Origin of the sequence: Citrobacter pasteurii (assembly GCF_019047765.1) — a bacterium.
In the GTDB taxonomy this organism is placed as follows: Bacteria; Pseudomonadota; Gammaproteobacteria; order Enterobacterales; family Enterobacteriaceae; genus Citrobacter; species Citrobacter pasteurii.
This window is the reverse complement of record NZ_CP077262.1, coordinates 4827250-4884920: the sequence shown is the minus strand read 5'-3', so window position 1 is coordinate 4884920 and position 57671 is coordinate 4827250. Positions and strand designations below refer to the sequence as shown.

Genomic DNA, 57671 nt, shown 5'->3' with positions numbered 1-57671 from the left:
CATGAATATCGTCGTCATCTAATGAGACCGCTTTGGTTAATTGTTTTTTACCGGGTCGCCAGGCCATGCCGCCAATATTTAACGTGGCAATTTTTACCCCTTGTTTTACCATTGCCAGGGCATCTTGCGGACGGGTAAAAAGATAAAAAACGGTTTCGTCCTGATATTGCGGATTATGGTAAACCGCGACTGCCTTTTCGATATTCACGACGTTGACCTTCATCCCCGGCGGGGCGGCCTGGCGTAATAATGTTCGGCGAACTTCATCGTGATAAACGTCGTCATTGCAGATAATAATCCGTTGGGCATTCGCTACCTTTGACCAGACGGTAGTGACCTGACCGTGGATCAAGCGGTCATCAATACGAGCAAGGGTAATGTTCATCAGAAATCCTCTTCGGTCGTTGCCAGATGTTGCCAGACGACACAGGTTTGTTGAGCAATGGTCGTCAGGTGTTCACACAGTTCATCCACATTCATACTGCTTTGGTTATCGACGAGTTCCAGCGCCAAAGGCAGAGACAATCCGCTAATAACGCGTATGGCGGGGTTTTGCATTGCCAGCGTTGCGGCGGCATTCCATGGACTGCCGCACTGTAGATCGACGGCAATCAGCCATTCACCATCGTAGTTGGCGCTCACTAACTTTTTCAGCTTTTCCGCAATGTCGCTGGCGTTCTCTCCCGGAACAAATGCCACCGCTACGACGTTGGCCTCGCCGTAGACCATCTGTACCGATTCCAGCATGGCGCAGGCCAGATTGCCGTGGGCGCAGAAGATTGCATTGACCATAAAACCTCCTTAACCGCGCGTTTTCCCGCCCGCAATGTTAGTGGTTACTCCGGTAATATAACTGGCGCGCTCTGACAGCAGATAACAAACAAAATCAGCCACTTCCGCCAGCCTTCCTGCCCGACCAATCGGGATCGCGTTTTTGGTATAACCCTCACGCAACTGTTCGACGGTGATGTTGCGGGTCCAGGCCAGCGCTTCTTCATACTCTGGGGTGCGCAGACCGGTTTTTTCCAGGATGCCAGGCGCAATGCCAACCACACGAATCCCGTGTTTACCCAGCTCTTTTGACCACGAGCGGGTGAAGCTATTCAGTGCGGCCTTGGTGGCGGCATAGCAACTTTGCCCCTCAGAGCCTTCCAGCCCGCTTTCTGAAGAGACATTCACAATCACGCCGTTACGCTGTTTTACCATTTGGCGTGCCGCTGCTTGCGACATTAAGAACACACCTTTCTGGTTGATATTGACCATTTTTTCAAAAGCGGCTTCATTGAGTTCAAATTGCCCGGCGGGGGCTTTTTCATCGACCAGCAGGCGCGGGAAATTAACGCCTGCGTTATTCACCAAACCATCAATACGTCCATAGCGGTGGATAATTTCGGTAACGGTATGATTAACTTCTTTGACGCTGGAAATATCTGTCGGCCAGAAATGATATCCACTATGGCCTTCATATTGACCTTCACCACCATGAATATCCGCCATTTGCACATTCGCGCCCTGTGCTAATAACTCTTCAACAATCGCTAGCCCAATACCGGATGCGCCGCCGGTAACAATAATGACTTTATCCTGCAGATTTAACCACGTTTGCATAATTAACTCCCAATTTCAGATAAGGGGCTCCCACATAAAATAAATTATGTCAGGACCCATTCGAATATATTTACTTCAACAATAATTCAGCAGTATGGCTGTTGGTAACTAAACCGTTAATATAATTTCCACGTAATGCACCAAGTATTCCACTCAGTTTTTCTTCCCCCATGGCAATGCCGATGGAGTAACGCGCCTGCTTTAATTTATTGGTTTCGATGGAGAGTGTTTTTTCACTCATACCGGTCTCTACCGTCACGCCGTTGATATCATAAAAGCGTGAGCAAATATCTCCGGCTACCTGACGGGCATGCAGGTCATCACTCTCTTCGCTGCCGTAAAAGGCGTGCCAGTTGGCGCCATCTCTTATCGCCGGAGAGCCAATCCCGACCAGCGCGACGTCCAGATTATCCCAGTAGGCGGAAATCGATTTGAAATGTTGGGACTGCATAATGCCATTGCGAATGAGCGGGTTCTCCAGCAGCGCCGGGAAATCGGCCAGATGCGATTCCCCCTTGAGCTTTGCTGCTGCGCCGTAGGTCAGCGTATTGACGTGGTAGCGGCTTTCAAGCTTGCCGGACGGCCCGCCAATAATCGGCACGCAAATAAGCTGGCGTGACTGACTGGCAGGGGATAATCCTTCAACCAGTCCCCGTACCGCACGCCCCCATGAAAAACCAATAATGTCGCCGGGTTCCAGTAAGCGCTCCAGTAACTGCGCCCCGTGTACGCCCATCATATTAAGCTGTTCATCTTCCTGTTCGTTGTCGCAGGAGACGACGACCGCCTCTTTCAGGCCAAATTTCTGTTTTAGCTGCTGTTCCAGCCACAGGTTTTCGTTGAAGTCGTAATTAATGGCAATGGTGACGATACCCTGCTCGCGCCCACGCTTTAGCAAGCGACTGATGGTGGTGCGATAAATCCCCAGTTCGCGAGCGATTTGCGCTTGTGTCATATCCTGTTCGTAATACAGCTGGGCTATTTTTACGATCAGGCGAATATCATCGCTGTTTTCCATCGCCATTTTTGAACTCCTGCACATTTGTGCAAATCACGAAATTATCTTCTTGATCTGATATAACCTCATCAATGTGGGAGTTCAAAGCAATTTTCTCTTATTTAAGCGGTCTGAAACGGCGATTTGTGCTGCACATTTGATGCGCCGATAGATCGTTGTTGGCACATTTGTGCTCGCATTGCTAATGCATTGATTCTGTTCATTTTCGGATAACAAAGTTGCGCCACTTCCTGGTCGCCACTTTTGTGTCTAAAGGTGTGACGGATCACAAATAGCCCTCGGGCATTCGCGCACGATTATTTTTATCGCCCGCAAGGTAAGGTATATTTCGCTTTTAATACACAAAAGCATTCAAGTTGTATCAAGGCGGCAAGGGAACGAATTCCTGGGAGCATAGATAACTATGTGACCAGGGTGAGTGAGGGCAGCCAACGCAGAGACGGCTTGAAGGATGAAGTGTATACAGGAGAAATTATGCTGCCCGACTCATCCATCCGATTAAATAAATACATCAGTGAAAGCGGAATCTGCTCGCGCCGCGAGGCGGATCGCTTTATCGAACAAGGGAATGTCTTCCTGAATGGCAAACGCGCCACCATTGGCGATCAGGTGATGCCTGGCGACGTCGTGAAAGTGAATGGTCGGTTGATTGAGCCGCGTGAAGCGGAAGATCTGGTTTTTATCGCGCTGAACAAGCCGGTAGGGATTGTCAGCACCACCGAAGACAGCGAACGCGACAACATTGTGGATTTCGTTAATCACAGCAAGCGCGTGTTTCCCATTGGCCGCCTGGACAAAGATTCTCAGGGACTTATCTTTCTGACCAACCACGGCGACCTGGTGAATAAAATCCTGCGTGCCGGTAACGATCACGAAAAAGAGTATCTGGTGACGGTCGATAAGCCCGTAACCGACGACTTTATTCGTGGGATGGGAGCCGGTGTGCCAATCCTCGGTACCGTTACCAAGAAATGTAAGGTCAAGAAAGAAGCGCCGTTTGTGTTTCGCATCACGCTGATTCAGGGGCTGAACCGCCAGATCCGCCGTATGTGTGAGCACTTTGGTTATGAAGTGACGAAGCTTGAGCGCACGCGCATCATGAACGTGAGTTTGTCCGGTCTGCCGCTGGGCGAATGGCGTGACCTGACGGGGGATGAACTGATCGAACTGTTCAAGCTGATTGAGAATTCTTCTTCAGAAGCTAAACCGAAGGCGAAAGCGAAGCCAAAAGCCGCCACCGCAGGCATCAAGCGCCCGGTAGTGAAAATCGAAAAATCGGCGGAGAAAGAGAAATCGCGCCCGGCGGCAAACGGCAAGCGTTTTACCTCGCCGGGGCGTAAGAAGAAAGGACGTTAACGTCTGCCGCGCGTTGGCGTATTCGCCGACCAGGAGAATGACGCCTCTGAATCCGGTTTATAAGCCTGCTTTTTCTTCAACTGGCGGGCTTTTTTAGCTTCGGCTTCGCGCAAGGCCATCAGCTTATCGATGTACTCTTTCTTGATGCTGTTGGTCTCAGCGTTGGTCAGCAGTCGACCATGCGCAATGCGCGCGCGGTCGAGCAGCGTTTTCAGTTCACGCTGTTCGCGCTCGGTCATCTCTTTTTGGGTAATGCGGGGGAGTGCCATACGGGTGCCCTCTGTTAGCCGATATTCTCAGTGTACGGTAATCCTGGCCAGCCTGATAGCGCTCAATAGGCAATACGCAATTTTCCGCCAAAGTCCTGCTGGGTATAACCCGTTGTTTTGAATCCTTTATCTGTGATGATGCTATCGATTTCTTTTAACGTGGCGATACACATCACCCCATCCTGACCAAATTTGGTATGGTCGGCGAGAATTACCGCTTTTTTGCTCATGGCAATCATGGACTTCGCCACGTACGCTTCATCAAAACTTTTTACCAGCACTCCATGCTGAGGCGAAATCCCACCTGCGCCAATGAAGCAGATATCGGCGTGAATGGCGTTAATTTGCTGACAAACCGAGACACCGAGATTGGCGCGAAAATGGTAGTCATATTCGCCACCTAAGACGTAAACGCGGGCCTGAAGATTATGCTCTTTAATTTTATCCGCAATTAACGCTGAGTTGGTAATAACAGAATAAGCGAGTGGGGGTAATAGTTCAGCAAGAATTAAGTTAGTCGTACAGGAGTCAATAAACAATGTGTCGCGTTCGCTAACCATCGTGGCGGCAATTTTACCAATTGCCATTTTTTCATCGCGGTGTATATCTATACGGGCGCCAAACTCATCTTCCTGAACGACCTGTTTTTTGACAGCCCCTCCATGGATTTTGGTAATTTGTCCTTCGGACTCCAGTATCGAGAGGTCACGGCGAATGGTCTCTGATGTAACTTTTAGCGTTTCCGATAATTTGATGACTGTGACTTCACCGAACTTATTTAATTCATCAAGAATATGTTTTCTTCTTTTAATCGGGTTCATTATTTTCCGCCAATGTCGTGCTTTGGCGCATGGTAACTGGATGCGCAAAGCAACGCAACCACTCCAGCGCACGGACAATACCTTCATCATCATTAGAGGTCGTCACATAGGTGGCGTGTTGTTTTACTGCATCAGGCGCATTGCCCATGGCGATACCGATGTTAGCAGTGGTAAACATACTGATATCGTTCTGCTGATCGCCAATCGCCGTAACCTGTTCGGTCGCTATATTTAGCTGCTGCCTTAACATGTTTATAGCATAGCCTTTGTTTATTTCAGTACGTTGGATGTCAATATAATTTCCCCCGGTGATTGTCGCCATATAACCACAGGGCAATTCATTATTCATTGCCGTACATAATGAATTTATTTTTGATTGTTCTGCCACTAATGTGATTTTATAAACATCATGCTGATTAAAAATATATTCAGGCGTTGCCGAAATAAAGGGTAGTTCAAATAAGTTGGCCTCATAAGTCGTCCATGGTGCCACGAGTCGGTCATCACGATGATAAATAGCATCGGCGCTAAAAAAATGATGGGGGTAGCAGGAAAGAGAAATAGATCGGTCAATCTCCTGGAGGTCCATGCAAGAGAGTGCCGCAGTATGAATAATATGCTGCGACGCAATCTCCAGAATTTGCCCACCATTAAAACCGGCGCACCAGGCAAACAATTTATCTACCTGTTGCTGTTGTAACAGGCGCACCATGGAGGAGACCGGCCTGGCGGAACAGGCTGCCAGCAGACCGCCACGCTGGCGGAACTCAACCAGCGCCTGACGCGTGCGCGGGCTGATTGTTTTCTGCGATGTCAGTAACGTTCCATCCAGATCGGTCACCAGCAACATATCTCTTTCCTCTGAGTTTACTGAGCAATAAACGGTGTGACGGCCTCTTTGGCGGCGTTGCAGACCATATTGTCGATTGCCGTACCGACGACCAGAATATTGACTCCGGTATCTTTAAACGCTTTGGCGTTGGCGAGGTTAATACCGCCTTCTGCCAGCGTCGGCACATCAACCGCGCCAACCAGCGCTCGCAGCCTGTCTTTAATGGCCTGTGGAATGTCGCCTGCTGCTACGCCTTCATAGCTCATACCGGTCATCAGGCCGATCATATCGACGCCAATTTCCTGCATCCGCTTCGCCACGCTGGAAACCTCTTCCGGCGTACGCGCAGGAATACCGAAAGTATGCAGATCGTCCGGGTGACCAATATAGGCGTCAACGGTCAGACCATATTGATGGGCGAGATTAACGATATCCTGTAGATCGTCCCAGTCGGATTTATGCGTGTGTAAACCATCGGCTCCGGCACGGGCAATCTCCAGAATCTCAGTGTCACTAAGCGGCACGGGCAAGGTTTCGGTAAAACCCCCCGCAATACCCACGGTAATGAAAATATCGTCAGGAACCACGTTACGCACGCCGTGTACCGCTTCAGCCATTTGGCTGTTGGTGATTTCATGGCGGATCTGCTCTGCTGCATGCATATTGCTCACGCCTTTGTGTCCACGCGCCAGCGCCAGTGCCGGGTGGTTTGGTTCCAGCAGCTTAACGCCTGCCTCACACACCGCTTTCGCCAGACGCGCATCGTCGCCAGTAATCCCGGTACTGAGGATGGTTTGTCCGCCGTGGAGCGCAATGGCGTCTTTCACTTTCTGTAACGCTTTGGCGCGTTTTTTATTCATATCGCCTTTAAACATGGTGTACCTCTGGTGTTGGTGCATTAATTAACGGGCTGACGCTGCGGGTTCGCTCTGTACGACAGCCTTAAAACGGTTAGCAATAATGGTGGTAATGCAGGTCATCGCCATTGTTGTGATCATCACGATAGCCATCTGAAGTGCATTGCTGGACAAGAACGGCGAGGCAAAAGCGGGAACATAGGCCACGCCTTTAACGTTAAAGAAGCCCAGCATCATGCCGCCCATTCCGGCCCAGAAAATGGCGGAGCCAAAGACAATTTTGTTGGCGAACATGAAGGGATAGGCAGATTCCACGAAGGTTCCGAAACCCAGGTTAATAAGCAGCCCCGGTGTGGCGACGGCGGCTTCACTTTTTTCACGAGGGGCGATAACGTTGGCAAGGTTAATTCCTGCGGCAACCATCACCAGACCCACCATATCGACTGCGCCGAGGAAGCTGACGCCGGATTTTTCCATCTCCAGCAGAACCAGCGGCAGGATGACCGCGTGATAGACACCACCCAGGATGGCTGGCCAGATAACCAGCCCCGCCAGCAGTCCGGCAAGAACAGGACTGAAAGCCAGGGTGCTTTCGATAGCCAGTTTGATGTAATTACCTGCTGACAACGCCAGCGGACTCAACAGATAGTGCATGATCAACCCGGCGGCAAGACCTGAAATCCCACCGGCGACGATGTTGACGGTGGTCATCGGAAAGCGCCAGTTCAGGCATAATTCAAACAGCCAACGAACGAAAATCCCGGCCATCAAACCGCCGATTATCCCGCCGATCAGACCCCCCTCGACGGACAGCACCCCGGCGACGACCCCGGCAACGATTGAGACTTCATCCAGCTCAGAAATCTGTTTTGCCGCCAGCACGGCAACCAATACCGGCAGGCCTTTCAGCAGGATTTCAAAAATATCGTTAAGTTTTTCCAGACCCGGAATGTGGCTCAGGGCGAGAACAATCGCCATCGCGATAAAGCCAGGCAGCGCAGGGATCATAATGCTGCGAATGTTAAAGCGTTTGAGCAGGCTCTTTCCGGAGCCACCCTGGGAGGGTGAAGCGCTACCCAACTGCGGCTTGTACTTAACGCCCCAGTGTTTACACAGAGACGCCACGAAGGAGACTGCGCGGGTGCGGCTGGTGGTGCCGGTCGTACCCGAGGTTGCGACGACATTTGCCCCTTTTGCCGCCACCAGCGCCATTGACGTTCCCCCGGTGCCAACGATCGGTGTTTTCATCTCAACAGCTGCGGTGAAGACTTCGTGGTTCGCTTTTCCCGGATCGGCGCTCATCACGACGATCCCGTCGATCGCGCCGCTACGGATCATCTCAGCAATCTGGCGATCGCTTTCGACCACCGAAGCGTTCACCTCTGAGAGTTTGCCCTGAAATATCCGTTGTGGTTTTTGTTGGTTTTCTGTGGTTAATGCATACACGGATGCCGGTGTGTGGGGTTTGGCAACATCCATCGAGGCTTCCGCCGCGATAAACTGCACGGCGGCAACTTCCACACCTGCGGCTTCGCACTGCTGATAGATTTCCTGGAGTAACTTCTCTGGCTCTGCGCCACCCAGGTTGTAGAGGTTGCCTCCACTGCTTCCAATAATCGCAATTTTTTTCATAGCGGCCTCAAAGATAGGGTAAAGGGGTTATCTGTGTTGTAGTGAAGTCATAATTCCAACTAAAACAAAACAAATCAACATTAAATGATCGAGATAAATTATCATTTGCATGTGGTTTGTTTATTAATTAGTTGAAATAAAAAGAATAAATTAAGATTTTGTTTTGTGTTGGTATTTGTTGTTTTGTGATGGGGTTCAAAGGAATATTTAAATAAATGGAGGGTGACCCTCCATTTATACGCGATCAGTTTTGTTTTATAGCGCTTCGCTTTTCAGTAATCGCCTTCCCGGACCAGTAACCCGCAAGCAGCGAACCTGAAAGGTTGTGCCAGACGGAGAACAACGCGCCGGGCAGGGCAGCGAGCGGACCGAAGTAGATTTTGCCCAGCGCAGCGGCGAGGCCGGAGTTCTGCATGCCGACTTCAATCGCCAGTGTGCGGCAGGTGGATTCATCAAAGCCGAACAGTTTCCCGCCCCAGTAGCCGCCAAGCAGACCAATGGTGTTATGCAGAATAACGGCGATAATCACCACAAAGCCGACCGACGCAATGTGCGACGCAGAACCTGCCACAACAGCGCTGATAATCGCCAGAATGCACACCATAGAAAACGCGGGCAGATACGCTTCTACGGTTTTTACGACGCGTGGGAACAGATGATGAATGACCAGGCCCAAAGCGATCGGAATAACTACGATCTGCAGAATGCTCAGCAGCATACCCATCACATCTACCTGGATATGCGCGTCGACGTAAAGACGGGTGAGCAGCGGCGTGGCGACAACACCGACCAGGGTTGAAACCGATGAAATCGTCACGGAGAGCGCCACATCGCCTTTCGCCAGGTAGATCATTACGTTAGATGCCGTTCCGCTGGCGACGCTACCGACCAGCACCATACCTGCGGACAATTCCGGCGGCATATTAAAAGCCAGCGCCAAAATCCATGCGGCGAGCGGCATCACCAGATAGTGCAGGAAGATACCCGCCGCAACCGGGGCTGGGCGTGAGAGTACGCGTTTAAAATCATCCACCTTCAGGTGTACGCCCATGCCGAACATAATCAGCATCAGTAACGACGGCACAAATGGCCCAACAGGCGTAAAGGTGGAGGGCGTGTAATACGCAATAACAGAGAGCAGCAGCGCCCATAACGGGAACAGCCGCGTGAGAGTAGCGAGCATGTTGTATTCCTTGCGATTTAAAGATGTTGTGTTGTTATAAAAAAGCCGGGATCGAGCCCGGCTATAGTTATTGTTTATCGCGTGATGGAATATTATTCAAACAAATTATGTTCATGTTGCGCTGCGGAGATTTTCCCAACTTAGTCCAAAGCGGGCCAAATACTTGCGCAGGCGGTCCGCATCGTTAGGATTGGCTTTTTTCTGCCGTGAGACGGCGAACAGTTCGCGTCCGGCTTCCGACAGCGACGCACAACGGCGGCACACTTCCAGCACCGTTTCCAGTTGGCGGCGATCGAACAGGTCAATGTCCATATTCAGTTCAGGCTGCGGATTTGCTATCTGCCAACTCTCCTTTAGCAGCGCAATCTCTTCTTCGACAAGGGATAAGGTAATGCGACCTTGTTCGGCAAGTGTCGCCATGCGCGCGATGGATGAGCTGAGTTCGCGAAAATTGCCGCGCCATCGCGCCTGTGGGGAGCAGGCAAACGCCAGATAGGCAGTTCGAGCCTCTTTATCGAAACGGATTTGCGTCTGCTTGTTGCTGGAAAAACGTTGCAGCTCATACTCGACGTTCGGGGCGATATCTTCCCGCCGCTGCGCGAGACCGGGCAGGGCGAAGCACCACATGTTGATCCGCGCGTAGAGATCTTCGCGAAAACGGCCCTCAGCGACCCATTGCCGCATGTCGCGATGGGTGCCGGCAATCAGCTGAAAATCGCTGTGTACTTCTTTGTCCGACCCAAACGGGAAAAAGGTTTTTTCTTCAATCGCTTTGAGTAACATGGCCTGCTCGTCCAGCCCCAGCTCGGCGATCTCATCGAGAAACAGCACGCCGCCATCCGCTTCTCGCAGCAATCCGCTACGCGCCGTGAGCGCGCCGGTAAACGCCCCCTTCACATGACCAAACAGCGTGGACATCGCATTGTCACCGCGCAGGGTCGCGCAGTTAACCGCCACCAGTTTTCCCGCCACCAGATGCCGCGACTGGCGTAGCTGAAAAATACGTTTCGCGAGGAAGGATTTGCCCGCGCCGGTAGGGCCGGTGAGCAGGATCGGGTCGGTCGAACGCAGAGCTACCCGCTCAATGCGATCGATCAGTTTATTGAAGGTGGCGTTGCGCGTATCAATCCCGGCTTTCAGAAAAGAGACCGACTGCTGCTGTTCGCGCTGAAAACGACTGGTGAGCGTGGCATAGCGGCTTAAATCGAGATCGATAACTGAGCAGACGCCAGCGGCGACGGCTTCATCTGATGAACCGCGTGGCGCCGGGCCGCTTTGCAGCAGGCTGGCGGGCAGGTAGCGCGCTTCCGTCAGCAAAAACCAGCAGATTTGTGCCACGTGAGTCCCGGTGGTGATGTGCACCAGATACTCTTCGTTTTCCGTATCAAATTCATAATGCGTGGCAAAGTCGAGGAAGGCGGCGTAGACCTCTTCAAAGTCCCACGGATCGTTAATGGTGACGGCATGCGGGCGGACTTTGGTGCGCGGCGAAAGCAGCGCGACGTCTTCAATCAACCGTTGCGCCATGCTCTCATCGCGTGGCTGGTGGAGGAGCTCCAGTCTGTCGACAGGGAAATCGGGTTGTTGGCATAGCCCAACCGTGGGTCGCCACTTCTTAAACCGATTGGCCCGCTTGCCGCGCTTATCGAGCACCGTTCCCAGTACGCCAATCACTACCCGTCGCTTCTGCATGGTTTATCCAAAAAGATAAATAAGAGAATAAAAGATAAAAAATTTAACCCAACGAGACAACCGCCATTATTGGTGTAAATAATTAAAATCATGAAAATCAAGTAATTAAAAATTATTCATGCCGCTTTTAATTCCTGGCACGCTTCTGGCAATAACACTTGCGTCAATCACGCTGAAAGCGCAGGGGGTTAAACCCCGCCGGCACGTCAGGAACGGCACAGGCTGTTTTCCGGGCGCGTTCCGTCAGCCGATGACCACCAAACGGGTTCGATTCCCGATTCATTCTCCCAATGAAACTGGTTGTTAATCATAGAAATAAAACGGAGCAATGCGCAGTTAGCACGCTCCAGAACAGGCTGCCGGTAAAGATGCCGTGCGGCAGGCAAAAGGGAATTCCCCTGCCGCTTCGCCCCTGCACCCGCGCCTGGCTCACAATAAGGAATAAAAAATGATGAAGAAAATCACTATTCGTAAAGGCCAGCTTGGCCTGTTATCCCGACAGGGTGACTACTATCAGGTGCTGAATGCAGGTGAACACCGTTTACCGTGGTTTAACACACCTGACGTTCTGGTGGTAAATACCGATGGCAGTGAAATACCTGAGACGCTGGCGGAGTATTTACGTCGCTTTCAGCCCGAGTGGGTGGAGCGTTTCTGCCTGGTCGCGGATACGACGGATACCGAAGCCGTGGCGTTGTATGTCAATGGCGTTTTGCAGGAGATCCTGCCACCGGCAACGCGTCGTCTGTACTGGAGAGCCGACGAAGCGTTAACGCTGGTACGTATGGATACGCGCGAGGTTCAGGTGCCAACGGACGTCATGAATGCAGTGTTACAGCCCCGTCGCAGCGGTGCGGTAAAAGGTCGCGAAGCAATCTTAACGGTGCAGGTTCCGGCGTGGCACGTCGGTGTACTGAAAATTGATGGCGAAACTCAGGCGCTGTTGCCGCCGGGGTTAACAGCATACTGGAAGGTAAACCATCTGATTGAAGCGGAAGTTGTGGATACCCGTTTGCAGGTGCTGGAGGTTGGCGGCCAGGAGATCCTGACCAAAGATAAGGTCAACCTGCGTTTAAACCTGGCGGCGAACTGGCGTTATAGCGATGTGTTGCTGGCATTTGGTCAACTGACTAAACCGCTGGATCACCTTTACCGTGAATTGCAGTTTGCGCTGCGTGAAGCGGTGGGAACACGCACGCTGGACGAACTGCTGGAAGATAAGCAGGTGATCGATGAAGTGGTGAGCGCGCAGGTGAAAACCCGCATGACGCCGTTTGGTATCGAGGTGGCTTCGTTGGGGGTGAAGGATATTGTCCTGCCCGGCGATATGAAGGCTATTTTGTCGCAACTGGTTGAAGCGGAAAAATCCGCCCAGGCCAACGTGATCCGACGTCGTGAAGAGACTGCCGCCACGCGATCGCTGTTGAATACTGCAAAAGTGATGGAAAACAACCCGGTAGCGCTGCGCTTAAAAGAACTGGAAACCCTCGAAAGAGTCGCGGAACGGATCGATAAAATCTCGGTATTCGGTGGCCTGGACCAGGTGTTGCACGGTCTTGTGAACATAAAAGGATAAGAATAATGAGCGACAACACAGTGGACGGCGCAATGCGCGAACGGGTAGTGCGCCAGCTAAAAGAGGTTGAGCGGCGCTATGGCGTCAGGGTGCTGTATGCCTGTGAGTCCGGTAGCCGTGGCTGGGGATTTGCCTCGCCGGACAGCGATTACGACGTGCGATTTCTCTATGTTCATCCCCCTGAATGGTATCTGCGGGTCGAAGCGCCACGTGATGTTATCGAGCTGCCGATAGATGATGAGCTGGACGTGTGCGGCTGGGAATGGCGCAAGGCGCTGAGGTTACTTAAAGGCGCAAACCCGACGCTTATTGAGTGGCTGGATTCGCCGGTGGTCTATCAGCAGGATGACGCGACCGTGTCGGCGCTGAAAGCGTTGGTGCCTGAATGGTTTTCACCGCTGCGTGCTCGCTGGCACTACTACTCGATGGCGCGGAAAAACTTCCGTGGTTATTTGCAGGGTGACGACGTGCGATTGAAGAAGTACTTCTACGTTCTGCGACCCCTGTTGGCGGTGCGTTGGGTGGAAGCGGGCAAGGGCGTACCGCCGATGCGTTTTGCCGAGCTGCTGGCGGGAAGTGAACTGGATGCACCATTGCGTCATGAAATCGACGAATTGCTGGCGCGCAAACAGCGATCAGGTGAGGCGGAGTATGGTCCGCGTCGTCCATTGTTACATACGTTTATCCGCGCCGAACTGGAGAGAGGAGAAATCCCGCCAACCTTACCAGACAGCCGGGAAGGGGATGTGAGGGAACTGGACAGACTGTTATATGGCACGGTGATGCGGTGAAAATGCCCGATGGTGCAAGAGCCATCGGGCGTTGACGTCGATTCATTCAAACAAATTATGGTGCAGCTTCTGTACCACCAGCTCGGCTTCGCTACCGGGCACCAGGAAGCACAGGTTATGGCTGGACGCGCCGTAGCAAATCATCCGAATATTGAACGGCTCCAGTACGCCGAACACCTCTTTACCCACGCCGCAGGCTTTGGACAGGTCGTTACCAATCAATGCCACCAGCGCCAGGCCTTCTTCAACTTCAACCCGGCACAGGGCCGACAGCTCCATCAGCAGAGACTGCGTGAGCAGTGTATCGCCGGTGGAAGTTGAACCAGTGGTATCCAGCGTCAGCGCCACGCTGACTTCGGATGTGGTAATTAAATCGACCGAGATATTGTGGCGTGCCAGGATGCCGAACACTTCCGCCAAAAAGCCGCGAGAGTGCAGCATATTCAGGCTATGCAGCGTCAGCAGCGTCTGCTTACGGCGCAAGGCCAGCGCCCGGAACAGCGGTGGATTCGCGGTTTTATTGCACACCAGCGTGCCGCCTGCTTTTGGATCCTTGCTCGAGCCAACAAATACCGGGATATCGCTACGTACGGCAGGCAACAGGGTTGCCGGGTGCAGCACTTTCGCGCCAAAGGTCGCCATTTCCGCGGCCTCTTCAAAAGCGATTTCATCAATACGCTGCGCAGCCGGAACGACACGTGGATCGGTCGTGTAAATGCCGGGAACATCGGTCCAGATATCGACGCGCGTTGCGTGCAGGGCTTCTGCCAGTAAGGCGGCGGTATAATCGCTGCCGCCGCGTCCCAGCGTGGTGGTGCGGCCTTTGCTTTCGCTGCCGATAAAGCCCTGAGTAATGACCAGACCTTCGTTCAACCGTGGGGCAAGCTGAATGGCTGCCAGTTCGGCCAGCGCCGCAACGTCGGGCTCTGCGCGGCCAAAACGATCGTTGGTGCGCATCACTTTACGCACGTCAAACCACTGCGCTTGCACGTTGCGCTCACGCAGGATCTCGACGAATAACAGGGTAGACATCAGTTCCCCGTGGCTGACCAGTTCGTCGGTTAGTGCGGTTGAGGTCGCCAGTGACGCCGCTTCTGCCAGCGTGGTGATGTTCTCCAGCAGACGTTCAATCTCTTCACGGATGACGTTCGGATAACGCAGGCGTTCCAGAATATTGAACTGAATTTGACGAATGGCGTCGAGTTTTTCGAAGCGCTCGGTTGGCTCCAGACCTTCTGCCAGCGCGACCAGCAGGTTAGTAATACCCGCCGAAGCGGACAGCACCACTAAACGTACGTTAGCATCAGAAAGCACGACATCAGCACTGCGATTCATGGCATCAAAATCCACCACGCTGGTACCGCCAAATTTGGAGACAACTACATCAGTCATAACTACCTCGTGTCAGGGAATGAATAGAGCGACCATGGCACAAAGGCAGAACGGAAACCGGTGCAGGCGCAAATGCAAATACCGTATTTATAAATAAAATGTGTAGCCTGTACTGTCAACGCTGGGATTATGCGGATTTTTCATGCTGTGTTAGCGCTGAGTAACAGTACTTATAACAGCTATACTTTTTAGCTACGTTTGGCGGATGCCCTGGCAATGGCATTAAAACAATCACACTTTTCTGTGGCTGGCGTTACAATCGATCTCAGTCACAATTCTCAAAATCAGAAGAGTATTGCTAATGAAAAACATCAATCCAACGCAGACCTCAGCCTGGCAGGCACTACAAAAACACTTTGAAGAGATGAAAGACGTTACTATCGCGGATCTGTTCGCGAAAGATAGCGATCGTTTCACTAAGTTTTCCGCGACATTTGACGATCTGATGCTGGTGGATTTCTCCAAAAACCGCATCACTGAAGAGACACTGGCTAAACTGCAGGATCTGGCAAAAGAAACCGATTTGGCGGGTGCCATCAAATCCATGTTCTCCGGTGAGAAAATCAACCGTACTGAAGACCGTGCCGTGCTGCACGTGGCGCTGCGTAACCGTAGCAATACGCCGATCATCGTTGACGGCAAAGATGTGATGCCGGAAGTGAATGCGGTGCTGGAAAAGATGAAATCCTTCTCTGAAGCGATTATCTCCGGCAGTTGGAAAGGCTATACCGGCAAGGCCATTACTGATGTCGTGAACATCGGTATTGGCGGCTCTGACCTCGGCCCGTTCATGGTGACCGAAGCGCTGCGTCCGTACAAAAATCACCTGAATATGCACTTTGTGTCTAACGTCGATGGTACGCACATTGCCGAAGTGCTGAAAAAAGTGAATCCGGAAACCACGCTGTTCCTGGTCGCGTCTAAAACCTTCACCACCCAGGAAACTATGACCAACGCCCACAGCGCGCGCGACTGGTTCCTGGCGACCGCTGGCGACAACAAGCACGTAGCCAAACACTTCGCAGCGCTCTCCACTAACGGTAAAGCGGTTGGCGAGTTCGGTATTGATACTGCCAATATGTTCGAGTTTTGGGACTGGGTTGGCGGTCGTTACTCCCTGTGGTCTGCAATTGGTCTGTCCATCATCCTGTCCGTGGGCTTCGGCAACTTTGTTGAGCTGCTCTCTGGTGCGCACGCAATGGACAAACACTTCTCCACCACCCCAGCGGAGAAAAACCTGCCGGTGCTGCTGGCGCTGATCGGTATCTGGTACAACAACTTCTTCGGTGCTGAAACCGAAGCGATTTTGCCGTACGACCAGTATATGCATCGTTTCGCGGCCTATTTCCAGCAGGGCAACATGGAATCCAACGGTAAATACGTTGACCGTAACGGCAACGCCGTGGATTACCAGACTGGCCCAATCATCTGGGGTGAGCCGGGCACTAACGGTCAGCATGCGTTCTACCAGCTGATTCACCAGGGGACTAAAATGGTTCCGTGCGATTTCATCGCCCCGGCCATCACCCACAACCCGCTGTCGGATCACCATCCGAAACTGCTGTCTAACTTCTTCGCGCAGACCGAGGCGCTGGCATTCGGCAAGTCTCGTGAAGTGGTTGAGCAGGAATATCGCGACCAGGGTAAAGATCCGGCAACCCTGGACCACGTTGTGCCGTTCAAAGTGTTTGAAGGTAATCGTCCAACTAACTCTATCCTGCTGCGCGAAATCACGCCGTTCAGCCTGGGTGCGTTGATTGCGCTGTACGAGCACAAAATCTTCACTCAGGGCGCGATCCTGAACATCTTCACCTTTGACCAGTGGGGCGTTGAGCTGGGTAAACAACTGGCGAACCGTATTCTGCCAGAGCTGAAAGATGGTTCCGAAGTGAGCAGCCACGATAGTTCTACCAACGGTTTGATTAACCGTTATAAGTCCTGGCGTGCCTGATGGCGCTACGCTTATCAGGCCTACAGGACACTCTTGTAGGCCGGATAAGGCGTTTAGCCGCCATCCGGCATTAATGAAATAAAAAAGCCGATATTAATATCGGCTTTTTTATAAGAATGCTCCAGGATATCTGCGTCTTTGCTTCATTTCTTAATTGAGCTTAATCCTAAAATAATTCATTCAACGTTGTCCTGTCTCTGATGTTTTCAGATTTACCGGATATTGCATTTTCTATTTATATATTTTAACTGATTGATTATTTTAATTTTATTATCAAATTCTAATTATTTTCTCTCTTGTTATCTAATTATCCTAAATTCCCCTGTGGCGTAATTTGCACACTTTGGCTTGTGTATACTCGATCTCGCCCGAAATTCTTTTGGGTAAATCTCCATTCATGCAATGAAGGGAATTTGTGATGAAAAAAGTTGTGTATGGCCTGTGGGCTATATCTGCGCTTGCGGCGACGTCTGTCTATGCCGCCCCCGTTCAGGTGGGGGAGGCTGCAGGGTCGGCTGCCGCGTCGGTTTCGGCGGGAAGTTCCTCCGCGACCAGCGTGAGCACCGTAAGTTCTGCGGTGGGGGTTGCCCTGGCGGCAACCGGTGGCGGCGATGGTTCTAATACCGGAACCACCACCACGACAACCACCAGTACCCAGTAATAAAGGTACGTTTAATTCTAACCACACTTCGGTGTGGTTATTTTGGAATTGCCAAAAGTCTGTGGGATTTGTAGGCCGGGTAAGCGTCGCGCCACCCGGCAATAATGCGGAGAAACGTCGTGAAGCGACCAGCGCTCATAATGGTTTGCCTGCTACTACAGGCGTGCTCAGCCACCACCGAAGGGTTGGGGCATTCGCTGTGGGATAGCGTATTTGGGACTCCCGGCGTACAGATGACGGATAATGAAATCCAAAATATGCCTTACGCCAGCCAGTATATGCAGCTCAACGGCGGTCCCCAGTTGTTTGTGGTACTCGCGTTCGCGGAAAACGGACAGCAGAAATGGGTGACTCAGGATCGGGCCATTCTTGTCACGCAGCATGGGCGCATTGTGAAAACACAGCTCGACGGAGACAACCTCATCGAGGTGAATAATCTGGCTGCCGACCCGCTTAGTAAGCCCAATCAGATAGTCGATGGCGCAACGTGGTCTCGCACGATGGGCTGGACCGAGCATCAGCAGGTACGCTATGCCACCGCCCGCTCGGTTTTCACATGGGATGGTGCTGACACCATCAAGGTCGGCAGCGATGAAACGCCTGTACGGATCCTCGATGAAGACGTCACCACCGATCAAACGCGCTGGCATAACCGCTACTGGGTAGACAGTGACGGCATGATTCGCCGGTCAGAACAGTATCTTGGCGCAGGTTTCTTCCCGGTGAAAACCACGCTGATTAAGGCGGCAAAACCATGATGAAACAAATGATTACCGCGCTGACATTCAGCCTGTGCACGGCATCTGTTTTTGCTGCGGGCAGTGTAAAAGTGATCACGACAGGCAGCACCGAAGCAAAAACGTTGACCGGCGCGGAGCATTTGGTCGATCTGGTGGGTCAACCGAAGCTGGCGAATAGCTGGTGGCCAGGTGCGGTGATTGGCGAAGAGCAGGCAACGGCTGAGGCACAACGTCAACAGCAGGCATTACTGGCGCGCCTGGCGGCGCTGAGCGCTGAAGAAAGTGGTAACGATGCCGCGGCTATCAACGCGTTACGCCAGCAAATTCAGGCGCTTAAGGTGACCGGCAGACAGACGATTAATCTTGACCCGGATGTGGTGCGTGTCAGCGAGCGAGGCAACCCGCCATTGCAGGGCAATTACACGCTGTGGGTTGGGCCGCAGCCCACGGATATCACGCTGCTGGGTTTGCTAAGCCACCCGGGTAAGCAGCCGTTTATACCCGGACGTGATGTTGCCAGCTATCTCGATGGGCAGCGTCGGCTCAGCGGCGCGGATCGTAGCTACGCCTGGATTGTCTATCCCGACGGACGCACACAAAAAGTAGCGGTCGCCTACTGGAACAAACGTCACATTGAGCCGATGCCCGGCAGCATCATTTTTGTCGGGCTGTCGGACTCTGTCTGGAGCAGCACCCCGGATGAAATCAATGCCGACATTCTTCGCACCCTGACCCAGCGGATACCCGAATAATGAGAAAAACTTATCTGCTCAGCCTGTTGGCGCTGGGTATCAGCGCGGCCTGTCACGGTGAAACTTATCCTGCGCCGATTGGTCCTTCCCAGTCTGATTTTGGCGGCGTAGGGCTGCTGCAAACCCCAACCGCACGTATGGCCCGTGAAGGCGAAATGAGCCTCAACTACCGCGATAACGATCAGTACCGCTACTACTCCGCGTCGGTGCAACTGTTCCCGTGGCTGGAAACGACCCTGCGCTATACCGATGTGCGCACCAAAAAATACAGCAGCGTGGAGTCGTTTTCAGGCGATCAGACATACAAGGATAAGGCTTTCGACCTGAAGCTGCGATTGTGGGAAGAGAGCTACTGGATGCCACAGGTGGCGGTGGGGGCACGCGATATCGGCGGAACCGGCCTGTTCGATGCGGAGTATATTGTGGCGAACAAAGCCTGGGGACCGTTTGATTTCTCGCTCGGTCTCGGTTGGGGATACCTCGGGACCAGCGGCAACGTCAGCAATCCGTTTTGCTCATACAGCGATAAATTCTGTCATCGCGATAACAGCTACAAACAGGCGGGTTCCATTGACGGTAGCCAGATGTTCCACGGCCCGGCATCGCTGTTTGGCGGCGTAGAGTATCAGACACCCTGGCAGCCGCTGCGCCTGAAACTGGAGTATGAGGGTAATAATTATCAGCAGGATTTTGCGGGCAAGCTGGATCAGAAGAGCAAGTTTAACGTCGGCGCTATTTATCGCGTCACCGATTGGGCCGACGTTAACCTCAGCTATGAGCGCGGCAACACCTTTATGTTTGGGGTCACGCTGCGGACTAACTTTAACGATCTGCGACCACACTATAACGACAACGCCCGCCCGAAATACCAGCCGCAGCCGCAGGATGCCATCCTGCAACATTCGGTGGTGGCGAATCAGCTAACGTTGCTGAAATATAACGCCGGGCTGGCGGATCCTAAAATTCAGGTGCAGGGCGATACGCTGTATGTGACCGGCGAACAGGTGAAATACCGTGATTCGCGTGAAGGGATCGAACGTGCGAACCGGATCGTGATGAACGATCTTCCCGACGGGATCCGCACGATCCGTATTACGGAAAATCGCCTTAACTTGCCGCAGGTGACGACCGAAACAGAAGTTTCCAGCCTCAAGCGCCATCTGGAAGGCGAGCCGTTGGGCCATGAGACTCAACTGGCGCAAAAACGCGTGGAGCCGGTGGTGCCGAAAACCACCGAGCAGGGCTGGTATATCGACAAATCACGTTTCGATTTTCACATCGATCCGGTACTTAACCAGTCGGTGGGCGGCCCGGAAAATTTCTATATGTATCAACTGGGCGTGATGGGCACGGCGGATCTGTGGGTTACCGATCATCTGCTGACTACCGGTAGCCTGTTTGCCAATCTCGCCAATAACTACGACAAGTTTAACTACACTAACCCACCGCAGGATTCGCATTTGCCACGCGTGCGTACCCATGTGCGTGAGTATGTACAGAACGACGTCTACGTGAATAACCTGCAGGCCAATTACTTCCAGTCTCTCGGTAACGGATTCTACGGACAGGTTTACGGCGGTTATCTGGAAACCATGTACGGTGGGGCGGGCGCGGAAATATTGTACCGTCCATTGGACAGCAACTGGGCGTTTGGCGTTGACGCCAACTACGTGAAACAGCGTGACTGGCGTAGCGCGCAGGACATGATGAAATTCACCGACTACAGCGTGAAGACCGGGCATTTGACCGCGTACTGGAATCCTTCGTTTGCCCAGGATGTTCTGGTGAAAGCCAGCGTGGGGCAATATCTGGCGGGGGACAAGGGCGGCACACTGGAAATTGCGAAACGCTTCGATAGCGGCGTGGTTGTTGGCGGTTATGCGACCATCACGAATGCATCGCCGGACGAGTACGGAGAGGGGGATTTCACCAAAGGGGTGTACGTTTCCGTGCCGCTGGATCTTTTCTCCTCTGGTCCAACCCGCAGTCGTGCGGCGATAGGCTGGACACCGTTAACGCGTGATGGTGGTCAGCAGCTTGGGCGTAAGTTTGGTTTGTACGATATGACCAGCGACCGGAGCGAGAACTTCCGTTAATGTGAAGGTTGATCGCCCGGTGGAGCTACGCTTACCGGGCCTACGGTAGGTCGGATAAGGCAAAACCGGCATCCGGCAAGAACCGTTGTGCGAACAAAATATAAACAAAAATGTAGATCTCTGTCACATTTTTGCGTTATACAGGAACCTCGCCACTGAGTAAGAGGTGCTGTTATGACGTCGCTATCTCGTCCCCGCGTGGAGTTTATCTCCACCATCTTGCAGACCGTGCTGAATCTGGGGCTGCTGAGTCTGGGCCTGATCCTGGTCGTATTCCTCGGGAAAGAAACGCTGCATCTGGCAGATGTGCTGTTCGCGCCGGAACAAACCAGCAAATATGAGCTGGTGGAAGGGCTGGTGGTTTACTTCCTGTACTTTGAATTTATCGCGCTGATTGTGAAGTACTTTCAGTCAGGGTTTCACTTTCCGCTGCGCTACTTTGTCTATATCGGGATCACGGCGATTGTGCGGTTGATCATTGTCGATCATAAAGCACCCATGGATGTGTTGATCTATTCCGCGGCGATCCTGCTGCTGGTGATCACCCTGTGGCTGTGTAATTCCAAACGGCTGAAGCGAGAGTAAAAAAACAACACGCCGCAATCGGGCTGCGGCGTGTTGCTGCTCAGGGTTACTGCGCAGAGGCAGGCTTCGCTTTCTCTGCTGCGGGCTCCCACAGTTCTTCAAGTTCTTCCAGCGTTTTGCCCTTGGTTTCCGGTACGAACTTCCACATGAATAGCGCCGCCAGGATGCCCATACAACCGTAGATCCAGTAGGAGAAACCGTTGTGGAAATGGGAAACCAGCCAGGAGTTTTTGTCCATCATCGGGAAGGTCCAGGAGACGAAGTAGTTCGCCAGCCACTGGGCCGCAACCGCAATGGCGAGCGCTTTACCGCGAATCGCATTGGGGAAGATTTCTGCCAGCAACACCCAACAAACCGGTCCCCAGGACATGGCGAATGCCGCAACGTAAAATAGCATCGACAGCAGCGCCACCAGGCCGGAAGCCTGCGTGTAAAACGCGGTACCGAGGCTGAACATCCCAATTGCCATGCCGAGTGCGCCAATGATCTGCAGCGGTTTGCGACCAAATTTGTCTACCGTCATGATAGCCAGCACGGTGAAGCTCAGGTTGATTACGCCGACAATGATGGTCTGCAATAGCGCCACGTCGGTACTGGCTCCAAGCGTTTTGAAGACTTCTGGTGCGTAGTACAGCACGACATTGATGCCGACAAATTGCTGGAAGATAGATAACATCACGCCAATAACGATCACGCCTGCACCAAACATCAACAGACGCCCACCGGTTTTGCGACCATGCTCGAGTGACTGATTAATCTCCTGCATGGCCTGAGTGGCGAGTGTGCTACCCATAATCTTGCGCAGAATACTTTCTGCCTGTTCATGTCTGCCGCGCGCCATCAGCCAACGTGGGCTTTCTGGTACGGTATACAGCAGCAGTAAAAACAGTAGGGCGGGGATACTTTCGGAGGCGAACATATATCGCCAGCCATCGGTATTCAGCCAGTTGGCATCGCCAGAACGGGCAATAAAATAGTTAACGCAGTACACCAGCAACTGGCCAAAAATAATCGCGAATTGGTTAAAGGAAACCAGTTTTCCACGAATATGTGCCGGAGCTAGCTCAGCAATATACATAGGTGAAAGCATGGAAGCTAAACCTACGCCAATACCACCGATGATGCGATAAATAACGAATTCGGGGACGTACCCTGCTAAATAAACAGGCACAGCATTATCGGGGTTAATGGTGGTAAAACCTAATTCTGGCCATGCGGATCCGATGCCGGAAATAAAAAATAACAGCGCAGCGATTTTCAGCGAATCCCGGCGACCAAAGCGGTTACTGCAATAGCCGCCCAGCGCACCGCCGATGATGCAGCCAATCAGCGCACTGGCAACACAGAAACCCAACAGCGAGTTAGCGGCGGATTCACTTAAGTGTTGTGGCGCGACAAATACGGTATTTAAGGATTCTACCGTTCCGGATATGACAGCAGTGTCGTAACCGAATAATAGTCCTCCTAAAGTTGCAACTAATGTAATCGAAAAAATATAACTGGAATTATATTGAGTGTTCATTCAGACCTGCCTTAGAGGGTACAGCTCTTTTGATCAGTGCCGTGATGGTGAATTTAACAGGCAGGGAAGACAATTATCATTTTTTACATTGCAATTACGTTTTGTCTTTTCTGTGATCTTAATTCCGTTTAATTGGTTTATTTTCAGGTGAAAAATAGAATTGCAGTGATGGGGAGCACGAAAGGAAATAATCGTAAACGTAATGCAAAATAACATAAAAAATGGCGCTCCGTAGAGCGCCGAATAACAGTCACAGGTTGGGATAACATAAGTTGAGGGTTGCAGTGGCATTGCCCGTTGCCGGGCGTTTACTTCGGTAAAACTTAACCTTTCACACCACCCGCCGTCAGGCCGTTGACCAGCCAGCGCTGCGCCAGCAGGAATACCAGCGTGATCGGAATAGCTGAAAGTACAGCTGCGGCGGCAAAGTCGCCCCACAAATAGTTCTGTGGATTGAGGTACTGCTGCATACCTACCGCAAGGGTGTAGCTGTTCACATCACGCAGCAGCAGTGACGCGACCGGGACTTCGGTAATAGCGGCAATGAACGACAGAATAAACACCACCGCCAGAATCGGAACGGAAAGTGGCAGCAGCACCAGGCGGAAGGCCTGCCACGGGGTCGCGCCGTCCAGCGAGGCCGCTTCTTCCAGCGAACCGTCGATGGTTTCGAAATAGCCTTTAATCGTCCACACATGCAGCGCAATACCGCCAAGATAGGCGAAGATCACGCCACCGTGAGTGTTCAGACCAATAAACGGAATGTACTGGCCCAGGCGGTCAAACAAGGCATATAACGCGACCAGAGACAGCACCGCTGGGAACATCTGGAAAATCAGCATCCCTTTAAGCAGGGTTGCTTTGCCGGGGAAGCGCATACGGGCAAAGGCGTAAGCACAGGTGGTGGAAAGCGTCACAATACCGATCGCGGTAATGGTGGCCACTTTCACTGAGTTCCACAGCCACAGCAGTACCGGGAACGGCGGCGGCGTCACACGGCCATCTGCGTGCTCAACGCTAAAGCCCAGCGCCAGTTTCCAGTGTTCCCAGGAGATGTTTTCCGGGATCAGGCTACCGGTGGCGAAGTTACCTTCGCGCAGCGAGATAGCGATAACCATCAGCAGCGGGAACATGATCGCTGCGATGAAAATCAGCAACAGCAGGTGCGTTGTTAAGAGACGCAGTTTCTGAGATTTGGGTTGTACCATAGCCATGTTCGTTGTCTCCCTTAATCAAACTTCATTCGTGTGGCTTTCAGGTTAACAATCGCCAACGCACCCACCAGCAGGAAGATCAGCGTGGCAATTGCTGCTGCCAGACCGAAGTCCTGACCGCCGCCGCCTTCGAAGGCGATACGGTAGGTGTAGCTGACGAGCAGGTCGGTATAGCCTGCAGGCGTGGTGGTGCCAAGACGGTCCGGGCCACCGTTGGTCAACAGTTGAATCAGCACGAAGTTGTTAAAGTTAAAGGCGAAGCTGGCGATCATCAGCGGCGTCAACGGCTTAATCAGCAGCGGTAGCGTAATCTTAAAGAAGTTCTGGAACGGGCCTGCGCCGTCCATTGCCGAGGCTTCATACAGATCGTCAGGAATCGCTTTCAGCAGACCCATGCACAGGATCATCATGTACGGATAGCCCAGCCAGGTGTTGACGATAATAATCATTGAACGCGCGGTGGTGGGGTCGCTGAACCAGGCCGGTTTGATACCGAACAGTGCGCTCAGCATCATGTTGATTTCACCAAAACTCTGGTTGAACAGCCCTTTGAAAATCAGAATCGAGATAAACGACGGCACGGCATACGGCAGAATCAGCAGCACACGGTAAACCGCTTTACCTTTGAGAGACTCCCACTGTACGAGACAAGCCAGCACCATCCCGACGGCCACGGTGAGGATCACGGTCAGAACGGAGAAGACCACCGTCCAGACAAAGATGGCGAAAAACGGTTTCTGGATACCTTCGTCGGTAAACACGCGGGTGAAGTTATCCCAGCCGATGGTCACGGTATAGCCAGGGCTTAACTTTTCTGTACCCCAACTCCCGTCGGCATTAATCGCCTGGTAATAACCAATGTCGCTGTTTGGACGGTATTTTACGCCGCTCTGGTTGTTGGTGAGCGTGCCGTCGTCAGCGAGAGTATAGAGCGGTTGCGTGCCGGAGAACTGGCGCAACGAGCTCATGATCACTTTGCTTTCATCCGGCAGGATGGCGGTCAGTTGGTTCAGCGCCTGGCGATTCTGCGTGATGATACGCAGCGTTCCACGTTCGCCCGCTGGCAAGGCATCCGTTTCTTTTAGTTGCAGTTTTTGTTCGCCGCCAAATTTGAAGGCGTCGGAAACATAATTCTTGCCGGTTTCACCGTCGGTGAGAGCCAGTTGCCACTCCGTACCCGCCGGATACAGACCAAAGTTGTAGGTTTTACCTGCCTGATAAGAACGATCCATCAGGACTTCCTGAGCACGTTCAAAGGTCAGTTGGTTGGTGCTGCTGTAGTTGGTAAAGGCAATCGCGATGGTGCAAACCAATGGAAACAGAACAAACAGCCCCATACCGGCGACGCCAGGATAAACATAACGCCAGGCATAGGTTTTACGGTTAGCGAAAATATACAGGCCAGCAGAGCTTAAAATCAGCGTCATGATGGCAAACAGGTACTCCCCCTGAGCGTACATCAAAACAACAAGGTAACCGACCAGCAGCCCAAGCAGACCCATCACTGACCATTTCAGTGTGTCGCTTTGCCACCAGTGTTTCTTTTTAATGACATCCATGGGGTTCAATCCTCAACAACAATGAAAACCTGTTGGTCAGCGTGCCTGATGGCGCTGCGCTTATCAGGCCTACGGTAAGTTGTAGGCCGGATAAGGCATTGATGCCGCCATCCGGCACGTGCGCTACAGCACTACTTGGTGATACGACCTTGTGCATCTTTCAGTGCGGCATCGACGGTCTGACGACCGCTGGCTGCGTTGATCACTGCGGTACGAACGGCGTACCAGAATGCTGACATCTGCGGTATGTTCGGCATGATTTCGCCTTTCTGGGCGTTATCCATGGTGGCAGCGATGCGTGGATCTTTTGCTAATTGATCCTGGAAGGATTTCAGCGCAACGGCACCCAGCGGTTTGTCCTTGTTTACTTCATCCAGACCCTGATCGGTCAGCAGGTAGTTTTCGAGGAACTCTTTCGCCAGTTCTTTGTTCGGGCTGGCGGCGTTAATACCGGCGCTCAGCACGCCAACAAACGGTTTAGACGCTTTACCTTTGAAGGTTGGCAGCAGCGTTACGCCGTAGTTGATTTTGCTCTTGTCGATGTTCGACCATGCCCACGGGCCATTAATGGTCATCGCGGTATCGCCTTTGTTAAAGGCCGCTTCAGCGATGGAATAGTCGGTATCCGCGTTCATGTGTTTGTTCTTGATCAGATCAACCAGGAAGGTCAGACCGGCTTTCGCGCCAGCGTTATCCACGCCGACGTCTTTCACATCGTACTTGCCGTTTTCAAACTTGAATGCGTAACCACCGTCGGCAGCAATCAGCGGCCAGGTGAAGTACGGTTCTTGCAGGTTGAACATCAGTGCAGATTTGCCTTTTGCCTTCAGCTCTTTATCCAACGCCGGGATTTCTTCCCAGGTTTTTGGCGGGTTCGGAACGAGGTCTTTGTTATAAATCAACGACAGCGCTTCAACCGCGATTGGGTAGGCAATCAGCTTGCCGTTATAGCGTACGGCATCCCAGGTGAACGGATAGAGTTTGTCCTGGAACGCTTTGTCCGGGGTGATTTCGGCCAGCAGGCCAGACTGTGCGTAACCACCAAAACGGTCATGCGCCCAGAAGATAATGTCCGGGCCATCACCGGTCGCGGCAACCTGCGGGAATTTTTCTTCCAGCTTGTCAGGGTGCTCAATGGTGACTTTGATACCCGTGTCTTTCTCGAATTTCTTGCCCACTTCAGCGAGGCCGTTGTAGCCTTTATCGCCGTTAATCCAGATAACCAGCTTACCTTCTTCAATCTTGGCGAGAGCCGAGGCGGAGAACATCATCGTCGTCAATGCGGACAATGCGAGGATGCGTGCGCCAGTTTTGATTTTCATAGTTCCCATCCTGTTTGGTGATTTTGCAGAGGTGGCTTAACGGTGACTAGTTTCTTTATACGACAACCTCTTTCCATCCTCCTTACCCCTACGCCCCACCCGTTCTTTATGTGATCTGTGTTACATAAATGTGAGTAATGCGTACTGGCGCACATAAAAACCCACTGATTTTTGCAAGCGACATCACGAAATTCCTCCACGGCGTACAGCCAGGGTCTCAGACGCTGCTCTCTCATCCTCCCGCCTCCTCCCCCATAAAAAAGCTGGGGGGTGGAGGATTCACGCCGTTAAGGGATAACGCATAGTCAATCCATCAATGAATGTTGCTGTCGATGACAGGTTGTAACGAAGGGAGAAGGGCATGGCGAGCGTACAGCTGCGAAATGTAACGAAAGCCTGGGGTGACGTGGTGGTATCGAAAGATATCAATCTCGACATTCACGAAGGGGAATTCGTGGTGTTTGTCGGACCGTCAGGCTGTGGTAAGTCAACCTTGCTGCGTATGATCGCCGGACTTGAAACCATCACCAGTGGTGATTTGTTCATCGGGGAGACCCGGATGAATGACATTCCACCTGCCGAACGTGGCGTGGGGATGGTCTTCCAGTCCTATGCGCTGTATCCCCATTTGTCCGTCGCCGAAAACATGTCATTCGGCCTCAAACTCGCTGGCGCGAAAAAAGAGGTGATGAATCAGCGTGTTAATCAGGTCGCGGAAGTGCTGCAACTGGCCCATCTGCTGGAGCGCAAACCCAAAGCGCTCTCTGGTGGACAACGTCAGCGTGTGGCGATTGGCCGTACGTTGGTTGCAGAGCCGCGTGTCTTTCTGTTGGACGAACCGCTGTCAAACCTCGATGCCGCACTGCGCGTCCAGATGCGCATTGAAATCTCCCGCCTGCATAAGCGTCTTGGCCGCACGATGATTTACGTCACCCACGATCAGGTCGAAGCGATGACCCTGGCCGACAAAATTGTGGTGCTGGATGCCGGCCGCGTCGCGCAGGTCGGTAAACCCCTGGAGCTGTACCACTACCCGGCTGACCGCTTTGTTGCCGGGTTTATTGGTTCGCCAAAGATGAACTTCCTGCCGGTGAAAGTGACGGCAACGGCGATCGATCAGGTTCAGGTTGAGCTGCCTAACCGCCAGCAAATATGGCTACCAGTGGAAAGCCGTGCGGTGCAGGTCGGCGCCAATATGTCTTTAGGTATTCGCCCGGAACATCTGCTGCCCAGCGATATTGCTGATGTCACCCTCGAAGGTGAAGTACAGGTAGTCGAGCAGTTGGGTCACGAAACACAAATCCATATCCAGATCCCCGCCATCCGTCAGAACCTGGTTTACCGCCAGAACGACGTGGTGTTGGTAGAAGAGGGTGCCACATTCGCTATCGGCCTGCCGCCAGAGCGTTGCCATCTGTTCCGTGAGGATGGCACTGCATGTCGTCGGTTGCACCAGGAGCCGGGCGTTTAAGGTATCCCATTAAAAAAAAGCGCAAAACCGTCAAGGTGAAGCGTTTAAAGAAAAGCAATGATCTCAGGAGATAGAACGATGATTACTCTGCGCAAGCTCCCTCTGGCGGTTGCTGTGGCGGCAGGCATTATGTCTGTTCAGGCAATGGCTGTCGATTTCCATGGTTATGCTCGTTCCGGTATCGGCTGGACAGGTAGTGGCGGCGAACAACAATGTTTCCAGGCAACCGGTGCCCAAAGTAAATACCGTCTCGGTAACGAATGTGAAACCTATGCCGAAATTAAGCTGGGCCAGGAAGTGTGGAAAGAAGGCGATAAGAGCTTCTACTTCGACACTAACGTTGCCTATTCCGTCGCACAGCAGAATGACTGGGAAGGGACTGACCCGGCCTTCCGTGAAGCCAACGTGCAGGGTAAAAACCTGATTGAATGGCTGCCAGGCTCCACTATCTGGGCCGGTAAGCGCTTCTATCAGCGTCATGACGTTCACATGATCGACTTCTACTACTGGGATATTTCAGGTCCTGGTGCTGGTATTGAAAACATCGATCTGGGCTTCGGTAAACTGTCTCTGGCCGCGAGCCGTTCACAGGAAGCGGGTGGTTCATACGCTTTCAGTAGCCAGAATATCTATGATCGTACCAAAGACACCGCCAACGACGTATTTGACGTTCGTTTAGCGCAGTTGGCAACTAACCCGGATGGGATGTTGGAACTGGGCGTTGACTATGGCCGTGCGAATACCACCGATGATTACCACCTGGCAGACGGCGCATCTAAAGACGGCTGGATGTTCACCGCTGAACATACCCAGAGCATGCTGAAGGGCTACAACAAGTTTGTTGTTCAGTACGCGACAGATTCTATGACCACTCAGGGTAAAGGTCTGAACCAAGGGTCTTACGGTTCATCCTCCATCACCGTTACTAACCCAGACGGTAGTAAAACGAATTACGCCAATAACGTTATTAATAACAACGGTAGCCTGTTCCGCGTACTTGACCACGGTGCAATCTCCCTGGGCGACAAATGGGATCTGATGTACGTCGGTATGTACCAGAACCTCGATATGGATAACGACCTGGGGACCGAATGGTACACCGTCGGTATTCGTCCGATGTACAAATGGACACCGATCATGAGCACCCTGCTGGAAGTCGGTTACGACAACGTCAAATCTCAGCAGACCAGCGATCGCAACAGCCAATACAAAATCACCCTGGCGCAACAGTGGCAGGCGGGTGACAGCATCTGGTCCCGCCCGGCAATTCGTGTCTTTGCAACCTATGCCAAATGGGATGAAGAGTGGGGCTACGTTAAAAATGGTAACGACGTAACCAAATACGCCGCTGCAACGAACTCTGGTATCAGCACAACCAGCCGTGGCGACAGCGATGAGTGGTCCTTCGGTGCCCAGATGGAAATCTGGTGGTAATTCAGCACTAACCTGACGTAAAGACCGAAAGAGGGGCGCCAGCCCCTCTTGATTACGGTTTAGCGCGCTATTGCCTGGCCACCGCTGAACCCATGCTATCTGAGGTGATAACAATGAAAATGAAGAAAAGTCTCGTTGCCCTTTGTTTATCTGCAGGGTTATTTGCCAGCGCGCCTGGCATCAGCCTGGCCGATGTAAATATTGTTCCGCAGAACACCACCGCGGCTCCAACTATCCCCACTGCTGCGCTACAACAGTTAACCTGGACGCCGGTTGATCAATCCAAAACCCAGGCGACACAGCTAGCGACAGCGGGTCAGCGTCTGGATGTTGCTGGTATTACTGGCCCAGTTGCTGCGTACAGCGTACCCGCAAATATTGGTGAGTTAACCCTGACGCTGACCAGTGAAGTCAACAAACAAACCAGTGTATTTGCGCCAAACGTCTTAATTCTTGACCAAAACATGACGCCATCTGCGTTCTTCCCCAGCAGCTATTTCACCTACCAGGAGCCCGGCGTGATGAGTGCCGATCGTTTGGAAGGGGTAATGCGTCTGACGCCAGCGCTGGGCCAGCAAAAACTTTATGTTCTGGTCTTTACCACAGATAAAGATCTCCAGCAGACCACGACCCTGCTTGACCCGGCAAAAGCCTATGCCAAGGGTGTAGGCAACGCTGTTCCGGATATTCCTGACCCGATCGCCCGTCATACCACCGACGGTCTGCTGAAACTGAAAGTCAAAACCAGCTCCTCCTCCAGCGTGCTGGTCGGGCCGCTGTTTGGCTCATCCGGCCCTGGCCCTGTCACGGTGGGTAATACCGCAGCGCCTGCGGTGGCCTATGCGGCTCCGGCTGCCGCGGTAGCCGCACCGGCACCGCAACCAGTGAAGAAAAGCGAGCCGATGTTAAATGACACGGAAAGTTATTTTAACCAGGGCATTAAGGATGCCGTGGCGAAAGGCGATGTCGATAAAGCGCTGAAGCTGCTTGATGAAGCTGAACGTCTGGGATCCAAATCTGCCCGTTCCACCTTTATCAGCAGTGTAAAAGGCAAGGGGTAACCATCTCCCCACATTGTTGATTTTGCAACAACTGGTGCGTCTCCTGGCGCACCTTTTTTTATCCTTCGATGCTACTTGTTACACTTATGTTGCCCTACCGATCACTTAATCGTGTTTGCTCACCCCGCAAAGCCTTTTCTGCGATACAATGCCTTCAGGTTATGAATCGGAGAGTAAGGCATGCCACACCCCGCGTTAACGCAACTGCGTGCTCTGCGTTATTTTGATGCGATCCCGTCGCTTGACCCCCAATTGCTCGACTGGTTGTTACTGGAAGATTCCATGACCAAACGTTTTGAGCAGCAGGGAAAACAGGTCACCGTAACATTGATACGAGAAGGATTCGTTGGGCAAAATGAGGTCACTGAAGAGTTGACGTTGCTGCCGGCAGAATCCCGCTATTGGTTGCGGGAAATCCTGTTATGCGCGGATGGTGAGCCGTGGCTTGCCGGTCGGACTGTCGTGCCGGAATCCACCTTGTGCGGCCCCGAACTGGCTTTACAAAATTTGGGGAAAACCCCGCTCGGGCGCTATTTGTTTACATCATCGACATTGACCCGCGATTTTATTGAGATTGGCCGCGATGCAGCGTTGTGGGGACGTCGTTCCCGCCTGCGGCTGAGCGGTAAGCCGCTGATGCTTACCGAGCTTTTTTTGCCTGCATCGCCGTTGTACTGAGAGGAAGATAAAGATGGAGTGGAGTCTGACGCAGAATAAGCTGCTGGCGTTTCACCGCTTGATGCGTACGGATAAGCCAATCGGTGCCTTACTACTGCTCTGGCCTACGCTGTGGGCGCTGTGGGTAGCGACCCCCGGCGTACCGCAATTGTGGATACTGGCGGTGTTTGTCGCCGGTGTGTGGCTGATGCGCGCTGCCGGATGCGTGGTGAATGATTATGCCGACAGGAAATTTGACGGACACGTCAAACGGACCGCAAACCGGCCGCTACCGAGCGGTGCAGTCACGGAGAAAGAGGCCCGAACACTGTTTGTTGTGCTGGTGTTGCTCGCCTTCCTGTTGGTTCTGACTCTTAACACGATGACGATTTTGTTGTCCGTTGCCGCGTTAGCACTGGCGTGGGTTTATCCCTTCATGAAACGCTATACGCACCTGCCGCAGGTGGTGCTGGGGGCGGCGTTTGGCTGGTCTATTCCCATGGCGTTTGCCGCCGTGAGTGAGTCTGTACCACTGAGCTGTTGGCTGATGTTCCTCGCCAACATTCTCTGGGCGGTGGCCTATGACACCCAGTATGCGATGGTCGATCGTGATGACGATCTGAAGATTGGCATTAAATCAACCGCCATTCTGTTTGGTCAGAACGACAAGCTGATTATTGGCATTCTGCAGGTTGGTGTGCTGGCGCTGATGGCGATGGTGGGCTGGTTAAACGGGTTGGGGCTGGGCTATTACTGGTCACTGCTGGTGGCGGGCGCGCTGTTTGTGTATCAGCAGAAACTGATTGTCGATCGTGAACGGGATGCCTGCTTTAAAGCGTTTATGAACAATAACTATGTGGGGCTGGTGCTGTTCTTAGGGCTGGCGATGAGCTACTGGCACCTTTGAGTTTGGCTTAGCCTGCACAATAAAAACCGGTCATTTCGACCGGTTTTTTTATGCTTACTCGCCCTGCGTTGCGCTTTCGATGGTCAGACGCACATCGGATGTGACCAGCTCGGCCAGCATCTGATAGATCTTCATCGTTTCTTCCGGTTCGGCATCACCGGTATCGCTGATGTAGCCCTCGTCACGCAGCGTCAGCACCAGGGAGCTGAACACAGCTTTATCGAAGAACTCAGGCGCGTTGATACCGTGCAGCACGGAAAGACGTTGTGCCACGGTGCGGCTCTCTTTCTCCAGGGTACTGCGGTTGATGGATGGGTTCGCACTCAGCAGCCAGAAGGTAATGGCATAGCGCTGTAGCGTTTCACGCGCGCCCGCAGCCAACAACTGCAGCGTGCGAGAATGAACCGGGTTGATATGCAGCTCATCGTTCTGCAGGGTTATCAGACCCTGACGCTGCATTTCGTTGACCAGCTCGTCAATTACCCCGGCAAGCTCATCACGCTCCCAACGCAGGAACAGCTCTGCTTTCAGCATCGGGTACAGCGCTTCAATATGCTGCTGCAATGCGGCGCGTGAAATCCGGCGGTGCTGAGTCACAATCGCGGCCATCAACGAAGGCAGAACCAGCATGTGCGCAATGTTGTTGCGGTAGTAGGTCATCAGTACCGCCTGCTCGCGCGGCAGAATAATGATGTCACCGATCGTGTCTTTCTCAACCTCAAACTTGTTCATCTGCAAGGCGTGGTCGATAAGTTCACTGGCGCTTTGTGTCGGCACTGTCGTATCCGAAGCATACGGCACATTGCGCAACAGGCTCAGGTAGCAATCGAGCTGTTCGGTTAGCTGCTCGCGCGTCAGAGAACGCTGACGGGAAGCCAGTAACGCGGTACAACACAGGTTCATGGCGTTGGCCGCGCCCGCGTTGTTAATGCGTACCATCAGGTCGGCAGCAATGTTATTCACTGTCGGCGTCAGCCAGGCCGGGCGAATAGACTCGATAGGATCGATAGATTCGCGCCACTCCGGCACATGCTGATTCAGGTAGGTCATCAATGGCATAGGTTCGCCAAAGTTAACGTAGCCCTGACCCAGATTACGTAGCTTGCTCAAACCGCGCAGCATTTGCGGCAGGCTCTCTTTCTCTTTGGTCGCGCCACGCAGCTCTTTTGCGTAAGTTCCCACTTCCATCACATGCTCGTAGCCGATGTAGATAGGCACCAGTGTAATGGGACGCGTACCGCCGCGCAGCATCGCCTGGATGGTCATCGACAGCGTGCCGGTTTTCGGGTCAAGCAGACGGCCGGTACGTGAGCGGCCACCTTCGACAAAGTATTCAACCGAGTAACCACGGCTGAACAACTCGCCCAGGTATTCGCGGAATACGGTGGAATAGAGCTTATTGCCTTTAAACGTACGACGAATAAAGAATGCGCCCAGACGGCGGAAAATCGGACCTGCCGGCCAGAAATTCAGGTTGATCCCTGCCGCGATATGCGGTGGAACCAGCCCCTGATGGTACAGAACATACGACAGCAGCATGTAGTCCATATGACTGCGGTGGCACGGCACATAGACGATTTCATGTCCGTCGTGCGCCAGTTGGCGTACACGTTCAGCATTGTGAACATTAATGCCCTGATACAGACGGTTCCAGGTAAAGCCCAGAATACGGTCCGTCAGGCGGATCATCTCATAGGAGAAGTTGGCGGCGATCTCTTCCATCAGCGCAATCGCGTTTTGCTGCGCTTTTTCGTGGGAGATCTTTTTACTGCGGGCTTCATCTTCCACCGCTCTGGCGATCGCTTTTGAGGCCAACAGCTTATTAAACAGATCCTGACGGGCAGGGAGTCGCGGGCCGACTGCGGCCAGGCGCTGGCGAGCAAAGTGCATACGCGCCACGCGTGCCAGTTTTTGGGCGATGGTTTTATCCGTGCCGTGTTCGTCTGCCATGCGACGCAGGGAGACCGAAGGCGAGAAGCGGACAAAACTGTCGCGACCCAGCCAGGACACCGCAAAGAATTTCTGTACACCGTTCAGCATACGCAGCGGCGGATTGACTTCGCCTTTCTCGCGCCCTGGAGCACGGCCAAACATCACCGACACCGGCACCATCTGTACATCCAGATCGGGGTTGCTGCGATGCAGATCGAGATAGTTATGGAACAGCTTGATGGACTCTTCTTTTGGCGTGTAATAGGTGAATACACGCGGGCCGCCGTGTATAAACACGTAGCGCGGCAGCAAAGTCCCATCTATCTCCAGCGGTTCCAGGGGGTCAGGGAGGTCGTGCACCAGACATTGGGCACGCAGCGTCAGCAAGTCTGCTTTTGAGTTGTACGGTAAGACGTACATAATGGGACGAGAGGTATCGAGTCCCAATTCCGGGGCGGGTTCCGCCGGGATAGACTTGCTTTTTACCAGGATGCTTAATGGTAAATTCAGTAATTTGTAGTAAATTCGTGGCCAGCCGGACATAAACGATGTAAAGCCTCTGGTTAATAATGCAAATGCGCTGCAAGGATATCAGAAAGTTTAGTGAATTTCTGTGGTATCCCGTCATACTTCGCGCAGCTTTGCTTATGCCCTGAAACAAACAGGGTAACGATACAATAATACTCACGCTAATTATGTAAAAAGGTTCTTTTGATGGCCAATAATACCACTGGATTTACTCGGATTATCAAAGCAGCAGGCTATTCCTGGCAAGGTTTCCGCGCCGCATGGATCAATGAGGCGGCATTCCGTCAGGAAAGCGTTGCCGTACTGTTGGGGGTAGCCATCGCCTGCTGGCTGGACGTTGACGCGATTACCCGCGTACTGCTGATTGGTTCGGTGATGCTGGTGATGATCGTTGAAATTCTGAATAGCGCCATTGAGGCGGTCGTCGACCGAATAGGTTCGGAGTATCACGAGCTTTCTGGCCGGGCGAAAGATATGGGATCGGCTGCAGTATTGCTTTCTATTTTTGTCGCTCTGATCACCTGGGGCATCCTGTTGTGGTCGCATTTGCGATAAAGGTTCCACAACTTCATAAATCTCCTGTTTTTTGTGCAGTTTGCGGTTCCAAATTCGCCTTTAGCTGTATATACTCACAGCATAACTGTATATACACCCAGGGGGCGGAATGAAAGCGTTAACGGCCAGGCAGCAAGAGGTGTTTGATCTCATTAGAGATCACATCAGCCAGACAGGTATGCCACCGACGCGTGCGGAGATCGCGCAGCGTTTGGGGTTCCGTTCCCCAAACGCGGCTGAAGAACACCTGAAAGCACTGGCGCGTAAAGGTGTACTGGAAATCGTTTCTGGCGCATCGCGTGGTATTCGCCTGCTGCAGGAAGAAGAGGAAGGTTTACCGCTTGTTGGTCGTGTCGCGGCCGGTGAGCCACTTCTGGCACAGCAGCACATCGAAGGCCATTACCAGGTTGACCCATCACTGTTCAAACCGAACGCCGATTTTCTGCTGCGCGTCAGCGGTATGTCGATGAAAGATATCGGGATTATGGATGGCGATTTACTGGCTGTGCATAAAACGCAGGACGTGCGTAACGGCCAGGTTGTTGTTGCCCGTATTGATGATGAAGTCACTGTTAAGCGCCTGAAAAAGCAGGGCAACAAGGTTGAACTTCTGCCGGAAAACAGTGAATTTAAACCTATCGTTGTCGATCTGCGCGAGCAAAACTTCACCATTGAAGGGTTGGCGGTAGGCGTGATTCGTAACGGTGAATGGCTGTAATGATCTGCTGATTTCCTGTAGGCCGGAGAGGGCGTTTACGTCGCTCTCCGGCAAATTGCCCGATGATGCTACCTTATCGGGTCTACAAAAACGCGTTAATTTCTTTTCAGGCTCCTTTCCATGCCTTTCTTTACCTCCTCTGATAAAGCACTTTGGCACCTTGCCTTACCGATGATTTTCTCCAACATCACTGTTCCACTGCTGGGACTGGTGGATACGGCGGTGATTGGTCATCTGGATAGCCCGGTCTACCTTGGTGGCGTTGCCGTTGGCGCAACAGCGACCAGTTTTCTCTTTATGCTGCTGCTTTTTTTGCGTATGAGTACCACTGGTCTGACAGCCCAGGCGTTCGGTGCGAAAAATCCGCAGGCACTGGCGCGCGCGCTGGTTCAGCCGCTGATGCTGGCGCTGGGAGCGGGGCTGCTTATCGCACTGTTTCGCGCACCGGTTATCAGCCTGGCGTTGCATATCGTGGGAGGTAGCGAAGCGGTGCTGGAGCAGGCCCGAAGGTTCCTGGAAATCCGCTGGTTAAGCGCGCCCGCCTCACTGGCCAATCTGGTGTTGCTCGGCTGGTTGCTTGGCGTTCAATATGCGCGTGCGCCGGTTATCCTGCTGATTGTCGGCAATGTGCTTAACATCATGCTCGATTTGTGGCTGGTGATGGGCCTGCATATGAACGTACAGGGCGCGGCGCTGGCGACGGTGATTGCCGAATATGCCACTTTGCTGATCGGTCTGATGATGGTACGTAAGGTCCTGCATATGCGCGGAATTTCGCTGGCAATGCTGAAGCAGGCGTGGCGTGGCAACTTCCGCCGTTTACTGGCGCTTAACCGTGACATCATGCTGCGCTCGCTGTTGTTGCAGCTCTGTTTTGGTGCGATTACGGTGCTGGGGGCGCGTCTCGGGGGCGATATTATTGCAGTCAACGCCGTTCTGATGACTCTGTTGACGTTCACCGCCTATGCGCTGGACGGATTTGCCTATGCCGTGGAAGCCCATTCTGGTCAGGCTTATGGCGCGCGGGATGGCAGTCAACTGCTGGATGTTTGGCGAGCGGCGTGTCGGCAGTCGGGAATTGTGGCGATCCTTTTTTCGCTGGTCTATGCCCTGTTCGGCGAGCAGATTGTGGCGCTGCTGACCTCGCTGTCGCAAATCCAACAGCTGGCCGATCGCTATCTTTTCTGGCAGGTGGTGTTACCGCTGGTGGGCGTTTGGTGTTACCTGCTCGACGGGATGTTTATTGGCGCGACGCGGGCTGCAGAAATGCGCAACAGTATGGCCGTTGCCGCAGTGGGATTCACCTTAACGCTCCTGACGTTGCCGTGGCTCGGAAATCATGGTTTGTGGCTGGCGTTAACCGTTTTTCTCGCGCTGCGCGGGCTATCGCTGGCCTTTATCTGGCGGCGTCACTGGCGTAATGGTACCTGGTTTGCCTGAAAGGAATGGTTAAAAATTCCGAATAGTAAATAAAGCTCAGAATCACTGACTACACTTATTCTCACGTCCAGAGAAAACAGCATGTGTCTGGACATGGCACTCGCGCTATTCACAACCTAACGATGAGGACTTGATGATGAATAAAGACGAAGTCAGCGGTAACTGGAAACAGTTCAAAGGTAAAGTGAAAGAGCAATGGGGCAAACTGACCGATGATGATATGACGGTCATTGAAGGTAAACGCGACCAGCTGGTAGGTAAAGTCCAGGAACGATACGGGTACGCGAAAGATCAGGCGGAGAAAGAAGTTAAAGATTGGGAAAAACGCAACGATTACCGCTGGTAATTAACCCCTCCCTCCTGAGAGTACAAGGACGTACGCTCTTTTATTTACCGCCCGACTTTCTTTTTCACCTGAATTGTATGGTCATGCTGGCATTCGCCAGGATGGCGGCATGATTCAACTTCCACACATGCCGGACACAGGCCGTGGGCTTCAATCACATTATGGCGCAGAGCAAATCCCATTTTAGCTGCCAGCGTATGCATAATATCTTCCACGCCTTCCGCACACTCTTCTTTTACCACGCCACAGCGGTCACAAATAAACATTGCCGAGCTATGGGTTGGCTGATCGAACAGATGGCAAAGGACATAGCTGTTGGTGGATTCCACCTTATGCACAAACCCTTGTTCCAGCAGAAAATCGAGCGCACGATACACGGTAGGGGGTTTGGCCTGCGGCTCGGTTTCCCGCAGCAGATCAAGCAGGTCATAGGCGCTGATCGCACCTTCCTGCAGGCTCATCAGGCGCAGCACTTCGAGGCGTTGTGGCGTTAGCCGCACGTTACGTTGCACACAGAGTTTTTCAGCTTGAGCCAATAACTCCTGCGTGGTGGTTTTGTCCATTTGGCGCCTCGATTTGCGTGGAAGGTTAATCCCTTACTTTATCATGTTTTGCTTAAAACGCCGAGATCCACCGCTGTGTGCTATACCTGACGCATCGCAACACTGGAAAATTAACATGAAAAGACCCGATTGTATTCGCCACTGGCGTGAAGTTGAGGGGCCTGATGACTCCACCTATCCAGGCAGCGATGAGCTTTTTTCTATTGGCGCGCCGCTGGCCCGCAGGTTGGGGTTAGGGCGATTAGGCATTCATCACGAACGCCTGCCGCCGGGTCGTCGTACTTCTTATCCACACGCTGAAAGTGATGAAGAAGAGTTCATCTACGTGCTGGAAGGCTACCCGGAAGCCTGGATCAATGGTTACTTATGGAAGCTGGAACCCGGCGACAGCGTTGGTTTCCCGGCAGGAACCGGTGTGTGTCACACCTTTATCAATAACACCAGTGAAGAGGTACGTCTGCTGGTCGTCGGTGAGGCGAACAAAAAATACAATCGCATTTATTATCCGCTTAATCCGGTTTATGCCGCCACGCGCGAGGATCGCTGGGTTGACCATCCTCCACAGTTTTTTGGTCCACACGACGGAAAACCCGGGCGGAAATGACGATCCACGCGGACGAAGGGCGCTATCCACGATGATGTGGCTCACTATCGCAACGGTCTATGCTATAGTAGCGCCCCTTTTTTAACCGGATGCTTGAATATTCGCCATGCTGCCTGAATCTCAGTCTACCGCTTTTCCCGCTCATCGTTTTTCTATCGCGCCGATGCTCGACTGGACGGACAGACACTGCCGCTACTTTTTGCGCTTACTGTCCAGCCAGACGCTGCTCTATACGGAGATGGTGACCACCGGGGCAATTATTCATGGCAAAGGCGATTACCTGGCGTATAGCGAAGAAGAGCATCCGGTCGCATTGCAACTGGGCGGGAGCGATCCTGCCGCGCTGGCCCAGTGCGCAAAGCTGGCTGAAGCACGAGGTTATGACGAGATTAACCTCAACGTCGGCTGCCCTTCCGATCGCGTACAAAACGGGATGTTTGGCGCTTGCCTGATGGGGAATGCGCAACTGGTCGCTGATTGCGTGAAGGCGATGCGCGATGTGGTGTCGATTCCGGTGACGGTCAAAACGCGCATCGGTATCGATGATCAGGACAGCTACGAATTCCTGTGTGACTTCATCAATATGGTCTCCGGTAAAGGTGAATGTGAGATGTTTATCATCCACGCCCGCAAGGCCTGGCTGTCCGGGCTAAGCCCGAAGGAAAACCGTGAGATCCCGCCGCTGGATTATGACCGTGTTTATCAGTTGAAGCGTGATTTCCCGCAGCTGACGATGTCGATTAACGGTGGAATTAAATCACTGGAAGAAGCAAAAACGCATCTGCAACATATGGATGGCGTGATGGTGGGGCGTGAAGCTTATCAAAACCCGGGGATTCTGGCGTCGGTCGACCGTGAAATTTTTGCTGCGACCACGCCGGATGCAGACCCTGTCGCCGTGGTGCGTGCCATGTATCCCTATATTGAGCGGGAGCTGAGTAAAGGTACGTATCTGGGGCATGTGACCCGCCACATGCTGGGGTTGTTCCAGGGAATTCCAGGCGCACGCCAATGGCGTCGTTATCTGAGTGAAAATGCGCATAAAGCCGGGGCCGATATTAACGTTCTGGAACACGCGCTGAAACTGGTGGCAGACAAGCGTTAAGTTCTCACCAAAAGTTAGTTAATTTCACCACGCCCTGCGCTTTGTCGCGGGGCGTTTTCTTTATAAATCAATGCATTAATTTTGGCATGTTTCTTGTAATGCAATGGAGAGAATTTCATTTCGGGAGAGAGCCATGCTGGAACTACTTTTTGTGATTGGGTTTTTTATCATGCTGATGGTCACCGGCGTATCTTTGCTGGGGGTGTTGGCCGCATTGGTGGTTGCCACTGTGGTGATGTTTTTGGGCGGACTCTTTGCCTTGATGATAAAACTTTTACCCTGGCTGCTCCTGGCCGTTGCCGTGGTGTGGATTATCAAGGCGATAAAAGCGCCAAAAGTCCCACAGTATCAGCGCAATAACCGTCGATTTTACTAAGGTATTGAGCGGTGCGTCACAACCTGCAACATTGCCTTTAGAACCAAATAGGAATTGATTATCAAATCTGTCACTATTGCGCGGTTAACGAATTCATCGAGCTGTACCCTACATACAGCCGAACTAAAAAAAGAAAGGGCTTCCTACGGGAAGCCCTAATTCTTTACTTCCCCGTCATAATTCAAACCGCAGGTGTGTTGGCTGCTTTCATTCACCCCAGTCACTTACTCCAGTAAGCTCCTGGGGATTCATTCAATTGCCGCCTTCCTGCTGCTTGAATTATTTAGGGGAAGTCGGAGCATTACGGGATCAGTAAACTCGAGCCCTGCGTGGCCCGGCTTTCCAGTGCTTCATGGGCCCGTTGCGCGTCACTTAACGCAAATTTCTGACCCGGCGCGACATCCACTTTGATCACCCCACTGGCAATCAGCGAGAACAGCTCATTGCTGGCTTCAGTTAATTCACGGTGATTGGTGATATACCCCTGGAGTGAAGGACGGGTCACGTACAGCGAACCTTTCTGGTTCAGAATACCTAAGTTCACGCCAGTCACCGGCCCGGAAGCATTACCAAAGCTGACCATCAATCCCCGGCGTTGCAGGCAATCCAGTGAGGCTTCCCAGGTATCTTTCCCTACCGAGTCATACACCACCCGCACTTTTTTACCGCCGGTTACCTCTTTCACTCGTTCAACTATGCTTTCTTCACGATAGTTAATAACCTGCCATGCGCCGGCCTGCCGCGCAATTTGCGCTTTTTGCGCACTGCCGACGGTACCAATCAGCTTCGCACCCAATGCTTTTGCCCACTGGCAGGCAATCATCCCGACGCCGCCAGCAGCCGCATGGAATAAAAACGGCTCGTCGGGCTGGATTTCATAGGTTTTACGCAGCAGATAAAAAACGGTTAACCCTTTCAGAAATGAGGCTGCTGCCTGCTCAAAAGAGATGGCATTAGGCAGAATGGCGGCTTTATCGGCCGGAACGTTATGTACTGAGCTGTAAGCGCCAAGCGCAGACTGGGCGTAAACCACGCGATCGCCAGCTTTAATGTGCGCCACTTTGCTCCCCACTTTGCTGACGACGCCTGCGGCTTCGGTTCCCAGACCGCTGGGCAGAGAAGGCGGTGGATAAAGACCACTGCGGATGTAAGTGTCGATATAGTTGATACCAATCGCTTTATTCTCGACCTGGATTTCGTTTTCCGCCGGATCTGCAGGCGTAAACTCGACGACCTGAAGCACTTCAGGACCACCATGCTTGTGAAATTCAATACGCGTTGCCATGCTTCCTCCAAAAGAAATGTGGTAATCTTTCGACCCAATCATTATCTCGGTAACTCCATTCACTATGGCAGGAAATAAACCCTTCAACAAACAACAGACTGATGCTCGTGAGCGCGATCCCCAGGTCGCCGGGCTGAAAGTACCGCCGCACTCGATTGAAGCGGAACAGTCGGTGTTGGGCGGTTTAATGCTGGATAACGAACGCTGGGACGATGTGGCCGAGCGCGTGGTGGCGGAAGATTTTTATACCCGACCGCACCGGCACATCTTCACGGAAATGCATCGACTGCAGGAGATGGGAAAACCTATCGACCTGATCACGCTCGCAGAATCGCTGGAGGTTCAGGGACAACTGGACAGCGTCGGCGGCTTTGCTTACCTGGCTGAGTTATCTAAAAATACGCCAAGTGCGGCGAACATTAGTGCTTATGCGGATATCGTCCGCGAACGTGCCGTTGTTCGTGACATGATTTCGGTTGCGCACGAAATTGCGGAAGCCGGGTTTGATCCGCAAGGCCGTTCCAGTGAAGATCTACTGGACCTCGCGGAATCACGCGTTTTTAAAATCGCTGAAAGCCGCGCCAACAAAGACGAAGGCCCGAAAAACATCACCGATGTGCTCGACGCCACCGTCGCGCGTATCGAGCAGTTGTTCCAGCAGCCGCACGACGGCGTCACCGGGGTAAACACCGGTTATGATGACCTCAACAAAAAGACGGCGGGTTTGCAGCCGTCAGACTTGATTATCGTCGCCGCGCGTCCGTCGATGGGTAAGACGACATTTGCAATGAACCTCGTCGAAAATGCGGCGATGTTGCAGGATAAGCCGGTTCTTATCTTTAGTCTTGAAATGCCCTCAGAACAGATCATGATGCGTACCCTGGCCTCGCTGTCACGCGTAGACCAAACCAAAATCCGTACCGGTCAACTGGATGATGAAGATTGGGCGCGAATTTCCGGAACAATGGGTATTTTGCTGGAGAAACGAAACATCTATATTGATGATTCTTCCGGCCTGACGCCAACGGAGGTGCGCTCGCGTGCTCGTCGTATCGCTCGTGAACACGGCGGTATCGGCCTGATCATGATCGACTACCTGCAGCTGATGCGCGTGCCGTCGCTCTCCGATAACCGTACGCTGGAAATTGCTGAAATTTCCCGCTCGCTGAAGGCGTTAGCAAAAGAACTGCATGTGCCGGTGGTAGCGCTGTCGCAGCTTAACCGCTCACTGGAACAACGCGCCGACAAGCGCCCGGTTAACTCGGATCTGCGTGAATCCGGCTCCATCGAACAGGATGCCGACTTAATCATGTTTATCTATCGTGATGAGGTTTATCACGAAAACAGCGATTTAAAAGGTATTGCCGAAATTATTATTGGTAAGCAGCGTAACGGTCCGATCGGCACGGTGCGCCTGACGTTTAACGGCCAGTGGTCGCGATTCGACAATTATGCGGGCCCACAATACGACGACGAATAAATCTCCGTCATCCTTCATGCTGCAGATGCGTTGACTACGCCCGTTCACCCCGGTCACTTAGTTTACTAAGCTCCCGGTGATTCTCAGGCTTGTCGCCTTGCTGCAACACGAATGATTGAGGAGATTCTTTTATTAAGGAATACAAATGCAAGCGGCAACTGTAGTTATTAACCGCCGCGCTCTGCGACACAACCTGCAACGTCTGCGTGAACTGGCTCCTGCCAGCAAACTGGTTGCGGTCGTGAAAGCGAACGCTTACGGCCATGGTCTGTTAGAGACCGCGCGAACGCTCCCCGATGCGGACGCTTTTGGTGTCGCTCGTCTTGAAGAAGCCCTGCGGTTGCGAGCGGGAGGGATCACGCAGCCCATCCTGCTGCTGGAGGGATTTTTTGATGCCGCCGATCTGCCGACGATCTCCGCGCAGCGTCTGCATACTGCCGTCCACAACCAGGAGCAGCTTGAAGCCCTGGAAGCCGCAGAACTGGCTGAACCGGTCACCGTCTGGATGAAGCTCGACACGGGAATGCACCGCCTGGGCGTGCGCCCTGAGCAGGCCGAAGCGTTTTATCAGCGCTTAACGCAATGTGAAAACGTGCGCCAGCCGGTCAATATCGTTAGCCACTTTGCCCGCGCAGACGAACCTGAATGCGGTGCGACGGAAAAACAGCTCGATATCTTCAACAGCTTTTGCGAGGGCAAACCGGGGCAGCGTTCAATTGCCGCGTCGGGTGGTATTTTGCTGTGGCCTCAGTCCCACTTCGACTGGGCGCGTCCGGGGCTGATTCTGTACGGCGTATCGCCGCTGGAAAACCACTCTATCGGCGCCGATTTTGGCTGCCAGCCGGTGATGTCGCTGACCTCCAGCCTGATTGCGGTGCGTGAGCACAAAGCGGGCGAACCGGTTGGCTATGGTGGAACCTGGCAGAGCGAGCGCGATACGCGTCTCGGCGTAGTAGCGATGGGTTACGGCGACGGTTATCCGCGCGCAGCGCCGTCTGGGACGCCGGTGCTGGTTAATGGCCGTGAAGTGCCGATCGTCGGTCGCGTCGCGATGGATATGATCTGCGTCGATTTAGGCCCCGAGGCGCAGGACAAAGCGGGCGATTCGGTGATCCTGTGGGGTGAAGGCCTGCCCGTTGAACGCATTGCTGAAATGACGAAAGTAAGTGCTTACGAACTTATTACGCGCCTGACGTCGCGCGTGGCGATGAAGTATATCGATTAAGCGCATAATGTGCCGGATAAGGCGGTTACCCCGCCCTCCGGCAATATTCCTCTCAACATCCTCTCGATCTTCTCCTGCTTCCGGTTTATTGTGTTCTAATCCTCTGTCTGTAAACCTGGAGAACCACACGTGTTTCAAAAAGTTGACGCCTACGCTGGCGACCCGATTTTATCGCTTATGGAGCGGTTCAAAGAAGATTCACGTAGCGACAAAGTGAACCTCAGCATTGGCCTGTATTACAACGAAGATGGGATTATTCCTCAGCTTAAAGCGGTGGCGGAAGCGGAAGCCCGACTCAATGCCAAACCGCATGGCGCTTCGCTGTATCTGCCGATGGAAGGTCTGAACGCTTATCGCCATACTATTGCGCCGTTGCTGTTTGGCGCAGATCATCCGGTTCTCCAGCAGCAGCGCGTGGCAACGATTCAGACGCTGGGGGGGTCTGGTGCGTTAAAAGTGGGCGCAGACTTCCTGAAGCGCTATTTCCCTGATTCTGGCGTGTGGGTCAGCGATCCGACGTGGGAAAACCATATCGCGATTTTTGAAGGCGCTGGATTCGACGTAAGTACTTACCCCTGGTATGACAACACGACCAACGGTGTGCGTTTCAACGACCTGCTGGCAGCGCTGAATATCTTACCCGCGCGTAGCATCGTGCTGCTGCATCCGTGCTGTCATAACCCGACGGGTGCGGATTTAACTCCCGCACAGTGGGATGGCGTCATTGAGATCCTGAAGGCACGTGATCTGATCCCGTTCCTGGATATTGCTTACCAGGGCTTCGGCGGTGGAATGGAAGAGGATGCCTACGCCATCCGCGCCATTGCCAGCGCCGGATTGCCTGCTCTGGTCAGCAACTCATTCTCGAAGATCTTCTCCTTATACGGTGAGCGCGTCGGTGGGCTGTCAGTGGTGTGTGAAGATGCCGATGCTGCCAGCCGCGTTCTGGGACAGCTAAAAGCGACAGTGCGCCGGAACTACTCCAGTCCGCCAAACTTTGGTGCGCAGGTGGTTGCCGCGGTGTTGGGTGATGACGCGCTGAAAGCCAGTTGGCTGGCGGAAGTCGAAGAGATGCGTACCCGTATTCTGGCGATGCGTCAGGAGCTGGTTAACGTATTGAATGCGGAGATCCCCGGTCGTAACTTTGATTACCTGCTGCAACAGCGCGGTATGTTCAGCTATACCGGACTCAGCGCCGCTCAGGTCGATCGCCTGCGCGATGAGTTCGGGGTGTACCTGATAGCCAGTGGTCGTATGTGCGTGGCCGGGTTGAATCACGGTAACGTGCAACGCGTGGCAAAGGCATTTGCCGCCGTCATGTAATCGGCTTTGTGTGTGCCGGATGGCGGCGTAAACGCCTTATCCGGCCTACAAGGGTACATGGATTTTCGTTTGTAGACCTGATAAGCGCAGCGCCATCAGTCGCACTTTCCTGTGTGATCATGCTCCTTTTCCTGGACAAAACCAGAGAAAATCCTTCCTTTCCCTTCCCCCAAGGGGTAAGGTCAGATAGTTTTTTGACCAGTTGTTAAATAAAAAATGATAACTAACTGACTACTTAGGGAAAAATATGCGCAAGATTACTTTGGCACTGAGTGCCGTTTGTTTATTGTTCACGTTGAATCAGCCCGCTCAGGCGTTAGTTTCCTCTCCTTCTCAGCTCAATCCCGGTACTAACGTTGCAAAACTCGCTGAGCAGGCTCCCATTCATTGGGTCTCTGTTGCTCAAATTGAAAATAGTCTGACGGGCCGCCCGCCGATGGCCGTTGGCTTTGATATCGATGATACGGTTCTCTTTTCCAGCCCGGGCTTCTGGCGCGGTAAAAAAACGTACTCTCCGGACAGTGAGGATTACCTGAAGAATCCGGCCTTCTGGGAAAAAATGAACAACGGCTGGGATGAATTCAGCATTCCGAAAGAAGTGGCGCGGCAGCTGATTGATATGCACGTGCGTCGTGGAGACAGTATCTTTTTCGTGACCGGACGCAGCCCGACGAAGACCGAAACGGTCTCTAAAACGCTGGCTGATAACTTTCACATCCCGGCCGGCAATATGAATCCAGTCATTTTTGCCGGTGATAAACCCGGTCAAAACACCAAAACACAGTGGCTACAGGATAAAAGCATCCGCATGTTCTACGGCGACTCCGACAATGACATCACCGCCGCCCGCGACGTAGGAATCCGCGGTATCCGTATTTTACGCGCCTCTAACTCTACCTATAAACCGCTGCCGCAGGCTGGCGCGTTTGGTGAAGAGGTGATCGTCAACTCGGAGTATTGAGAACACGGTCTGCTGTTTTTTTAAACAAATTTACGCTACTGGCTTTTACCTTTTGCGGACTTGCTGCACACTGAATAAAAGATGTTCTCATTAGGCAATATGCTGGTAAGGGGAATAAAGATGACGAATTCGGAGTTGCTGCAATACTGCATGGCAAAAACGGGTGCGGAGCAGAGCGTGCACAGTGACTGGAAAGCCACGCAAATCAAAGTTGAAGATGTACTCTTTGCGATGGTCAAAGAGGTTGAAGGTCGCCCGGCGGTGTCTCTGAAAACCAGCCCTGAACTGGCAGAATTGCTGCGTCAGCAACATAAAGACGTGCGACCCAGCCGCCATCTTAATAAAGCGCACTGGAGCACGGTGTATCTTGACGGCTCGCTGCCAGGTTCACAGATTTATTATCTGGTGGACGCGTCTTACCAGCAGGCCATCAACACCTTGCCGGAAGATAAACGCAGGTTGCTGGCGCAGCCCTGAACGGTCTTGTAGGCCTGATAAGCGTAGCGCCGTCAGGCACAACCGTTGCCTGATGCGGCGCAAGCGCCTTATCAGGCCTACAAGCTTTACGCCTGTTCTGTGGGCCTGATAAGTGTTGCGTAATTACAACAGCGGCTTGAGGAAACGCGCCGTGTGTGAGGCTTCACATTCAGCGACCGTCTCCGGCGTGCCGGAGACCAGAATTTCCCCGCCGCCGCTGCCGCCTTCCGGACCGAGATCGACAATCCAGTCTGCGGTTTTAATCACGTCCAGATTGTGCTCAATCACCACGATGGTATTGCCCTGATCCCGGAGCTGATGCAGCACGTCCAGCAGTTGCTGAATATCGGCAAAATGCAGACCCGTGGTCGGCTCATCGAGAATATACAGCGTCTGTCCGGTACCGCGTTTGGACAACTCACGCGCCAGCTTCACGCGCTGCGCCTCACCGCCTGAGAGGGTCGTTGCGGACTGCCCCAGGCGGATGTACGTCAGACCAACGTCCATCAGCGTTTGCAGCTTACGCGCCAGCGCCGGAACGGCATCGAAGAACTCACGGGCTTCTTCAATCGTCATATCCAGCACTTCGTGGATAGTCTTGCCTTTGTACTTAATCTCCAGCGTTTCGCGGTTATAGCGCTTACCTTTGCACTGATCGCACGGCACGTAGATATCTGGCAGGAAGTGCATTTCGACTTTGATCACGCCATCGCCCTGACAGGCTTCACAGCGTCCACCACGGACGTTAAAGCTGAAACGGCCCGGGGTGTAACCGCGTGCACGTGACTCCGGCACGCCGGCAAACAGTTCGCGCACAGGCGTAAATACCCCGGTGTAGGTTGCCGGGTTAGAACGCGGCGTACGACCAATCGGGCTTTGGTCAATGTCGATGACTTTATCGAAATGTTCCAGACCCTGGATATCCCGGTATGGCGCGGGCTCTGCCAGCGTGGCGCCGTTAAGCTGGGTTTGGGCAATCGGGAACAAGGTGTCGTTAATCAGCGTCGACTTCCCGGAACCGGACACGCCGGTAATACAGGTAAACAGACCCACCGGCAGCGTCAGGGTAACATCTTTCAGGTTGTTGCCGCGTGCGCCAGTCAGCTTCAGCACTTTTTCCGGGTCAGCCGCTACGCGCTGTTTCGGTACTTCAATCTTGCGCTTACCGCTCATGTACTGGCCGGTTAACGATTCCGGTACGGCCATGATGTCTTCCAGCGTTCCTTCAGCAACCACCTGGCCGCCGTGAACGCCTGCACCTGGGCCAATGTCGATAACGTGGTCGGCGGCGCGAATGGCATCCTCATCGTGCTCAACCACAATCACGGTGTTACCCAGATTGCGCAGATGGATAAGCGTACCCAGCAGACGTTCGTTATCGCGCTGATGCAGACCGATAGACGGTTCATCCAGCACGTACATCACACCGACCAGACCGGCGCCAATCTGGCTTGCCAGACGAATACGTTGTGCTTCGCCACCGGAGAGCGTTTCCGCTGAACGGGACAGCGTCAGATAGTTGAGGCCTACGTTGACCAGGAACTTCAGACGATCGCCGATCTCTTTGAGGATTTTCTCAGCAATCTTCGCCCGTTGACCGGCAAGTTTCAGGTTGTTGAAGAAATCCATTGCATGACCGATGCTCATGTCGGAAATCGCTGGCAGTGGCGTATTCTCGACAAACACGTGACGAGCTTCCCGGCGTAGACGGGTTCCGTCACAGCTGGCGCAAGGTCGGTTGCTGATAAACTTGGCTAATTCTTCGCGTACCGCACTGGATTCCGTCTCTTTATAACGGCGCTCCATATTGTGCAGCACACCTTCAAACGGGTGACGACGCACGGACGTATCGCCGCGATCGTTCATGTATTTGAATTCGATATTCTCTTTGCCGGAACCGTATAGCACCACTTTGTGAACCGCAGGATTCAGGCTGGCCCACGGGGCTTCGACGTCGAACTTATAGTGTTCTGCCAGCGACTTAAGCATCTGGAAGTAATAAAAGTTACGGCGATCCCAGCCACGGATGGCGCCACCGGCCAGCGACAGTTCCGGGTTTTGAATCACCCGGTCAGGATCGAAATACTGTTGTACGCCAAGACCATCGCAGGTTGGACACGCGCCGGCGGGGTTGTTGAACGAGAACAGTCGGGGTTCCAGCTCGCGCATGCTATAGCCACAAATCGGGCAGGCGAAGTTGGCGGAGAACAGCAGCTCTTCTGCTTTCGGGTCATCCATATCAGCGACCACTGCCGTACCACCGGAAAGCTCCAGTGCGGTTTCAAACGATTCGGCCAGTCGCTGGGTAAGATCGTCACGTACCTTGAAGCGGTCAATCACCACTTCGATAGTGTGTTTCTTTTGCAGCTCAAGTTTAGGCGGGTCGGAAAGGTCGCACACTTCGCCATCAATACGCGCGCGGATATAGCCCTGGCCTGCCAGGTTTTCCAGCGTTTTGGTGTGCTCACCTTTACGTTCTTTAATTACCGGCGCCAGCAGCATCAGGCGCTTGCCTTCCGGCTGGGACAGCACGTTATCTACCATCTGGCTGACAGTTTGCGCTGCCAGTGGCACGTCGTGATCCGGGCAGCGTGGCTCGCCAACGCGGGCATACAGCAGGCGCAGATAATCGTGAATTTCGGTAATTGTCCCAACCGTGGATCGCGGGTTATGCGACGTCGATTTCTGCTCGATTGAGATGGCAGGAGAGAGCCCCTCAATGTGGTCGACGTCCGGTTTTTCCATCAGCGACAGAAACTGACGTGCGTACGCGGAAAGGGATTCAACGTAACGACGCTGCCCTTCGGCATACAAGGTGTCGAAAGCGAGCGAAGATTTGCCTGAGCCCGAAAGCCCGGTGACGACAATCAGCTTGTCGCGCGGGATGACGAGGTTGATGTTTTTGAGATTATGGGTGCGGGCGCCCCGAACTTCGATCTTATCCATTCATCTTTCCCGGATTAAACGCTTTTTTGCCTGGCTGCATGGTGCTACCGGCGATCACAAACGGTTAATTATGACACAACCTAACCTGAATGGATATACAGTATTGGAATGCAAAACACAGGTGTCTGTGCAACAATGTCTGGCTGAGGTTGTTTACTGGAATCAACTTCGCAACGTAGTAAAAGCGCTATTGGAAATGCTACAATCCCGCGCTTACACTTATTCAGTAACGTTTTTCAGGAGACACGATCATGGCCAGCAGAGGCGTAAACAAGGTGATTCTCGTCGGTAATCTGGGCCAGGACCCGGAAGTACGCTATATGCCGAATGGTGGCGCAGTTGCCAACATTACGCTGGCTACTTCCGAATCCTGGCGTGATAAAGCGACCGGCGAAATGAAAGAGCAGACTGAGTGGCACCGTGTTGTGCTGTTCGGCAAACTGGCGGAAGTTGCCAGCGAATATCTGCGTAAAGGTTCTCAGGTCTATATTGAAGGCCAACTGCGTACCCGCAAATGGACCGATCAATCCGGCGTAGAAAAATACACCACTGAAGTCGTTGTTAACGTTGGCGGCACCATGCAAATGCTGGGTGGTCGTCAGGGCGGCGGCGCGCCGGCAGGTGGTGGTCAGCAGCAGGGTGGTTGGGGTCAGCCTCAGCAGCCGCAGGGCGGCAACCAGTTCAGCGGTGGCGCACAGTCTCGTCCGCAGCAGTCCGCTCCGGCAGCGCCGTCTAACGAACCGCCGATGGACTTCGACGACGATATTCCGTTCTAAGATAGCTGAACGCATTAACGTTCGTACTGATGAAAACCTCGTTGCGACGGGGTTTTTTTACATCTCTTATTCAGAATTAATTATTCGGTATTTTCTGGTTTATCATCGCAGCTTTATCATTCATTTTATACGAACTGATTCACGTTAATATTCGGTAATATTTATTGGTGGTTACGGGGAATAAAAATTAATGTAGGTATTACCGAACAATAACAGTAAATGTTACGATAATAACTAATGAATATATGTCGCATGTTTAATTTTTTCTGCTTGAGATAGTTCTCCTGAGAGTAATATTCAATTAATTTAATGGAAAAATTGTATTTTACTGCATGGTAAATATTGACAAATTAATACATGGCTTTAAATAATGCTTTTAGCTTATCGATTCTTCATTGATGAAAATTCATTTATTATTTGCTGCTTTTTATTGGTGGGGTATTAATAAGTGATTTGATAAACTATTTGTTATGGAGCTTACTATGTATCAAAGGAAGATAAACCCTAAAGCAATAATACCCTTTGCACTATCATTTACCGCAGCACAGTTGGTTTGCGCTGGATTTGCGAGTGCAAAAAACTATGAACTGAATTATATAGATGTTAATGGTGGTCAGGAAGGGATCATCATTCGGGATACGATTGCTGATGATAAAAACTATGACATCACGGTAAATATTGATAACCCTGTGCGAGGTGAAGGTAATGGCCTTGAGGTGAAGATTGGCAGTATCACCAAAGACCAGGCGGGAGAGTATCAAATTGGTAATTACAACGTTAATATTAGCGGAACTACGCAACAGGAACACCGCGCCGGGCTGGCCTTTTTTGGCTTATCCGCCGAAGGTCAGGACACCAACGTCAAAGTTGATAACTTTAGTCTGAAAAATACTTTCTTAATTGGCTCTAAATATACCCATAACAATACTGCGTTGTATGCGGGAAGCGGTGCGGATATCACTGTAAACGGCAATGTGTATGTTCGTTCAGAGGTTGAACACACCAACGATGGGGAAGATGCCACGCTGGCAAATAATGGAATCTATGCACGTGGAGTAGGTTCAACTATTACGGCAAACGGTGGTAATATTTACATTAATACTTACGCCAGTAATTTCAGAGAACTGCTGGAAAACAACAGCGGTTATCCTGATGGTTCATCAAAAAGTGATGCGGTTAGTGCTAAAGATGGTGGTGTCGTTAATATTAATCAGTCAGGTGACTACAAGGTCAATTTGTTGGGAAATATCGACTTTGGCGATAAAATATATGCTCATGCCAGCCAGATGAATATTACGCTCAATGGTGCAGAATCATTTTGGCATGGGCATGAAGCGAATGTTCTGGACATCGACAGTAATACATGGGCGGGAGATTTGAATCTGACGCTGATGAATAATGCCCACTGGATCCCGGATGGTAAAGACGCTCAGATCAGTGCTATCACCTTGCAAGATGGCGGGACGATAAACCTGCATGGTTTTAACCTGCATACCAATCAGAGCATCAACGAAACTGTGAAGATTCACGATCTGAAAGGCAACAACGGTATTTTCCTGATTGATGTAAATACAAATAAAACAGATGCGCAGCGGCGTAATGGTAGCGACTTTATCGAAGTCGTTAAGAGTAGCACGGGGGGAACTCATGCCATTGAGGCGTTAAATATTAATAAGCTCAGCAATCTGCAAGAAGATATCTGGGTTGCTGATGCCGCCAGCAATGTGACGTTCGAAGCGTACGATAAAATCGATATCACTAACGAGTATGTATATGACTATAAACCGCTACTGCGCTCTGATATTCGGGAAGGCGATCCGGCAAGCCAGTATGGCACAAACTGGTATATCACGGGGATTTCAACGAAAGCCAGTGCGGGTAGCAACACCGCGATTGCCAATGCCGGGTTAAACTACGCGGCGGCCACCGCCCGTCTCGAAATCGACAGCCTGAATAAGCGTTTAGGGGAATTACGCCAGAACCAACAGCAAAATGGTCTGTGGATACGCTATAAAGGCGGCGAAATGGAAAGCGATAATGGCAGCTACTTCAAAAACCTGTATAGCTTCTGGCAACTTGGTTATGACAATAAAGTAGAGGGTGAACAATCAGTCTGGACGCGAGGCATTGCGGCGCATTACATGAGAGGTAACGCTGACTTTGCTTATGGCACGGGCGATAACAAGAGCTACGGTGGTTCACTTTATGCTGCATGGAACCGTCCGGAGAAACAGGACTACCTGGATCTGGTGCTGAAATATAGCCGCCATGAGAGTGATTTTAACTACCGAAATGTGTATGGCAATATGGGGGGGGCGGATAGCAGCACGTGGTCAATTAGCGCCAGCGCAGAATACGGTCGTGAGTTTAGTCTGGGAGAATCCTCTTTCATCGAACCGCAAGCGCAGCTCGTGTATACCCGATTGGATGAAGCTCGTTATACCACCAGCAGCGGGTTACGGGTTCGTCAGAATGATATCGACAGCGTGATTGGTCGTGTCGGATTGCGGGGGGGTTATCGATTTGAAGAACGCCCGGACAGCGATATTTATGTGAAGCTGGATCTGCTGCATGAGTTTGCCGGCGATCGTGATGTCACTGTGTGGGGTAAAGACGCGTCCATGACGGTCCGCGAGGGAGGAAGTGACTCGTGGATAAACTACGGTATTGGAACCAATATCCATCTTACTCAGAACAATAATTCCCGACTGTACGTTGACCTGGAAAGATCGGCTGGAGGCGACATTGATATGAACTGGCAGGTGAACGCAGGGTTCCGGATGGAGTGGTAAGCGGTTACCGGAACGTCAGTAAAATCGTTATCGCTTAAAACCGTGTCCGACCGGGTATACTCTGGTCGGACACACTGTTGTTATCAGTTCAACACCATCGGCCAGTCTGGCGGAGTATGGCTCATCACGTCGAGCATCACAGATTCGATGTTATTCCAGATAGTGGATACATCTACCAGGGTGATACCGAGTAATCCGGTTGCAAACCAGCAGGCAAAAACAAGCCCTAAACCGCTGCTGATAACGGCCAGCCCAATATAGTCTGATTTACGAAAACGAATATTGAGCGTACTGGCTAAAAACATCAGTACTGCGCTGAGCAGTTGCCACCGCAGAAGAACTACGCCAGTTGTTATTGTTGCCATGGAAAGCGTCCTCAGAAAGTCTTGATGCCCAGGACAGCGCGGGGTTGTTCACAGAGGGTGTGCTACTCTGGCTATCGACGGGCAATAACATGAATGAAACAATGTTTCTGTTGCATTATTTCTGTGAACTATATCACAACTGCTCGTTTGTTCACCAGTATCTGACGTTATTTTTGCCGGTCTTAGTCCATGGCAAGTGTGTGGTTATTTTGATTCATAAACGAATAATAAATTATGCGTTATGTAAGATGCATTCATGTTACTTGTTTTCTTTATCCGAAATTAATCGTTAAAAAAGTTAATGTGTTTTATACGTGCAGCCAGTATAACGCGTGTAAAACATTACTCTTTCTTGATAATGATGTTGCAAAATAAGCGTAACTTTAAGTTTGCCTTACGGGAAAATAATATCATCATCCACTATTATCAGACTTTTACATAGAGACGTCTGTTGATAATGTTGATAGATTCATGCAACTTAACCAGCTGGTGTTTATAGCATCCTGCCTTGATGGGTACTGGCATATACGAAACAGGGAAATAGGGCTGACATGAATCTCAGTGCGCAAAGCAAGATGCTGAAGCTCCTCGGCACGCTCACGGTGGTATTGCTCCCCGTGGTGCTGGCGCTATGGTTTGCTCATATCCGGGCGATGTCTGAAACCCGCACTCAACTCCACTCATTTGCTCAACTGGTGTTAAATAAAACGGAACTGGTGATCCAGCAAGCTGATTTAGCGCGTGATATGGCTCAGCTGTATCAGGGCAAGATGTGTACCCCTGCCCATCAGAAAAGCATGCTGAATATTATTCGTGGGCGTTTATATATCAGCGAGCTAATTTATGCGCAAGCTGATCATTTTTTGTGCTCTACGTCGATGACGCCGTCAGTTCCCTATATTATGCCAACCGCTGACTATAAACGTACGCCGGATGTTTCGATCTATTACTATCGCGATACGCCTTTTTTCTCTGGCTACAACATGACGTATATGCAAAGAGGAAACTACGTCGTTGTCATTAACCCATTATCTTACAGCGAAGTCATGTCAGATGACCCTGGCCTATTGTGGGGCGTCTATGACACGATAACGGATACTTTCTTCTCCGCCAGCAATCAGGCGCATGTTAAGCAATTTCTGCCGCTGGTGCGCGGTAAAGCCTCTACCTTCCAACTGGACGATCGGTTCTATACCATCGTTCGTTCTGAGAAGCGCCCGATCGCGATTATTGTTTCGACGACCCGCGATCGCGTCCATCAAAATTTCTATCACGAAGCCGCACTCACGATCCCCTTTGGGGTGATCTGCAGCATTCTGATGCTGTTGATGTGGTGGCGTACGCGCCAGCAGTACCATTCCCCTCGTCGTTTGTTAAGGCGTGCACTGGAAAAACGCCAGCTACGTCTGCATTACCAGCCGATCATCGATATCAAGAATGGTAAATGTGTGGGAGCCGAGGCGCTGATGCGTTGGCCTGGTTGCAAAGGTGAGGTCATGAGCCCGACGGAATTTATTCCGCTGGCTGAAAAAGAAGGCATGATTGAAAGGATCACGGATTACGTGGTCGAAGAAGTGTTCAATGATTTAGGGTATTTTCTTTCTGCGCATCCCCAGATTTATATCTCAATTAACCTCTCTGCTTCTGATTTCCATTCATCCCGACTGATTGCCCTGATCGCTGAGAAAACGCGTGATTACTCAGTCGCTGCCCAGCAAATTAAAGTCGAAGTGACGGAGCGTGGATTTATTGATGTGCATAAAATGACCCCGGTAATCCAGGCATTCCGTCAGGCCGGTTATGAAGTGGCATTTGATGATTTTGGGACGGGATATTCCAATCTGCACAATCTGGCGGCACTGAACGTGGATATCCTGAAGATTGATAAATCTTTTATTAGTACGCTGGCGACCAACAGTACCAGCCACCTGATTGCCGAACATATCATCGAGATGGCGCAAAGCTTACATCTGAAGACAATTGCTGAAGGGGTGGAAACGGCAGATCAAATGGAATGGCTGCTTGAACGTGGCGTTCAGTATTGTCAGGGGTGGTATTTTGCGAAAGCGTTACCGCCGCAGGAGTTTATGCACTGGCTACAGAGCCCGCCCGCCATACTGACGCAGAGCGGGCAATAATCCTACAGGCGATGACGGTAGTCGCTGGGAGTACGATCAAACTCGCGGCGGAACACGCGTGAGAATGTTTGTTGCGACACATAGCCGAGATCCATCGCAATATCGAAAATAGGTCGTTCGGTCGTCCGTAGTTCCACGGCGGCTAACAAAAGTCGGCGCTGACGGATATAGTCACCCAACGTCTGACGCATCACCGTGCGGAACATCCTCTGTAAATACCACTTCGAGTAACCTGATTTTTTCGCCACCGCCTCAATGTTCAGCGGTTGATCGATATGTTCATCAATCCATTCAATAAGGGTCTGAATTATCTGCTGATGGGACATAGGGCTGCCTCTTTCTCAGTATTCGATTCGTCGTTTTGTCTGTGGGCGAGTATAATTCCTCAAGTTAACTTTAGGTAAAGCGATTTATGGAAAAGAAATTACCCCGGATAAAAGCGCTACTCACGCCAGGTGAAGTCGCAAAACGTAGCGGTGTCGCGGTATCAACTCTGCACTTCTATGAAAGCAAAGGGTTAATCAGCAGCATGCGCAACAGCGGCAATCAGCGGCGATACAAACGTGATGTGTTGCGTTATGTTGCGATTATCAAGATTGCCCAGCGTATCGGTATACCATTGGCGACGATTGGCGACGCGCTAGGGGTATTACCCGAAGGACATTCGCTCAGCGCCAAAGAGTGGAAACAGCTCTCGTCGCAATGGCGTGAAGAACTGGACCGGCGTATTCATACCCTGGTGGCGTTGCGTGATGAACTGGATGGATGCATTGGCTG

At 52.2% G+C, this 57671-nt stretch carries 52 protein-coding genes (2 of these 52 only partly in view); 30 read left to right on the top strand and 22 right to left on the bottom strand.

The window, feature by feature from the left end:
- The 4 genes from I6L54_RS23515 to I6L54_RS23500 all read right to left on the bottom strand — a co-directional run.
- On the bottom strand, positions 1-385 hold the 5' portion of the coding sequence (locus tag I6L54_RS23515) for a PTS sugar transporter subunit IIB (protein ID WP_040229846.1). The gene continues 110 nt to the left of window position 1, outside the view; 385 of the gene's 495 nt are visible here — the first part of the coding sequence; it begins with the start codon at positions 383-385; the stop codon falls past the left edge of the window.
- A complete protein-coding gene (locus I6L54_RS23510; protein ID WP_040229845.1) occupies positions 385-792 on the bottom strand; it encodes a mannose/fructose/sorbose PTS transporter subunit IIA in 408 nt (135 codons plus the stop codon). Before I6L54_RS23510 ends, I6L54_RS23515 begins: the two co-directional genes overlap by 1 nt.
- A gap of 9 nt (positions 793-801) precedes the next feature.
- The gene (locus I6L54_RS23505) at positions 802-1608 is read right to left on the bottom strand and encodes an SDR family oxidoreductase (RefSeq protein ID WP_040229841.1); all 807 of its coding nucleotides are present in this window, start codon (positions 1606-1608) and stop codon (positions 802-804) included.
- Between the two features lie 70 nt (positions 1609-1678).
- Complete coding sequence (locus I6L54_RS23500; RefSeq protein WP_040229880.1) at positions 1679-2626, bottom strand: sugar-binding transcriptional regulator; 948 nt, start codon at positions 2624-2626, stop codon at positions 1679-1681.
- Between the two features lie 474 nt (positions 2627-3100).
- Here I6L54_RS23500 and rluF point away from each other — a divergent pair, with 474 nt between their 5' ends.
- Complete coding sequence (gene rluF, locus I6L54_RS23495) at positions 3101-3982, top strand: 23S rRNA pseudouridine(2604) synthase RluF (protein WP_005132778.1); 882 nt, start codon at positions 3101-3103, stop codon at positions 3980-3982.
- Here rluF and I6L54_RS23490 read toward each other — a convergent pair.
- The 7 genes from I6L54_RS23490 to rtcR all read right to left on the bottom strand — a co-directional run bounded on the left by I6L54_RS23490 (position 3979) and on the right by rtcR (position 11268).
- Positions 3979-4251: a YjbD family protein gene (locus I6L54_RS23490; RefSeq protein WP_003031655.1), complete on the bottom strand. Its 273-nt coding sequence runs from the start codon at positions 4249-4251 to the stop codon at positions 3979-3981. The genes rluF and I6L54_RS23490 overlap by 4 nt on opposite strands.
- A 62-nt stretch (positions 4252-4313) precedes the next feature.
- On the bottom strand, positions 4314-5072 hold the full coding sequence (locus tag I6L54_RS23485) for a DeoR/GlpR family DNA-binding transcription regulator (RefSeq protein WP_005132777.1): 759 nt from the start codon (positions 5070-5072) through the stop codon (positions 4314-4316).
- Positions 5059-5922 (bottom strand): Cof-type HAD-IIB family hydrolase, encoded by an 864-nt coding sequence (locus tag I6L54_RS23480; protein WP_005132776.1) that lies wholly within the window; start codon positions 5920-5922, stop codon positions 5059-5061. Before I6L54_RS23480 ends, I6L54_RS23485 begins: the two co-directional genes overlap by 14 nt.
- Before the next feature lie 17 nt (positions 5923-5939).
- Complete coding sequence (locus I6L54_RS23475) at positions 5940-6779, bottom strand: beta/alpha barrel domain-containing protein (protein WP_005132775.1); 840 nt, start codon at positions 6777-6779, stop codon at positions 5940-5942.
- Between the two features lie 27 nt (positions 6780-6806).
- Positions 6807-8393: a hypothetical protein gene (locus tag I6L54_RS23470; protein ID WP_005132774.1), complete on the bottom strand. Its 1587-nt coding sequence runs from the start codon at positions 8391-8393 to the stop codon at positions 6807-6809.
- 244 nt (positions 8394-8637) lie between these two features.
- Positions 8638-9576: a ketopantoate/pantoate/pantothenate transporter PanS gene (gene panS / locus I6L54_RS23465; RefSeq protein WP_040229837.1), complete on the bottom strand. Its 939-nt coding sequence runs from the start codon at positions 9574-9576 to the stop codon at positions 8638-8640.
- Between the two features lie 111 nt (positions 9577-9687).
- A complete protein-coding gene (rtcR, locus tag I6L54_RS23460; RefSeq protein WP_040229836.1) occupies positions 9688-11268 on the bottom strand; it encodes an RNA repair transcriptional activator RtcR in 1581 nt (526 codons plus the stop codon).
- 448 nt (positions 11269-11716) lie between these two features.
- Between rtcR and I6L54_RS23455 the strand changes: the two genes are divergently transcribed.
- On the top strand, positions 11717-12844 hold the full coding sequence (locus tag I6L54_RS23455) for a slipin family protein (RefSeq protein ID WP_040229834.1): 1128 nt from the start codon (positions 11717-11719) through the stop codon (positions 12842-12844).
- Positions 12845-12849: 5 nt separating this feature from the next.
- Entirely contained in the window at positions 12850-13635 is a 786-nt protein-coding gene (locus tag I6L54_RS23450; RefSeq protein ID WP_005120782.1) for a nucleotidyltransferase domain-containing protein, read from the top strand.
- A 42-nt stretch (positions 13636-13677) separates the two neighbouring features.
- On the opposite strand, the gene lysC is transcribed toward I6L54_RS23450, so the two are convergent.
- Positions 13678-15027: a lysine-sensitive aspartokinase 3 gene (gene lysC, locus I6L54_RS23445; RefSeq protein WP_040229831.1), complete on the bottom strand. Its 1350-nt coding sequence runs from the start codon at positions 15025-15027 to the stop codon at positions 13678-13680.
- 301 nt (positions 15028-15328) lie between these two features.
- On the opposite strand from lysC, the gene pgi reads away from it, so the two are divergent.
- From pgi to psiE, 6 genes are all read left to right on the top strand, one after another.
- The gene (gene pgi / locus I6L54_RS23440; RefSeq protein ID WP_040229829.1) at positions 15329-16978 is read left to right on the top strand and encodes a glucose-6-phosphate isomerase; all 1650 of its coding nucleotides are present in this window, start codon (positions 15329-15331) and stop codon (positions 16976-16978) included.
- A 418-nt stretch (positions 16979-17396) separates the two neighbouring features.
- Positions 17397-17639, top strand: a complete 243-nt coding sequence (gene yjbE, locus I6L54_RS23435; RefSeq protein WP_040229828.1) for an exopolysaccharide production protein YjbE — start codon at positions 17397-17399, stop codon at positions 17637-17639.
- A gap of 119 nt (positions 17640-17758) precedes the next feature.
- Positions 17759-18397 (top strand): YjbF family lipoprotein, encoded by a 639-nt coding sequence (locus I6L54_RS23430; RefSeq protein ID WP_040229826.1) that lies wholly within the window; start codon positions 17759-17761, stop codon positions 18395-18397.
- A complete protein-coding gene (locus I6L54_RS23425) occupies positions 18394-19131 on the top strand; it encodes a capsule biosynthesis GfcC family protein (RefSeq protein ID WP_040229825.1) in 738 nt (245 codons plus the stop codon). Before I6L54_RS23430 ends, I6L54_RS23425 begins: the two co-directional genes overlap by 4 nt.
- Complete coding sequence (locus I6L54_RS23420; RefSeq protein ID WP_040229823.1) at positions 19131-21227, top strand: YjbH domain-containing protein; 2097 nt, start codon at positions 19131-19133, stop codon at positions 21225-21227. The genes I6L54_RS23425 and I6L54_RS23420 overlap by 1 nt, the downstream gene beginning before the upstream one ends.
- Positions 21228-21401: 174 nt before the next feature.
- A complete protein-coding gene (gene psiE, locus I6L54_RS23415; RefSeq protein WP_003031674.1) occupies positions 21402-21812 on the top strand; it encodes a phosphate-starvation-inducible protein PsiE in 411 nt (136 codons plus the stop codon).
- A gap of 46 nt (positions 21813-21858) precedes the next feature.
- Here psiE and xylE read toward each other — a convergent pair whose 3' ends face one another.
- The 4 genes from xylE to malE all read right to left on the bottom strand — a co-directional run bounded on the left by xylE (position 21859) and on the right by malE (position 27429).
- Positions 21859-23334 carry a D-xylose transporter XylE gene (gene xylE, locus I6L54_RS23410; RefSeq protein ID WP_040229820.1) on the bottom strand — a complete coding sequence of 492 codons (1476 nt, stop codon included), beginning with the start codon at positions 23332-23334 and terminating at the stop codon, positions 21859-21861.
- Positions 23335-23657: 323 nt separating this feature from the next.
- A complete protein-coding gene (gene malG / locus I6L54_RS23405; RefSeq protein WP_005132680.1) occupies positions 23658-24548 on the bottom strand; it encodes a maltose ABC transporter permease MalG in 891 nt (296 codons plus the stop codon).
- 14 nt (positions 24549-24562) lie between these two features.
- A complete protein-coding gene (gene malF, locus I6L54_RS23400) occupies positions 24563-26107 on the bottom strand; it encodes a maltose ABC transporter permease MalF (protein ID WP_005132677.1) in 1545 nt (514 codons plus the stop codon).
- 131 nt (positions 26108-26238) lie between these two features.
- Positions 26239-27429, bottom strand: coding sequence for a maltose/maltodextrin ABC transporter substrate-binding protein MalE (malE, locus tag I6L54_RS23395; RefSeq protein ID WP_003031680.1), 1191 nt, complete (start codon positions 27427-27429; stop codon positions 26239-26241).
- A 361-nt stretch (positions 27430-27790) separates the two neighbouring features.
- Between malE and malK the strand changes: the two genes are divergently transcribed.
- The 5 genes from malK (at position 27791) to ubiA (ending at position 32959) form a co-directional block, all read left to right on the top strand.
- Entirely contained in the window at positions 27791-28900 is a 1110-nt protein-coding gene (gene malK, locus I6L54_RS23390; RefSeq protein WP_005132674.1) for a maltose/maltodextrin ABC transporter ATP-binding protein MalK, read from the top strand.
- 78 nt (positions 28901-28978) lie between these two features.
- On the top strand, positions 28979-30334 hold the full coding sequence (locus tag I6L54_RS23385) for a maltoporin (protein ID WP_005132671.1): 1356 nt from the start codon (positions 28979-28981) through the stop codon (positions 30332-30334).
- Positions 30335-30447: 113 nt separating this feature from the next.
- Positions 30448-31395 carry a maltose operon protein MalM gene (gene malM, locus I6L54_RS23380; RefSeq protein WP_005132669.1) on the top strand — a complete coding sequence of 316 codons (948 nt, stop codon included), beginning with the start codon at positions 30448-30450 and terminating at the stop codon, positions 31393-31395.
- A gap of 180 nt (positions 31396-31575) precedes the next feature.
- Positions 31576-32073, top strand: a complete 498-nt coding sequence (gene ubiC, locus I6L54_RS23375) for a chorismate lyase (RefSeq protein ID WP_005132668.1) — start codon at positions 31576-31578, stop codon at positions 32071-32073.
- A 13-nt stretch (positions 32074-32086) separates the two neighbouring features.
- The gene (ubiA, locus tag I6L54_RS23370; protein ID WP_005132667.1) at positions 32087-32959 is read left to right on the top strand and encodes a 4-hydroxybenzoate octaprenyltransferase; all 873 of its coding nucleotides are present in this window, start codon (positions 32087-32089) and stop codon (positions 32957-32959) included.
- A gap of 54 nt (positions 32960-33013) precedes the next feature.
- On the opposite strand, the gene plsB is transcribed toward ubiA, so the two are convergent.
- On the bottom strand, positions 33014-35434 hold the full coding sequence (gene plsB, locus I6L54_RS23365) for a glycerol-3-phosphate 1-O-acyltransferase PlsB (RefSeq protein ID WP_005132666.1): 2421 nt from the start codon (positions 35432-35434) through the stop codon (positions 33014-33016).
- Positions 35435-35605: 171 nt separating this feature from the next.
- Here plsB and I6L54_RS23360 point away from each other — a divergent pair, with 171 nt between their 5' ends.
- The 4 genes from I6L54_RS23360 to I6L54_RS23345 all read left to right on the top strand — a co-directional run bounded on the left by I6L54_RS23360 (position 35606) and on the right by I6L54_RS23345 (position 38478).
- Positions 35606-35974: a diacylglycerol kinase gene (locus I6L54_RS23360; RefSeq protein WP_005132664.1), complete on the top strand. Its 369-nt coding sequence runs from the start codon at positions 35606-35608 to the stop codon at positions 35972-35974.
- A 109-nt stretch (positions 35975-36083) separates the two neighbouring features.
- Entirely contained in the window at positions 36084-36692 is a 609-nt protein-coding gene (gene lexA, locus I6L54_RS23355) for a transcriptional repressor LexA (protein WP_003826596.1), read from the top strand.
- A gap of 120 nt (positions 36693-36812) precedes the next feature.
- Positions 36813-38132 (top strand): MATE family efflux transporter DinF, encoded by a 1320-nt coding sequence (gene dinF / locus I6L54_RS23350; RefSeq protein WP_040229814.1) that lies wholly within the window; start codon positions 36813-36815, stop codon positions 38130-38132.
- A 136-nt stretch (positions 38133-38268) separates the two neighbouring features.
- Positions 38269-38478, top strand: a complete 210-nt coding sequence (locus I6L54_RS23345) for a CsbD family protein (protein WP_005132658.1) — start codon at positions 38269-38271, stop codon at positions 38476-38478.
- A gap of 44 nt (positions 38479-38522) precedes the next feature.
- On the opposite strand, the gene zur is transcribed toward I6L54_RS23345, so the two are convergent.
- Positions 38523-39041: a zinc uptake transcriptional repressor Zur gene (gene zur / locus I6L54_RS23340; RefSeq protein ID WP_005132657.1), complete on the bottom strand. Its 519-nt coding sequence runs from the start codon at positions 39039-39041 to the stop codon at positions 38523-38525.
- 115 nt (positions 39042-39156) lie between these two features.
- Here zur and I6L54_RS23335 point away from each other — a divergent pair, with 115 nt between their 5' ends.
- The 3 genes from I6L54_RS23335 to pspG all read left to right on the top strand — a co-directional run bounded on the left by I6L54_RS23335 (position 39157) and on the right by pspG (position 41126).
- The gene (locus I6L54_RS23335) at positions 39157-39645 is read left to right on the top strand and encodes a cupin domain-containing protein (protein ID WP_040229812.1); all 489 of its coding nucleotides are present in this window, start codon (positions 39157-39159) and stop codon (positions 39643-39645) included.
- Between the two features lie 106 nt (positions 39646-39751).
- Positions 39752-40750, top strand: coding sequence for a tRNA dihydrouridine(20/20a) synthase DusA (dusA, locus tag I6L54_RS23330; RefSeq protein WP_040229810.1), 999 nt, complete (start codon positions 39752-39754; stop codon positions 40748-40750).
- 133 nt (positions 40751-40883) lie between these two features.
- Positions 40884-41126 carry an envelope stress response protein PspG gene (pspG, locus tag I6L54_RS23325; protein ID WP_040229808.1) on the top strand — a complete coding sequence of 81 codons (243 nt, stop codon included), beginning with the start codon at positions 40884-40886 and terminating at the stop codon, positions 41124-41126.
- A 301-nt stretch (positions 41127-41427) separates the two neighbouring features.
- Here pspG and I6L54_RS23320 read toward each other — a convergent pair whose 3' ends face one another.
- Complete coding sequence (locus tag I6L54_RS23320) at positions 41428-42411, bottom strand: quinone oxidoreductase (RefSeq protein ID WP_040229878.1); 984 nt, start codon at positions 42409-42411, stop codon at positions 41428-41430.
- Positions 42412-42475: 64 nt separating this feature from the next.
- Here I6L54_RS23320 and dnaB point away from each other — a divergent pair, with 64 nt between their 5' ends.
- The 5 genes from dnaB to I6L54_RS23295 all read left to right on the top strand — a co-directional run bounded on the left by dnaB (position 42476) and on the right by I6L54_RS23295 (position 47877).
- The gene (gene dnaB / locus I6L54_RS23315; RefSeq protein WP_005132645.1) at positions 42476-43891 is read left to right on the top strand and encodes a replicative DNA helicase; all 1416 of its coding nucleotides are present in this window, start codon (positions 42476-42478) and stop codon (positions 43889-43891) included.
- 145 nt (positions 43892-44036) lie between these two features.
- Positions 44037-45116: an alanine racemase gene (gene alr / locus I6L54_RS23310; protein WP_005132641.1), complete on the top strand. Its 1080-nt coding sequence runs from the start codon at positions 44037-44039 to the stop codon at positions 45114-45116.
- A gap of 129 nt (positions 45117-45245) precedes the next feature.
- Positions 45246-46439, top strand: a complete 1194-nt coding sequence (gene tyrB / locus I6L54_RS23305; RefSeq protein ID WP_005132638.1) for an aromatic amino acid transaminase — start codon at positions 45246-45248, stop codon at positions 46437-46439.
- 247 nt (positions 46440-46686) lie between these two features.
- The gene (gene aphA / locus I6L54_RS23300; RefSeq protein ID WP_040229806.1) at positions 46687-47400 is read left to right on the top strand and encodes an acid phosphatase AphA; all 714 of its coding nucleotides are present in this window, start codon (positions 46687-46689) and stop codon (positions 47398-47400) included.
- Positions 47401-47520: 120 nt separating this feature from the next.
- Entirely contained in the window at positions 47521-47877 is a 357-nt protein-coding gene (locus tag I6L54_RS23295; RefSeq protein WP_005132621.1) for an MmcQ/YjbR family DNA-binding protein, read from the top strand.
- 123 nt (positions 47878-48000) lie between these two features.
- Here the strand turns inward: I6L54_RS23295 and uvrA are convergent, their stop codons facing one another.
- Positions 48001-50823, bottom strand: a complete 2823-nt coding sequence (gene uvrA, locus I6L54_RS23290; RefSeq protein ID WP_005132620.1) for an excinuclease ABC subunit UvrA — start codon at positions 50821-50823, stop codon at positions 48001-48003.
- Between the two features lie 251 nt (positions 50824-51074).
- On the opposite strand from uvrA, the gene ssb1 reads away from it, so the two are divergent.
- Both ssb1 and I6L54_RS23280 read left to right on the top strand, forming a co-directional pair.
- A complete protein-coding gene (gene ssb1 / locus I6L54_RS23285) occupies positions 51075-51599 on the top strand; it encodes a single-stranded DNA-binding protein SSB1 (RefSeq protein WP_003826621.1) in 525 nt (174 codons plus the stop codon).
- 482 nt (positions 51600-52081) lie between these two features.
- Positions 52082-54391, top strand: coding sequence for an autotransporter family protein (locus I6L54_RS23280; protein ID WP_040229805.1), 2310 nt, complete (start codon positions 52082-52084; stop codon positions 54389-54391).
- A gap of 83 nt (positions 54392-54474) precedes the next feature.
- Here the strand turns inward: I6L54_RS23280 and I6L54_RS23275 are convergent, their stop codons facing one another.
- Complete coding sequence (locus tag I6L54_RS23275) at positions 54475-54756, bottom strand: YjcB family protein (RefSeq protein ID WP_005132615.1); 282 nt, start codon at positions 54754-54756, stop codon at positions 54475-54477.
- 551 nt (positions 54757-55307) lie between these two features.
- Between I6L54_RS23275 and I6L54_RS23270 the strand changes: the two genes are divergently transcribed.
- Positions 55308-56894 (top strand): cyclic di-3',5'-guanosine monophosphate phosphodiesterase PdeC, encoded by a 1587-nt coding sequence (locus I6L54_RS23270; RefSeq protein WP_040229803.1) that lies wholly within the window; start codon positions 55308-55310, stop codon positions 56892-56894.
- A 2-nt stretch (positions 56895-56896) separates the two neighbouring features.
- On the opposite strand, the gene soxS is transcribed toward I6L54_RS23270, so the two are convergent.
- Positions 56897-57220: a superoxide response transcriptional regulator SoxS gene (gene soxS, locus I6L54_RS23265; protein WP_005132611.1), complete on the bottom strand. Its 324-nt coding sequence runs from the start codon at positions 57218-57220 to the stop codon at positions 56897-56899.
- A gap of 86 nt (positions 57221-57306) precedes the next feature.
- Here soxS and soxR point away from each other — a divergent pair, with 86 nt between their 5' ends.
- Positions 57307-57671, top strand: the 5' portion of a protein-coding gene (gene soxR, locus I6L54_RS23260; protein WP_003826630.1) for a redox-sensitive transcriptional activator SoxR. Its footprint extends 94 nt past the window's final position; 365 of the gene's 459 nt are visible here — the first part of the coding sequence; its start codon is at positions 57307-57309; its stop codon lies beyond the right edge, outside the window.

Bases quoted from the DNA above. Each gene is read 5' to 3' on its own strand.
- I6L54_RS23510 (WP_040229845.1), bottom strand. From the start codon at position 792: ATGGTCAATGCAATCTTCTGCGCCCACGGCAATCTGGCCTGCGCCATG.
- I6L54_RS23275 (WP_005132615.1), bottom strand. From the start codon at position 54,756: ATGGCAACAATAACAACTGGCGTAGTTCTTCTGCGGTGGCAACTGCTC.
- yjbE (WP_040229828.1), top strand. From the start codon at position 17,397: ATGAAAAAAGTTGTGTATGGCCTGTGGGCTATATCTGCGCTTGCGGCG.
- dnaB (WP_005132645.1), top strand. From the start codon at position 42,476: ATGGCAGGAAATAAACCCTTCAACAAACAACAGACTGATGCTCGTGAG.
- ssb1 (WP_003826621.1), top strand. From the start codon at position 51,075: ATGGCCAGCAGAGGCGTAAACAAGGTGATTCTCGTCGGTAATCTGGGC.
- I6L54_RS23475 (WP_005132775.1), bottom strand. From the start codon at position 6,779: ATGTTTAAAGGCGATATGAATAAAAAACGCGCCAAAGCGTTACAGAAA.
- malM (WP_005132669.1), top strand. From the start codon at position 30,448: ATGAAAATGAAGAAAAGTCTCGTTGCCCTTTGTTTATCTGCAGGGTTA.
- I6L54_RS23280 (WP_040229805.1), top strand. From the start codon at position 52,082: ATGTATCAAAGGAAGATAAACCCTAAAGCAATAATACCCTTTGCACTA.
- ubiA (WP_005132667.1), top strand. From the start codon at position 32,087: ATGGAGTGGAGTCTGACGCAGAATAAGCTGCTGGCGTTTCACCGCTTG.
- I6L54_RS23295 (WP_005132621.1), top strand. From the start codon at position 47,521: ATGACGAATTCGGAGTTGCTGCAATACTGCATGGCAAAAACGGGTGCG.
- I6L54_RS23320 (WP_040229878.1), bottom strand. From the start codon at position 42,411: ATGGCAACGCGTATTGAATTTCACAAGCATGGTGGTCCTGAAGTGCTT.
- plsB (WP_005132666.1), bottom strand. From the start codon at position 35,434: ATGTCCGGCTGGCCACGAATTTACTACAAATTACTGAATTTACCATTA.
- rtcR (WP_040229836.1), bottom strand. From the start codon at position 11,268: ATGCAGAAGCGACGGGTAGTGATTGGCGTACTGGGAACGGTGCTCGAT.
- zur (WP_005132657.1), bottom strand. From the start codon at position 39,041: ATGGACAAAACCACCACGCAGGAGTTATTGGCTCAAGCTGAAAAACTC.
- malF (WP_005132677.1), bottom strand. From the start codon at position 26,107: ATGGATGTCATTAAAAAGAAACACTGGTGGCAAAGCGACACACTGAAA.
- I6L54_RS23270 (WP_040229803.1), top strand. From the start codon at position 55,308: ATGAATCTCAGTGCGCAAAGCAAGATGCTGAAGCTCCTCGGCACGCTC.
- dusA (WP_040229810.1), top strand. From the start codon at position 39,752: ATGCTGCCTGAATCTCAGTCTACCGCTTTTCCCGCTCATCGTTTTTCT.
- I6L54_RS23420 (WP_040229823.1), top strand. From the start codon at position 19,131: ATGAGAAAAACTTATCTGCTCAGCCTGTTGGCGCTGGGTATCAGCGCG.
- I6L54_RS23490 (WP_003031655.1), bottom strand. From the start codon at position 4,251: ATGGCACTCCCCCGCATTACCCAAAAAGAGATGACCGAGCGCGAACAG.
- dinF (WP_040229814.1), top strand. From the start codon at position 36,813: ATGCCTTTCTTTACCTCCTCTGATAAAGCACTTTGGCACCTTGCCTTA.
- malE (WP_003031680.1), bottom strand. From the start codon at position 27,429: ATGAAAATCAAAACTGGCGCACGCATCCTCGCATTGTCCGCATTGACG.
- panS (WP_040229837.1), bottom strand. From the start codon at position 9,576: ATGCTCGCTACTCTCACGCGGCTGTTCCCGTTATGGGCGCTGCTGCTC.
- pspG (WP_040229808.1), top strand. From the start codon at position 40,884: ATGCTGGAACTACTTTTTGTGATTGGGTTTTTTATCATGCTGATGGTC.
- I6L54_RS23385 (WP_005132671.1), top strand. From the start codon at position 28,979: ATGATTACTCTGCGCAAGCTCCCTCTGGCGGTTGCTGTGGCGGCAGGC.
- I6L54_RS23425 (WP_040229825.1), top strand. From the start codon at position 18,394: ATGATGAAACAAATGATTACCGCGCTGACATTCAGCCTGTGCACGGCA.
- malG (WP_005132680.1), bottom strand. From the start codon at position 24,548: ATGGCTATGGTACAACCCAAATCTCAGAAACTGCGTCTCTTAACAACG.
- I6L54_RS23505 (WP_040229841.1), bottom strand. From the start codon at position 1,608: ATGCAAACGTGGTTAAATCTGCAGGATAAAGTCATTATTGTTACCGGC.
- pgi (WP_040229829.1), top strand. From the start codon at position 15,329: ATGAAAAACATCAATCCAACGCAGACCTCAGCCTGGCAGGCACTACAA.
- xylE (WP_040229820.1), bottom strand. From the start codon at position 23,334: ATGAACACTCAATATAATTCCAGTTATATTTTTTCGATTACATTAGTT.
- I6L54_RS23335 (WP_040229812.1), top strand. From the start codon at position 39,157: ATGAAAAGACCCGATTGTATTCGCCACTGGCGTGAAGTTGAGGGGCCT.
- ubiC (WP_005132668.1), top strand. From the start codon at position 31,576: ATGCCACACCCCGCGTTAACGCAACTGCGTGCTCTGCGTTATTTTGAT.
- lysC (WP_040229831.1), bottom strand. From the start codon at position 15,027: ATGACTGATGTAGTTGTCTCCAAATTTGGCGGTACCAGCGTGGTGGAT.
- I6L54_RS23455 (WP_040229834.1), top strand. From the start codon at position 11,717: ATGATGAAGAAAATCACTATTCGTAAAGGCCAGCTTGGCCTGTTATCC.
- aphA (WP_040229806.1), top strand. From the start codon at position 46,687: ATGCGCAAGATTACTTTGGCACTGAGTGCCGTTTGTTTATTGTTCACG.
- uvrA (WP_005132620.1), bottom strand. From the start codon at position 50,823: ATGGATAAGATCGAAGTTCGGGGCGCCCGCACCCATAATCTCAAAAAC.
- malK (WP_005132674.1), top strand. From the start codon at position 27,791: ATGGCGAGCGTACAGCTGCGAAATGTAACGAAAGCCTGGGGTGACGTG.
- I6L54_RS23470 (WP_005132774.1), bottom strand. From the start codon at position 8,393: ATGAAAAAAATTGCGATTATTGGAAGCAGTGGAGGCAACCTCTACAAC.
- I6L54_RS23450 (WP_005120782.1), top strand. From the start codon at position 12,850: ATGAGCGACAACACAGTGGACGGCGCAATGCGCGAACGGGTAGTGCGC.
- soxS (WP_005132611.1), bottom strand. From the start codon at position 57,220: ATGTCCCATCAGCAGATAATTCAGACCCTTATTGAATGGATTGATGAA.
- I6L54_RS23480 (WP_005132776.1), bottom strand. From the start codon at position 5,922: ATGTTGCTGGTGACCGATCTGGATGGAACGTTACTGACATCGCAGAAA.
- I6L54_RS23360 (WP_005132664.1), top strand. From the start codon at position 35,606: ATGGCCAATAATACCACTGGATTTACTCGGATTATCAAAGCAGCAGGC.
- alr (WP_005132641.1), top strand. From the start codon at position 44,037: ATGCAAGCGGCAACTGTAGTTATTAACCGCCGCGCTCTGCGACACAAC.
- I6L54_RS23485 (WP_005132777.1), bottom strand. From the start codon at position 5,072: ATGAACCCGATTAAAAGAAGAAAACATATTCTTGATGAATTAAATAAG.
- rluF (WP_005132778.1), top strand. From the start codon at position 3,101: ATGCTGCCCGACTCATCCATCCGATTAAATAAATACATCAGTGAAAGC.
- psiE (WP_003031674.1), top strand. From the start codon at position 21,402: ATGACGTCGCTATCTCGTCCCCGCGTGGAGTTTATCTCCACCATCTTG.
- lexA (WP_003826596.1), top strand. From the start codon at position 36,084: ATGAAAGCGTTAACGGCCAGGCAGCAAGAGGTGTTTGATCTCATTAGA.
- I6L54_RS23345 (WP_005132658.1), top strand. From the start codon at position 38,269: ATGAATAAAGACGAAGTCAGCGGTAACTGGAAACAGTTCAAAGGTAAA.
- I6L54_RS23500 (WP_040229880.1), bottom strand. From the start codon at position 2,626: ATGGAAAACAGCGATGATATTCGCCTGATCGTAAAAATAGCCCAGCTG.